Origin of the sequence: Hoeflea sp. YIM 152468 (genome assembly GCF_029210485.1) — a bacterium.
GTDB lineage: Bacteria > Pseudomonadota > Alphaproteobacteria > Rhizobiales > Rhizobiaceae > Hoeflea.
This window is the reverse complement of sequence record NZ_JARGET010000013.1, coordinates 112,217-169,887: the sequence shown is the minus strand read 5'-3', so window position 1 is coordinate 169,887 and position 57,671 is coordinate 112,217. Positions and strand designations below refer to the sequence as shown.

Sequence of the window (57,671 nt, the reverse complement as noted above, 5' to 3'; positions counted from 1 at the left end):
CGCATCACTACGGCATGGTGCTGGCCGGTGCCCAGGTGGTCTATCTCGACAGCTATCCGCTGAATGAATACTCGATGTATGGCGCGGTGCCGCTCAAGGAAATCAAGCACCAGCTGCTCAAGCTCAAGGCGGCCGGCAAGCTCGACCGGGTGCGGATGCTGCTTCTGACCAACTGCACCTTTGACGGCATCGTCTACAATGTCGAACGGGTGATGGAAGAGTGTCTCGCCATCAAGCCGGACCTGGTGTTCCTGTGGGACGAGGCATGGTTCGCATTTGCCCGGTTCGGCCCGACCTACAGGCAGCGGACCGGAATGCACGCCGCCAAGATCCTGCGCGACAAGTTGAAGACCCCGCACCACGTCAAACTTTATGAAAAGCAACAGGCCAGGCTCAAGGATGCGGATGAGGAGACGCTGCTGAAGACGCGTTTGCTGCCACCGCCAAATGCGCGGATCAGGGTCTATTCCACCCAGTCCACCCACAAGACGCTGACATCGCTGCGCCAGGGATCGATGATCCATGTCAATGATCAGGACTTCAAGGGGGAGGTCGAGCAGGCCTTCAACGAAGCCTACATGACACACACGTCAACTTCGCCGAACTACCAGATCATCGCGTCGCTGGACGTCGGACGCCGGCAGGTGGAGCTGGAGGGCTTCGAATTCGTGCAGCGACAGGTCGAGGCGGCGATGTCGATGCGCCGGGCGATCTCTACGCATCCGCTGCTGAAGAAGTATTTCAAGGTGCTGACGTCCGGCGACATGATTCCGGAGATCCACCGCGAAAGCGGAGTGTCGAGCTATTATGATCCGGATCAGGGCTGGACCGACATCTGGAATTGCTGGGAGAAGGATGAATTCGTTCTCGACGCCACCCGTGTGACCCTTGTGGTCGGCGGCACCGGTTGGGACGGCGATACCTTCAAGACCCAGATCCTGATGGACAAATACGGTATCCAGATCAACAAGACCTCGCGCAACACGGTCCTGTTCATGACCAATATCGGCACCACGCGGTCTTCGGTCGCCTATCTGATCGAGGTGCTGGTCGAGATCGCCAATGATCTGGACGACTTGCTCGATGACGCATCGCGGATGGAGCGGCTGAGCTTCGAGAAGCGGGTCAAGAACCTGATGCAGGACCTGCCGCCGCTGCCGGATTTCAGCCGGTTCCACGACGCCTTCCGGAGCGACACCGACACCATCGAAGGCGATATCAGGTCGGCTTTCTTTCTCAGCTACGATGACAAGAATTGCGATTATCTGGAACTTGATGGCTCCATCAATGATGTGATGGAGACCGGACGCGAAGTGGTCTCGGCGTCCTTCATCATCCCCTATCCGCCCGGGTTCCCGATTCTGGTGCCAGGGCAGGTGGTGTCGAGGGAGATCCTTGCCTTCATGCGCGCGCTCGATGTGAGCGAAATTCACGGCTACAGGCCGGATCTGGGATTGCGTGTGTTCACGCAGGAAGCCCTCGACCGCCATGCCGGTACCTATTTGGCAAACTCAACCAACAAAAAAGGGGACTAGCATGCCAAAAAAGATGCTGAAAAACATGTCGGAAATCCGCCGGTTCTTTCATCGCAACGAGGATCCGATCTATTTCATCTCAGCCACCAACTTCAACCTGCTCGGCATCGATGAATGGTGCAAGAACTTCAAATATATCTGTTATCTCGACTGCTATGACGGCCGCCATCCGAACGTGTTCTGCCCGTCCGAACAGCCGCATGCCGAGTTCCAGTCGATCGAGGACATCAACAACTACCTGCTGCAGCACAAGGAAGTCATCGACTTCATCAAGCGCCGCGGCGGCAACCCGAAATTCGTGTTCCTGATGTTCGACGAGGAGACCGAGCGGCTGGCCAATGAGCTGGGTGCGGCGGTCTGGTTTCCGAGCGCCAAGCTGCGCACCTCGATGGACAACAAGATCGAGACCGTGCGGATCGGCAACAAGGCCGGCGTTCCCTCGGTGCCGAATGTGCTGGCCGAAGTCACCTCCTACGAGAACCTGCGCGAGACCTGCGAGAGGGCCGGTATCGGCCATGACCTGGTGCTGCAGTCAGCCTTTGGCGACAGCGGCCACACAACCTTCTTCATCAAGTCGGAAGCCGATTTCCGCAGCCATGCCGACGAGATCATCGGCGAGGGCGAGATCAAGATCATGAAGCGGATCGATTGCCGCGGGTCGGCAATCGAGGCCTGCACCACGTCATCGGGAACCATTGTCGGCCCCCTGATGACCGAGCTTGTCGGCTTCAAGCAACTGACCCCTTACCGCGGCGGCTGGTGCGGCAACGAGATCTTCTCCACGGCGTTCCCCAAGAAGATCCGTGAAAAGGCCAGACAGCTCACCTTCAAGTTCGGCGAGCAGTTGCGCAAGGAAGGCTACAGCGGCTATTTCGAGCTCGATTTTCTCATCGACACGAAGAGCGGCGACATCTGGCTGGGCGAACTCAATCCGCGCATCACCGGCGCCAGTTCAATGACCAACCATGCGGCCTTCGCCCATGCCGATGCGCCGCTGTTCCTGTTCCATCTGCTGGATTTCTCCAAGGTCAAATTCCACCTCGACATCGCCGAGCTGAATTCGCGCTGGGCCGACCCGGACATGATCGACAGCTGGAGCCAGATGGTGGTCAAGCACACCGACGACACTGTCGACATCATCACAGAAGCGCCACAAACAGGCATCTACAAGATGCATGACGACGGTCGCGTGGTGTTTGACCGTTTCGATTATCACCGCCGGGCTGTGGAAAGCGAAAACGAGGCCTTCTTCCTGCGTATCCAGAAACCGGGCGATTATCGCTATGAAGGCGCCGATCTCGGAATTCTGGTCACACGCGGCCGCTCAATGACCAACAATTTCGTCCTCAACGATCGGGCCAAGAAATGGATTCACGGGATCAAGAGCGCCTTCGTGGCGACTCCGCTGCCGGCAGCCGATGTCGGGCCGGTGTTCTCCGAGCCTGCCTTCAAGATCCTGTAGACGCGGAGCGCTGACGTCAAATGGACTATCTTTGGCGTGCCATCGATGAACCTGGACCCGGCGCGAGATGGGCCGGGCTGTTTGCGGAATACTGGCCCGACTACCAGCGCTGGTGGGTCCGTGACGGCGCCGATGCCCGGCCGACCTATTGGGAGTGCTACCAGGCGATCAGGCAGCATATGCCCGAGATGCTGGCGCTTTACGAGCAGCTTTGTGCGCTGGCTGGCGGCGGCGACCAGGCCGCCCGGTTCCTGAGCTTTTTTGGCCCGCCGCCCTATCTTTCGGGATGTTCGCAAGCCATCTGGCCCGGCGTCGAGCCGGTGCTGGTGCGCAATTACGACTACAGCCCGCTGGCCTTCGACCGGCTGATCCTGCGCACCCGGTGGCAGGGACGCACGGTGATCGGCACGTCGGACGGTTTGTGGGGCCTGGTCGACGGCATGAACGACGCCGGACTGGCAATCTCGCTGACCTTCGGTGGCCGTGTGGTGGTGGGGGACGGATTTGGCGTGCCGCTGATCCTGCGCTATGTGCTGCAGACCTGCGAGACCACCGAGCAGGCTGCTGCAGTGCTGTCACGAATTCCCAGCCACATGAGCTACAACGTCACCGTGCTCGACGCGAAGCGGAACTACGTGACTGCCTACATGGCGCCGGACCGGCCGACTCTGATCACAAAATCGGCGGTTGCGACAAATCATCAGGAAAAAGTCGAATGGGCGGCGCATGCCCGGTTCACCGCGACGGTCGAACGCGAGCGGTATCTGCTGCAACGGATGACCATCCATCGCGACACTGAAGAAAAATTCATCTCGGCCTTTCTCAAGCCGCCGCTCTATTCGTCTGCCTTCACGCAAGGATTCGGCACGCTCTACACCGCCATCTACCGGCCACGGCTCGGCGAAATGGAACTGCGCTGGCCGCGTGGTGTGTGGAGCTTCGATATTCGACATACCATCGAGGATCAGCGGTTGATCCACATTCCCGGCCAGGAGGCCAGTTCGGCATGACCCATGTTTTTGCCCGGCACACCAAAATCCAGCCGCCGGTGGTGGCTGGCGGCGAGGGTTGCTACCTGTTCGACCAGGGCGGCAAGCAATATCTCGACGGATCAGGCGGAGCGGCGGTGTCATGCCTGGGGCACGGAGATGCTGGCGTGATTGCCGCCATCAAGGCGCAACTCGACAAGGTCGCCTTTGCCCACACCGGATTTTTCACCTCGGAACCGGCTGAGACCTTGGCGGATCTGCTGATTGCCAAGGCGCCTGAAGGGATCGACCGGGTCTATTTCGTCTCGGGCGGATCTGAAGCCACAGAAGCCGCCATCAAGCTGGCGCGGCAGTATTTCGTCGAGACGGGCGAGCCGCAGCGGGCCAGGCTGATTGCCCGCAAGCAAAGCTATCACGGCAACACCATCGGCGCGCTTTCAGCCGGCGGCAATGAATGGCGGCGGGCGCAATTCGGTCCGCTGCTGCTGGATGTCAGCCATATCGACCCCTGCTACGACTACCGCCTGCGGGCAGCGGATGAAACGCCTCAAGCTTACGGCCTGCGCGCCGCCGATGCGCTGGAAACCGAAATTCTCAGGGCCGGTCCGGAAACGGTGATGGCTTTCATCGCTGAACCGGTGGTCGGTGCGACGTCGGGGGCCGTGCCGCCGGCGCCGGGATATTTCCGGCGCATCCGCGAAATCTGCGACCGTTACGGGGTTCTGCTCATCCTCGACGAAGTGATGTGCGGCATGGGCCGGACCGGAACCCTGTTTGCCTCCGAGCAGGACGATGTCAGGCCTGATATTATCGCCGTGGCCAAGGGTCTGGGCGGCGGCTATCAGCCGATCGGCGCAATGCTGTGTTCGGCTGCGATCTATGCGGCGATCGAAAGCGGCAGCGGCTTCTTCCAGCACGGTCACACCTATATGGGACATGCGACGGCCTGTGCGGCAAGCCTGGCCGTGGTCGACGCCATCTACCAGCGGCAATTGCTGTCCAATGTCGAGGATATGGGCGGGCTGCTCAAGCAACGATTGCACGAGCGTTTCGGCCAGCATCCGAATGTCGGCGATATCCGCGGCCGCGGTCTGTTTGTCGGCGTCGAGCTGGTCGAGGATCGCGACACCAAGGCGCCGTTTGCGCCGGGTGACAGGATCGCGGCCCGGATCAAGGCCGCGACGTTTGAGGCCGGGCTGGTCTGTTATCCGATGTCGGGGACGATCGATGGCCGCCGTGGCGATCATGTGCTGCTCGCGCCGCCCTATATCATCACGCCGGCGCAGATAGACGAGTTGGTGGACAAGCTCGCCATCGGCATCGCGGCCGCCACCGGGGTTTGATCTGGCGGCCAGGGTCAGTGTAGCCGCTAATCGCTGCCAGCACGAATGTGCGACCGGCGCTGTTTCCGCCTCCCGCGGGTAGCCAGCGAAATCCGGCGGTCGGCTTCACCGACCCGGGTCGATGGTTTTTGAGGGCTGTGTGCTCTATAGGGCGCTGTGCAGGCTGAAAGTGATCGAGATCATTTTGCAGTGGGAACATGGGGCGGAACTGATCCACGATACGCCTTTGCGGACAAAGTTGGCACACCTGATAGACATGGCAGAGCACATCGACGCGGATCCGAAAGCAGACGAACGCACGCTCAAGCACCTCATGGAAACGGTCGCTGGCAAGGTGCGTCTTGCCTCCCTGCTGACTGTTGCCTCGGCTCTGATCTGGCTGCCGCAGGCGGCGCTGGTGGCATTGGCAATCGCCGGCCTGCTGGAGGGGCAGAGCGGGCCCGGGCCGGTGGTCTCGATGCTCGGATTTGCCGGACTTGGACTGATGCGCGCGGTGCTCAGCTATTGGGCGGAGGGGCTGCTGTTTGATGCCGGCACGCAGGTCGTCACCGATGTCCGGACCAGCATCGTCTCGCGCGAAATGCGCGCACAGGGCAGTGGCGCTGCCGGTTCGCTTGCGGTGCTGGCCGCCGAAAAACTTGATCTGCTTGTGCCTTTCGTCAGCCGCTATTCTCCGGCGCAAGCCCGGATGATGTGTGTGCCGCTGGTTATTCTGGCGGTGGCATTCTGGCAGTCCTGGGCGGCCGGATTGGTGCTGTTGATCACCGGTCCGCTGATCCCGGTGTTCATGGTGCTGGTCGGCATGGCGGCAAAACAGGCAAGCCAGCGGCAACTGGCCGACATGGGATCGCTCAATGATCTGCTGATCGAGCGGCTGTCGGCGCTGGTCGATATCCGGCTGCTTGCTGCCGGCCCGGTGGTGATCGCGGAGTTTGCCGACGGCGCGGAGCGACTGCGGGAGCGCACCATGGCTGTGCTCAGGATCGCCTTCCTGTCGTCGACGGTGCTCGAATTCTTCGCGGCCGTTGGCGTGGCGATGATGGCGGTCTATGTCGGCTTCTCCTTGCTCGGCACCATCGACTTCGGAAGCTATGCGGCGCCGCTCAGCCCTGCGGCCGGAATTTTTCTGCTGCTGCTGGCGCCGGATTTCTACCAGCCGCTGCGCGATCTGTCGGCAGCCTGGCATGACAAGGCGTCGGCGCTGGCGGTGGCCGGAGAACTGGCCGAATGGCAGGCGCAAGCACCGGTGCAACTGGTGGGCAGGGGCGGCAAGGCCGACGCTTTGAGCGGTGCGGCGGAGATCCGTGTTTTTGATGTTGCGGTGAAGGCCGGTGACCGGGTGATCGGCTTTCCTGACATGGTGATCGGCGCAGGCGAGAGTGTTGCGCTGATGGGGCCGTCGGGTGCGGGCAAGACGACGTTGCTGCGGCTGCTTGCAGGACTGGCGCTGCCCGATCACGGGAGAATCCGCGTGTGCGGGCAGCCTCTGGATGCGAAGGTTGCCGATGCCTGGCGCGCGCGGCTGGGCTGGATGCCGCAGGCGCCGCATTTCCTCAATGCCAGCCTGGTGCAGAATGTCAGCCTGGGCCAGACAGGCAATCTGGACGATGCCCTGCGGGCCGCTGCCGTGGAGGGTGTGGTCGACGCGCTGCCGGGACAACGCTTCGCGCGGCTGGGAGAAACCGGTGGCGGGCTGTCGGGCGGAGAGGCGCGGCGGATCACGCTGGCGCGGGCGATCTACGCCCGGCCCGACGTTCTGCTTGCCGACGAGCCGACCGCCGATCTCGATGCGCTGACCGCCGGCAAGGTGATGGCGGGACTGGCTACACTTTCCGCCCGTGGCTGCACACTGATCATCGCCACCCATGATCCGGCTTTGGCAGCACGGATGGACAGAACGATCCTGATCGGCGGTGACGCATGAGTGCGCTGTGGCGGATCTTCCGGCTGATTGTGCAGGACCAGAAAACCGCACTGATGCGCGGCGCGGCGCTGAGCCTGGTGGTGCTTCTGGCGGGCGTGGCCCTGCTTGGCCTGTCGGGCTGGTTCATTACCGCCGCCGCCGCTGCGGGGCTCGCGGGAGCGGGTGTGGTGTTTGATGTGTTCCGGCCCTCGGCGATGGTGCGTCTGCTGGCGCTGGGGCGGACAGCGGCGCGTTATGGCGAAAGGGTGCTGACCCATGATGCAACGCTGAAGGCGCTGACCTCGATCCGGGTTCGGCTGCTGTCGGCCACAGCATCGGCCTCGCTTGACGTTCTGGTGCGGTTGCGCGGGCCGCAGGCATTGAACCGGCTGGTGGCCGATGTCGATGCGCTGGACGGCATATCGCTACGGGTGATGCTGCCGATCGCAGCGGGGGTGCTGGCGCAGATGATCACCTTCGCCGCAATGTGGTGGCTGGTGGATCTCAGCGTCGCACTCTGGATCGCGGCGGGCTTCATGCTGGTTCCCGGTGTTGTGATTTACCGGGCGTCGCGCAGGGCCGCAGGCCCCTCGCGGCGCGGGGAAGCCGCCGCCCAGGCGTTTCGCAGCCGGCTTATCGACCTGATCCGGGCCCGCAGCGACCTGGCGGTCTACGGGCAACTCGTCCATCATGGAGCCCGGGTGCTTGCCACCGACGCCAAGCGCCAGCGCGATCGTGTGACGCTGGACCGGATCGAGCGCCGGGCGGGCTTTGCGCTTTCGCTCACCGGAACGGTGGTCGCAGCCGGCGCGCTGGGCCTTGGCATGTGGCTGGCAGAGGCAGAAGCGCTTTCGCCGGCGCTGGCGGCAATCGGCTTTTTCGCATCGCTGGCGCTGATGGAAACCATCGGACCATTGCGGCGGGCCGTGGCTGATCTGGGCCGGATGACGGTTGCTGCCCGCAGGGTGGGGGGAAGCCTGTCCGGTGAGCCTTCACAATCTGCTGGAGGGTGCATGGGCGATGGCTCAGGTTTGCGGATTGATGACCTGTCGTATCGCAGGCCGAAGGCAGCCCGTCCGGTGCTCGATCGGATTTCCTTGACCGTGGCGCCAGGGGAAAGCGTCGCCCTGACCGGTCCGAGCGGGGCGGGCAAAAGCACGCTGCTGCTGCTGGTGGCGCGACTGCTGTACCCGACCTGTGGCCGGATTCTGATCGGGTCGACGTCGCTTGAAACCTGGGATGAAACGGCGCTGCGCGACAATCTGACGCTGGTGCCGCAACGCAGTGCCCTGATGGCCGGATCAATTGCCGATGCCTTGCGGCTTGGTTGTGGGGATGCCTCCGATCCCGCGCTGTGGCAGGTGCTTGAAGCGGTGATGCTGGCCCCTGTCATTCACGCCAAGGGCGGGCTCGGATTCCGTCTCGGGCCAATGGGGGCGGGGCTTTCGGGCGGCGAGGCGCAGCGTTTGGTGCTTGCCCGCGCTCTGTTGCGAAACCCAAAGCTGTTGCTGCTTGATGAGCCAACCGAAGGGCTCGATGATGCGACAGCCATCGCTGTGCTGTCGGGCGTCAGGGCCTATTTGCCGCAAGCCGCGATCTTGACCGCATCGCATCGGCCGGTTGAAATCGGATGGGCAGACCGGGTGGTCGACCTGTCCCGGAACGGGATGATTGAGACGACAGCGGTATCGGGATAAAGTTGCCACACCGATGCCAATGGGTGTTTATACCAAAGGCCAAAGCCTCGGGTGACCGGCGCCCGGACCAGATCAGTGCATGGCGGGGGCCTTTGTCCCGTCTCGAAGGGAAGCCAGGATATGGAATTCGGAATCGTCGAGTTGTCCCGTCTGCAGTTCGCCCTGACGGTGATGTATCATTTTCTGTTCGTGCCGCTAACGCTTGGGCTTTCCATCCTCGTCGCCATCATGGAAACGGTCTATGTGATGACCGGTCGTCCGATCTGGCGGCAAATGACAAAGTTCTGGGGCCTTCTGTTCGGCATCAATTTCGCTCTCGGGGTCGCCACCGGCATCACCATGGAGTTCCAGTTCGGCATGAACTGGAGCTACTACAGCCATTATGTCGGCGATATTTTCGGCGCGCCGCTGGCGATCGAAGGGTTGATGGCCTTTTTCCTGGAGGCAACCTTTGTCGGCCTGTTCTTCTTCGGATGGGACAAGCTGAGCAAGGTGGCGCATCTCGCCGTGGCCTGGCTGGTGGCGATCGGGGCCAATTTCTCCGCCCTGTGGATCCTGATCGCCAATGGCTGGATGCAGAATCCAGTGGGCGCGGTGTTCAATCCGATGACCATGCGGATGGAAATGACCGATTTCTACGCGGTGCTGTTTAACGATGTGGCGCAGGCCAAATTCGTCCACACCGTGTCGGCAGGCTATGTTACCGGTGCGGTCTTCGTGATCGGGGTTTCGGCCTGGTATCTGCTGAAGGGGCGGCACATCGAGCTGGCACGGCGCTCGATCACCGTGGCGGCGGCATTCGGCCTTGCCTCGGCATTCTCGGTGGTTCTGCTGGGCGATGAATCCGGCTACAACGCCACTCACAGCCAGAAGATGAAACTCGCGGCAATCGAAGGCATGTGGGACACGCACGCAGCGCCGGCGCCCTTCAATCTGGTGGGGTTTCCTGACCAGGCGGCGCGAAAAACCCATTACGCCATCGAAATTCCCTGGGCGATGGGACTGATCGGGACCCGCTCGCTGACCACGGAAATTCCCGGAATGAACGAGCTGGCCGAACAGGCGGACAGGCGCATCCGCTCCGGTCTGATCGCCTATGATGCCTTGATCACCATCCGTGCCGAGCGGGAAGCAACTGCAGCGGCCGTGATCGATCAATTCGAAAACCATTCCGCTGATCTTGGCTTTGCCTTTCTGCTCAAGCGGTATGTCGATGATCCGCGGGAGGCGACCGAGGCTCAGATCCTGGCCGCCGCCGGCGACACGATTCCGACCGTCTGGCCTCTGTTCTGGTCCTTCCGCATCATGGTGGGGCTGGGGTTCGGCTTCATCGCGACGATGGCCTATTTCTTCTGGCGCGCCTCGTTCAAGGGCATGAATTTTCCGCGACCGGCGCTGCACCTGGCGGTCTGGATGATCCCGGCGCCCTGGATTGCCGCGGAACTGGGCTGGTTTGTCGCCGAATTCGGCCGCCAGCCCTGGACAGTGGATGGTGTGCTGCCGACTGCGCTGTCGGTATCGGCGCTGTCGATGACCGAAGTGTCGATCACGCTGGCGATCTATATCGCGCTTTATACGCTCCTCTTCATCATCGAGATGAAACTGATGCTTAAATTCATTCGCAAAGGTCCGTTCCAGGATGTCGAAGAGACCGACGCCTGGATGGCGAGACACACTGAACGGCTCAGCGGCCGGCACAACGCCGATGCCGTCGCCATGCCAGCGGAGTGACACAGATGATCCTGCATGAGCTGATTGATTATGATGTGCTGCGCGTGATCTGGTGGGGGCTTGTGGGCGTGCTGCTCATCGGTTTCGCGATGACCGACGGCTTTGACATGGGCGTCGGTGCACTGCTGCCCTTCGTCGCCAGAACCGACGTCGAGCGGCGGATCGCGATCAACACTGTGGGCCCGGTCTGGGAGGGAAACCAAGTCTGGTTCATTCTCGGCGGCGGCGCCATCTTTGCCGCCTGGCCGCCGCTCTATGCGGTGTCGTTCTCCGGATTTTACCTGGCCATGTTCGTGGTTCTGGCGGCCTTGATCGTCCGCCCGGTGGCTTTCAAGTTTCGCTCCAAGCGCGAAGATGCGCGCTGGCGCGAGCGGTGGGACTGGGCGCTGTTCGCCGGCGGCGCGGTCCCGGCGCTCGTGTTCGGTATTGCCGTCGGCAATGTGCTTCAAGGCGTGCCGTTTCGCCTTACCGAGGATTTGCACTCGATTTATGCCGGTGCTTTCCACACCAAGTTCCTCGCGCTGTTCGACCCGTTCTCGCTGCTGGCCGGTGTGGTGTCGCTGGCCATGCTGGCGATGCATGGCGGTGCCTGGCTGGTGTTGAAGGCGGATGGCAATGTGCGCGACCGGGCGCGCCGGTATGGCTCGATTGCGGCGCTGATTGCGGTGGGCGGGTATGGCCTGGCCGGCCTATGGTTGGCGTACGGCATCAATGGCTACCGGATCGTCGGAGACTATCTGACCGACGGACCTTCCAATCCGCTTCATTTCGAGGTGGAAACAACTGCAAGCTGGCTGACCGCCTATTCGGACCGGCCGTGGATCATGATTGCACCGATTCTGGGCATCGGTGGCGGGCTTCTGACTTTCCTTGGTTTGCGGGCAGGTCGCGAAGTGTCGACGCTGTTGTGCTCGAAACTTGCGATCCTCGGGGTCATCTCGTCGGTGGGGTTGACCATGTTTCCCTTCATCCTGCCGTCTTCCACCGATCCACGGTCTTCGCTGACGGTCTGGAACTCTTCGTCCTCGCACCTGACGCTGTTCGTGATGCTGGTTATGACGGTGATTTTCCTGCCGATCATCCTGGCCTATACAGCCTGGGTCTACAAAGTGTTGTGGGGCAAGGTCACCGAAGACGACGTCTCCGAATCATCCCATTCGGCCTATTGAGCAGGAGAATCTGGACATGTGGTATTTTGCCTGGATGCTTGGTCTGCCGCTAGCCGCGATGTTCGCCGTGGTCAATGCGATGTGGCTGGAAATGCAGGAAGACAGACGCCGGATGGATGATCAGGGCGGGCCGAAAAAGCCTTGATGACGGGTCGGAACCCTGCTCTCGGACGCCGGGTTTGTCGAGACGGTGCTTCACAGAGCTGCTTTGACTGGTCAATTCGTTTTGTTGAATGTGTTTTGACCCAAATCAAGCTGCACGACCAGAATACATGCCAGAATTGCCGAATAGCACTCAAGGAGTTCGGCAATGAGCAGCGCGGATTTCAACACCTCAAGGCGCATGTTCCTGACCCTCGCGGCCGGCGGTATTGCAGCTGGGGTTGCAGGCCCTCCGGTTCGCGCCGCGCCGGTCAAGACCTCGGCACGCGTGGTGGTCATCGGCGCGGGCGCCGCTGGAACGTCTCTGGTCAACAGGCTGGTTGGCCGGCTTGACGGTGCCGCCATCACCATTCTCGATGCCAGCACGACGCATCTTTACCAGCCCGGCCTGTCGCTGGTCGCGGCGGGACTGAAGCCGGCATCCTACACCCAAAGCCGGACCAGCGACTGGTTGCCTGGCGGGATCACCCACATCGGCGAAGCCGCCGCGGAGATCGATCCGGTTGCCCGCACCGTGACCACGTCGGGCGGACAGAGGGTCGGATATGATTTTCTGGTGGTCGCACCCGGTCTCGTGCTCGATCATGAGGCGATCGAAGGCTTTTCACTCGATCTCGTCGGCAGCAACGGGATCGGTGCGCTCTATGCCGGCCCGGACTACGCCGCGCGGACATGGGTGGCGGCGTCAAAATACACCGAAGAGGGCGGGATCGGGCTCTTTACCCGCCCGGCAACCGAGATGAAATGTGCAGGAGCGCCGCTCAAGCACACGTTCCTGATCGACGACATCGCGCGCAGGGCGAACAAGGCCGGCAAGACCGAGATCATCTATGCGTCCAACAATGACAGTCTTTTCGGTGTGCCGATCGTGTCTGAAAAGGTGCGCATGCTGTTTGGTGATCGTGGCATCCGTCCTGCCTACAGTCATGTGCTGAAATCGATCGAGCCGGGCAGGCGGATTGCCAAATTTGCCACCCCCGGGGGAGATACGGAGATGGGGTATGATTACCTGCACGTGATTCCGCCGCAGCGCGCGCCGGAGGTAATCCGGCAGTCGGGCCTGTCATGGGCCGACAAGTGGACCGATCAGGGATGGGTGGAGGTTGACAAGCATACTCTCCGCCACCCGCGCCATCCCGAGATCTTCGCGCTGGGTGATGTCGCCGGCGTGCCCAAGGGCAAGACTGCTGCCTCGGTCAAATGGCAGGTTCCCGTGGTTGAGGATCATCTGGTTGCGGCGATCGAAGGACGTGAGGGAACAGCAGTCTACAATGGCTACACGTCCTGCCCGCTGATCACCCGGGTGGGCCGCGCCATGCTGGTCGAATTCGATTACAACAACGATCTGACCCCCTCCTTCCCGGGCATCATCGCGCCGCTGGAGGAGCTGTGGATCAGCTGGCTGATGAAGGAAGTGGCGCTGAAAGCCACCTACAATGCCATGCTGCGGGGCAAGGCCTGAGGAGACGGTGATGCAGGAACTGACTCTCGAAACCCTGATTGCGGTGTTTGAGGAAATCTTCGGACGTGGCCTGTTCTGGATCATGGTGGCCGGAGCAGCGGTGGTCACGCTGGCCTATTTCTATGTGCTGATCCGGGACCGCTCGATGTCGATGCGCAAATTTTTTCTGGCCCAGCTCTCGATGCCGTTCGGCGCAATCGCTGCCGTGTTGATTGTCCAGAAGATGACCCGGTCAGGATTCAGTGACATTGGCGGACCGATCGACATGATTGTGCTTCTGGCAATTGCGGCGGTTGGCGCCATTGGCCTTGCGGTGCTTGTCTACACGGCGCAATCGCTGATCCGCTCGCGCTCGTGAGGACTACCGGCACAACCGCCACGAGCCTGGCTCGGTCACGCCTGGCAATTGTGTTTGCCGGAGCGGAGTTGTAGTGCTCACCGGTGGAAATGCGGATTGCCGGAGAGAAACATGAGCTTTGACCCGCCGGTTGCGGCAGCAGGTCCCGAGACCAAGCGCAAGCGCGGGCAAGGGGTGGGTGCCGTCTACGAGACCCTCAAGCACGAGATCCTGGATCTCACTCTGGCGCCCGGCAGCGCGGTCGATGAGGTGAAGCTGGCGGAGCGGTTCGGTGTCTCTCGCACCCCGATCCGGGAGGCGCTGTTCAAACTGGCCGGGGAAGGCCTGGTGGTGACGCTGCCGAACCGGTTTACCATCGTGGCGCCGATCGATTTTCCAAACCTGCCACAGTTTTTCGATGCGCTGTCGCTGATGTATCGGGTGACCACGCGGCTGGCGGCCGCCAACCGGACCGATGACGAGCTGGCGGCGATCCGCGACCTGCAGCAGGCCTATTCCAAAGTCGTCGAGGCCAGAGACGTGCCGGCGATGATCGAGGTCAACCGCAATTTCCATGTGGAAATCGCCTGCGCCGGCAAGAACCGGTATTATGCCGAGTTGTTCACCCGCCTGCTTGATGAGGGCCGGCGGCTGCTGCGGCTTTATTATTCATCCTACAACGACACTTTGCCGCAAATTTATGTGCAGGAACACGAGGACATGCTGGCGGCGATTGCGCGGCAGGATATCGAGGCAGCCGACCGTATCGCGCAGGCCCATGCCGATCAGATCGTTCGCCAGATCCGTGCCAGCATAACCGAAGACCGCCGATTGAACGCCGACATCAACCTTTAAGGTCGGCCTTTAACATACGCCTTTGTGCGCTGGATGCTGCTGGCATGGCTGGCAAATTCAATCCGCCCATATTCGCTGAATATTTATTGTCGACACCGAATATACAAATATATATGGTCGGTTTCGTTCGTATCGACGCTGCCGTTCAGGCCGTTGCACGCCACGCCATAGGGTGGGACCAGATGTTCTGCCTTGTTGAACTGGTGTCTGTCCCGGATCGGCGGTTGCTGAAACCTGATCCTTGAGGAGGAGACACCCGATGGACACCTCGATTTTTACCGGCTGCATGCCGGCCCTGATGACGCCGTGCAACCCCGACCGGACACCGGACTTCGATGCGCTGGTGCGCAAGGGCGAGGAGCTGATTGCGGCCGGCATGTCGGCGGTCGTCTATTGCGGTTCGATGGGTGACTGGCCGCTGCTGACAGATGCGCAGCGGATGGAAGGTGTTGCGCGGCTGGTTGGCGCCGGTATCCCCACCGTTGTCGGCACCGGTGCCATCAACAGTGCCTCGGCAGTGGCGCATGCGGTGCATGCGGCAGACGTCGGTGCGCAGGGTCTGATGGTGATCCCCCGGGTTCTGTCCCGCGGCAGCTCGGCAGGCGCGCAGGCTGCCCATTTCAAGGCGATCCTGTCTGCGGCCCCCGATCTTCCGGCGGTGATCTACAACAGCCCCTATTATGGGTTCGCCACCCGCGCCGGGCTGTTTTTCGCGCTGCGCCAGGAGCACCCCAACCTGATCGGCTTCAAGGAATTCGGCGGAGCAGCGGATCTTCGCTATGCCGCCGAATATATCACCTCGGCGGACGACAGCGTCACCCTGATGGTGGGCGTCGACACCACGGTCTACCACGGCTTCGTCAATTGCGGCGCCACCGGTGCAATCACCGGCATCGGCAATGCGCTGCCGCGTGAAGTGTTGCAACTGGTGTCGCTGAGCAAGAAGGCGGCGCAGGGCGATGCTGTGGCGCGGGTGCAGGCCAAGGAGCTCGAAGAGGCTCTGGGTGTGCTCTCTTCCTTCGACGAAGGCGCCGATCTGGTGCTTTATTACAAGCACTTGATGGTGCTCAATGGCGATGCGGAATACACGCTGCACTTCAATGAGACAGACGCGCTGACGGACTCGCAGAAGCATTATGTTGAAAACCAGTACAGGCTGTTCAAGGACTGGTACGCCAACTGGTCGGTCTGAGCCTGGACTCCGGGGTCTGGCCGCAGATGCGCCGCAAAGGCGGTCTGTGCCGATCAACAGGGCGGGTCGCCGGGTCGGGTGCATCCCTTGTCTCTTGCGGATAGATTGGCCAAAGCTGGCTGATCGATTCTGCCGGGAGGCTGGACCTGTGTTGCTGCCATAAGGGAGGGGCGCTCATGCCGCGTTTTGCTGCAAACCTGTCGCTGATGTTTACAGAGCACGCGTTTCTCGACCGGTTTCAGGCCGCTGCCGACGCGGGGTTTGAGGCGGTGGAGTGCCTGTTTCCCTATGACTTTCCGGCACGAGAACTTGCGAAACGGCTTGTCGCAGCAAATATGGAGCAGGTGATGTTCAACCTGCCGCCAGGCGACTGGGCTGGCGGTGATCGTGGTCTGGCCGCATTGCCGGAGCGAAAGGACGAATTCCGCCGGTCGGTTGTGACTGCGCTGGACTATGCTGAGACGCTCGGCACGCGCCGGCTGCACGTGATGGCGGGGCGCGCCGATCCACAGGATCCTGACTTTCAAGCAACCTACAGGGACTCGCTGGCCTATGCTGCGGATGCGGCGGGCGAGAAGGGAATCTTGCTGCTGATCGAACCGATCAACGGCCGGGACATGCCGGGTTACTTTCTCACCGATTTCGATCATGCCGCCGGGGTGATCGGCGACATCGGCCGGCCAAATCTGATGCTGCAGTTTGACATTTACCATCGGCAGATCCTGCACGGTGACGTTCTTGTCGGGCTGGAGCGGCTGATGCCGCTGATCGGACATGTGCAGACCGCCTCGGTGCCCGGTCGCAACGAGCCAGGCTCCGGCGAACTTGATGATTTGCGTATCTTCAAGGCGCTTGACGATCTTGGCTATCAGGGCTTTGTCGGCTGCGAGTACAGGCCCCGGGCTGGCACCAGGGATGGCCTCGGCTGGATGCAGCAGACCCGGTGAGCGGTGCGCTGCCGGTGCTTATCCGACCGGTCTGTCGGCGTGCCGCATAAGGCCGGAAAAGAGCAGCGGTATCACGACGAACACCGGCAGCGCCATGTAGACGGCGGCGAAGCCGGTGTGTTCTGCGATGAATCCGATCACCGAAGGGACAAACAGAATGCCGGAATAGCCCATGAAGGTGACCACAGAGATGGCCAGGCCCTGCGGCAAGCCAGGCAGGTTGCCGGCCGCCGAAAAGGCGATCGGAACGGTGTTGGCCAAGCCCAGACCGGCCACTGCAAAGCCGGCGATCGCCAGCTCTGGCGCTTGCGCCATGCCGGCCGCACCCAGCCCTGCCATGGCCAGAATCACGGAAACCCGGAAGGTCCTGACCGCGCCGAACCGGTCGCGCACCAGATCGCCCAGAAACCGCATCAACGCCATCGAAGCAGAAAAGGCGCCGAAAGCGAGGCCAGACAGTGCTGCATCGGCTCCGAGTTCCTGACGCAGATAAAGGGCGCCCCAGTCGAGAACGGCCCCTTCCGGGGTCATCACGATCAGGCAGATGATGCCGGTCAGCCACACCGCGGCCCCTGCGGTGAGCAGGCCGGGTCTCGAGCCGCGGGTGTCATTCTCGCCGCGTGTACGATTTGTCGTGAGTGGTGGATCGGAGAGCGCTCTTGGCCACGCCACGGCGACCGCGCAGGCTGTCAGCAAGGAGGCGGCGATGGCATGAACATGCACACCATACACTGCAATCATCACGCCACCGAGGCCGGCTCCAGCCACGCCGCCGAGGCTCCAGAAGCCATGGCAGGATGACATGATCGCCCGGCCCTGGCGCTTTTCCACTTCGACCGCATTGGCGTTCATGGCGACATCCATGCCGCCGATCAGCGCCCCAATGAGAAACAGCGCGATGGCGGCTGTCCAGATTGACGGCGCCAGGGTAACAAACAGCAGGCAGGGGCTTGTCGCCGCGGCGACATAGCGCATGACCGTGCGCGAGCCGTTTTGCGAGACCAGCGCGCCAACCGCCGGCATTGCGCACAGCGAACCGATGCCGAAGCACATGATCATCAGGCCAAGATCGCTTTCATCGAGGCGCAGGCGCGCGGCGAATTCAGGGATCTTCGGCGCCCAGCTGCCCACCACGAAGCCATTGGCGAGGAACATGAGAGAGACGGCCAATCGTTGCGGGGACAGCAGCGGCGGCGCTGAAATGGTCGAGACGGACATTTGTGGCTCCAGACTAAATCGATTGAATGGCGGTACACCGAATTTCAACCCGGGTAAATCTGAAAGCTGGTAACGCTCGGAGTGACGATGTGACACATCGTGAATTGTTGATTGCACCAGAAAAAGATGCCCGCTTTCACTCCCCGCTGTGGTAAGGCCGCGGATCTGGGTGCCGAGAGCAGCAAAAATGCCCGGTCGGCGAGGAAATGAAACAGGAGAAGACGAATGGCGACAGGTTCAGCGCGGGAGTGGGTGCGACGTCTGCAGCCCTACAGGTTGCCGAGTGATGGACGGAGCGCGTTCGAGACAGTGCTGACAGTCAGCCTTCTGGTGGCTTTCTGGGTGTTGATGTGGTTCGCGCTGTCCTACAGCATCATTCTAACGCTGGTGTTGTCGGTTCCTGCAGCGCTTCTGATGGTGCGCACTTTCATCATCCAGCACGATTGTGGCCACGGCTCGATGTTCACCACGGCCAAGTGGAATGACCGCGTCGGCCGGGTTCTTGGCGTCCTCACCCTTACGCCCTACGATTACTGGCGCCGGTCGCATGCGATGCACCATGCCGCATCGGGAAATCTCGAACGGCGCGGCATCGGCGACATCGACACGCTGACCGTTGAAGAATATCTCGCCCTGACCGGCTTCGGCCGCTGGAAATACCGGCTCTACCGTCATCCGCTGGTGATGTTCGGTCTCGGGCCGGCTTTCATCTTCATGCTGCAGCACCGGTTGCCGGTGGCGGCGCTGAAGGACGGCATCATGTCCTGGAAAAGCGTGATGGTGACCAACCTGGCCATTGTGGCGATGTGGCTCGCACTCGGCATGCTGGTCGGTTTCAAGGCCTTCCTGATCATCCACCTGCCGATCATGCTCATCGGGGCTTCGGTGGGCGTCTGGATGTTCTATGTGCAGCATCAGTTCGATCCGACCCACTGGGAGCGTGCCCCGAAATGGGAGCGCGAATACGCCGCCCTGCATGGCAGTTCGTTCTATGATCTGCCCCAGCCGCTGATGTGGGTGACCGGCAATATCGGCATCCACCATGTGCATCACCTGTCGAGCCGCATTCCGTTTTACCGGTTGCCGCAGGTTCTCAAGGATTTTCCCGAACTTGCCGAGATCGGGCGGCTGACCTTGTGGCAGAGCTTTCGCTGCGTGCCGCTGACATTGTGGGACGAAGATCACCGTCGGCTGGTGCCGTTCCGTTCCGTGCGCGGACGTATGGCCGGAGCCGCTGCGGCGACGTGATCGGGCCGGTTTGAACAGATGACATGGCTGTGGCGGGTCGAGTGTTTTCAGCGATCCGCCCGTCCTGTTGCGCTTTTACTTGTGTCTATTCAAAAAACAGTGTATTAAGCGCTTATCGATTTTTGACCGGACGACTTGGTCGCTCACCGCTTGAAGCGGAGACACGCTCAACACTTCACTTAAATTCGATGACGAACGCCTGCGCCGAGCGCCTAAAAGAGCGCTTGCGCCGGGAAATGCATTCATGGACAAAAAGGACTCCCCCCCATGAAAACCGGTACTGTTAAATTCTACAACGACCAAAAGGGCTTCGGCTTCATCGCACCTGACGACGGCAGCAAGGACGTTTTCGTCCATGCAACTGCACTTGAGCGTGCTGGCATGCGCGGTCTGGCCGAAGGCCAGAAGGTAAGCTTCGACACGGCTGAAGACCGTCGCACCGGCAAGACCGCCGTTTCGACCATTCAGGCTGACTGAAAAGCCAAATCAGATGTCGGCTGGCTAGGCTGGGCGCTCTGAATTGATTTCGCCTGGGAGCTTCGGTTCCCGGGCGTTTTGCGTTTTGGTGTCCGATCTGGCGCAGATATGGTGTGCTCATGGCTCGTTGCGGCCGGACACAAGACACATTTTAATGCATCAGCAGGGGGCCAGAGACCCTCCGGGGCTGGCAAGTCATCATGCCGGCAGCGGGGCTGAGGCCGCCTGTCCTGGGTCAGGCCAAAGGTGAGTCACAGGCTGAGGCAGCCTTGACGCATCTACGCCGCAGATACATTGATTCCACGAGATACAGCGTTCGTTGAGGCTTGTGTGAGGATAGCCTGGTGCCACGCGGGGGGCAAAGCCCGCCGCCGGTCAGCGCTGCCGAGCTGCTTTGCTGTGGCCTGCCGCCGCAGCTGTAAGCCAATTGGTGAACTGTACACCAGACACCAACAAGCATCCGCCCATGTCACGAATGACACTGGGCGGATGCAGACATTCCTGGCTATGGCGCAGGCTGATCTGTTCAAGCCGAGCCGGCTTGAAAGATTATGCGCTTTCTTTTGGCGTCAGAACCTGGCGACCGCGATACATGCCTGTCTTCAGGTCAATGTGGTGCGGGCGGCGCAGTTCGCCGGAATCCTTGTCCTCGACATAGGTCGGGGCCTTGAGAGCGTCAGCGGAACGGCGCATGCCGCGCTTGGACGGGGTGGTTTTTCGCTTCGGAACAGCCATGACGAACTCCAATTCAACATACAGGCATGTCCAGCGGTCGACCCTGAGGGCGAAACTGACAGATGCCGATTTCGGAAATTTGCCGGGCTTATACATGGCTATTGCAGGCTTGACCAGCGGTGGCCGCCATTTTTTTAGCATCGGCTTGCGATAATCATCGCGGCTACAGACGCAGCCGTCAAGCTTCGTCTTGTTCGACAGTCCACGGCTCTGCCCGAGCTGCCGCCTCCCATTCGCGCCAGGCGGGAAGATCTTTCACCCTGCCCATGTAGTCTGTCGTCTCGGGTCCGGTCTTGAAGGCGTAAACGTCGAGGCGGTTGACCACCGGGGCATACATCGCATCGGCAATCGAGAAGGCGCCAAACAGGAAGGGGCCGCCGCTTTGCGAAAGACAGTCGTTCCAGAGGCTTTCGATGCGGGCCACGTCCGCTGCGACAGCGGGCGACACAGAAACGGGGTGGCGATCGCGCCGCATGTTCATCGGGCAGGCCGCGCGCAATGCCGGAAACGACGACATCATCTCGGCGCTCATGGCCATCGCCCTGCTGCGATGTGCCGGGTTGTCCGGCCACAGACCGGCTTGCGGGTGTTTGCGGGCGACGTGATCAAGGATGGCAAGCGATTCCCAGACGGTCAGGTCGCCATCGACGAGAACCGGCACTTTGCCGGTGGGAGAAAAGACCTTGAATGCTGGGTTTCCCGCCGACATGTCGAACGGCACGAGTTTTTCATCGAAGCTGATGTTGGTGACGCGCATGCCGAACCAGGGTCTGAACGACCAGGAGGAGTAGTTCTTGTTGCCAATGTAAAGGACCGGGTCAGCCATGAAACATACCTCGCGTGGGTTGGAAGCCAATGTCTCACGCGTGCGGTGGCCGGAAAAGACAATTTACTTGAACTCAATCATAAAGGCATTTGATGTAGGCGCCGGATTGGCGGGCTCTTTTTTCTATGATGCCCGCAAGCCGGTTCATGCCGCGCGAGGCGTTGGCGGCATTGCGCTTGATCGGGTTGGGCAGTGTGACCGCCAGCAGGGCCGCCTGACGGCCCGTGAGCTTTGCTGCCGGCACTCCGAAATAGGCCTGCGACGCTGCCTCGATGCCATAGACGCCGGGGGCCCATTCCGCGACGTTGAGATAAATCTCCATCAGCCGCCGCTTGGACCAGACCACATCCATCCACATCGCCAGGGGAATCTCCAGCGCCTTGCGCAGCACTGAGCGGGTTTTGGGCAGAAACAGGTTCTTTGCAGTCTGCATGGCAATGGTGCTTGCGCCGCGCGTCGCTTCGCCGTCCAGCGCGTCATCGATCACCAGATTGAGCGCCTTCCAGTCAATGCCTGAATGGGTGCAGAATTGTCCGTCTTCCGACATCATCACCGATTGCACCAAAACCGGCGCGATATCTTCAAACGCAACCCATTGCCGGTCATAGGCGCGGCCGGAGACTGTTTCAGTCAGCATCAGTGTGGACACCGGATGGATCTGGGGCAGGGCATAAAGCGGTATCAAGCCATAGGGCAGGATCAAACCGAGGATGATCAGGGTCAGCGCCCATCTGATCAGCCGCCGCAGGACAGAACGCCGGCGAGGTGCAACGGTCTTGGTCCCGGATCGGGACGTCTGGATGGGATTCTGTCTGGCCACCTTGTGTACCCCGAACGAACTGTGCCGTCAGTGACGGCAATAGAACCTGTGCATAACGATCTTGGTCTGCCAAGGCCAGACTGGAAAGGTTCATCCCATTTCACCGGATCATGGTATCCAGAATTTATTGGCTCAAACAAACCGTTGCCGCCGCGAACGCGGCATGACAAGAGACCGGTATGAACAGGGATCACACAGAGAACTTTAGCGCACGACTGGAAGCCACGGCACAGGCGGTTGCGTCGATGCTTGAAAATCTGCTGTCCGAAACCCCGGCAGCCGGTGAAATCGCCCGTCCGGGCCATCTGATGGCAGCGATGCGTCATGGCGTTCTCAATGGCGGAAAACGTTTGCGGCCGTTTCTGGTCATCGAAACCGCCCGGATGCTGGGTGCGCCCGAGACGGCAGCTCTGCGAGTCGCGGTGGCGCTCGAATGTGTCCATTGCTACTCGCTCATTCATGATGACCTGCCGTCGATGGATGATGACGACCTTCGGCGTGGCCAGCCGACGGTTCACGTCGCCTTTGACGAGGCAACCGCGATCCTGGCCGGCGACGCTTTGCTGACGATGGCATTCGATATTCTCTCAGCCCCGGAGACGGCGATGCCGGCGGAGGCCAAGCTGGTGCTGATCAGTCAACTCGCGCGGGCTGCCGGGGTTGGCGGCATGGTCGGCGGGCAGGCTCTCGATCTTCATGCCGAGCGGGTGAGGCCGGACGAGACGGATATCGTGCAGCTGCAAGCGATGAAGACCGGCGCGCTGCTGCGCTATGCCTGTGCGGCCGGCGCGATAGCCGCTGGGGCTGATGACGGCGTTGTGGCGCGCATGACCAGATTCGGCGAGATCATCGGTCTTGCCTTTCAGCTCGCGGATGATCTGCTGGATGTGACATCGGATGCGGCGACATTGGGGAAGGCGGCCGGAAAGGATGCGGCCCGGAACAAGGGAACGTTGCTGTCGCTGCATGATGCGAAGACCGTAAGACTGCGGCTCGGCGGGCTGGTTGCAGAGGCGACGGCGCTGCTCGAGCCGTTCGCCGGTGAGGCAGATACGCTCCGGCAGGCTGCCGGTTTCATTGCCAGTCGGGAAAGCTGATCCTGCTGGCGGTGTTTTCGCAGCCACATGATTATAAAATAACGTTTTTCTATACGCATTTGTTAACCAGCGCGCGGCAGTATTCTCCCAAACGGGTGCTGCCAGAGTCATGATTGAAAAATCCAAGGATCAGGATGAAACCGCGGTTGCGCGCAGATCTGTCATCTCGCTGCGCATCGGGTATATCGTTTCGCTCACGGTGATTGCGGTCATGTGCGCGGTCTTCTTCAACAAACAGACCGAACGCAACCGCACGATTCAGAAAATCGGCGAGATTTCGACCGAGCTGGCCGGTATCGACGGCGCGCTGAGTGCAATCTCGCACCGGAGCGAACGGCTGGCGCAGACCTATGCCGAGTACCAGGCCTATGTGGACCCGCGGCTCGTTGGCGCCACGCTTGTGGAAAAGCGCGCAATTCGTGACAATATGCAGGTGGATCCCGACATTCTGTCGGCGATTTCCAGCATGCGTTTCCGCTTCGAAAGAGCACGCTGGAGTATCAAGCATCTCAGAGACAAGTGGGAAGAGCTTCCCGTAGAGCTAAGGCAGCGTGTAAGGACGCAATCGCGCTACATGAGCGATGCGGACCCGTTTCTGGCTCATATGCAGATGGTGGGTGCCGAGCGTGTCGACGCGGCCCGTACCAAAAAGGATCTCTACTGGGCAAGCCGCGAAGTCAACGCGATGTTTGAAGAGGTGATCCACCCGTCCGATCTTTTTGTGCATGAGCAATTCAGGAGCTATCTGGCGGAATTGTCCCTTGCACAGGGAGATTTGCTCAAACGATATCTGCTGGCGATAATCGGTATCTTGCTGGTGCTGGGTCTCGGCGTGTTCATACCGATCGACTTCATCATTCGCCAGATGATCAGGCGCCTGCAGGACAAGACCCGTGAGATCGATGCGGCCTTGACCAAGGCGAAAATGGGCGACAGGGCCAAATCCGAGTTTCTCGCCACCATGAGTCACGAAATTCGTACGCCGATGAACGGCGTATTGGGGATGGCAGAGCTTTTGACAAGGACCGATCTCGATACGCGGCAACGCACATTTACCGATGTCATCCTCAAGTCCGGCAATGCGCTGCTGGAAATCATCAACGACATTCTCGACTTCTCAAAGATCGATGCCGGGCAGCTCAAGCTCAATCCCAAATCATTCAATCTGATTGACACAACTGAAGACGTTGCCACGCTGATGTCATCCCGGGTGGTTGAAAAGGACATCGAGCTTGTTGTTCGCATCGCGCCCGGATTGCCCGATAAGCTGATCGGAGATCCCGGGCGAATCCGGCAAATTCTGACCAACCTTGTCGGCAACGCGGTCAAATTCACAGAGCATGGCCATGTCATGGTCGAGATCGACTGGCGCAAGGTCGGCAAGGTGGGCGAGACGGAGCGGCTGGCGCTGTCGATCGCCGTACGGGACACGGGGATCGGTATTCCGGCCGAAAAGCTGGATGCCATCTTTGAAAAATTCAGTCAGGTGGACGGATCCTCGACGCGCAAGCATGAAGGTACCGGGCTTGGTCTGGCCATCGCCACACGGCTGGTGGAGATGATGGGCGGGAAAATTGAACTTGAAAGCGAGGTCGGGATTGGCTCCAGCTTCAGCTTTACAATCGAAATGGATGTCTGCCGTGAAGCCGCATCGGTGGCTCCCGCCCGCACGGATGATCTGCCCGGCCGTCGTGTTCTGGTGATTGATGACAATGCGATCAACCGGATGATCCTGACGGAGCAAATCCGCGACTGGGGATTTGACTGCGTGGCGGTGGAAGGTGGCGAGATCGGACTCGACCTGCTGCGGCATGCGCGTTCGAGTCTTGGCATAGGCATTGACCTTGTGGTTCTGGACTTCCAGATGCCGGGCATGACGGGCGCCGATGTCGCCCGGGCCATCAGGTCAGAGCCGTTGATCGCGGAGACACCGATTCTCATCCTGTCATCGGTTGACCAGGCAGATCAGCTCGCGGCGCTGAGTGATCTCGGCATTTTTGCGCAATTGACCAAACCTGTGCGCAGTGCGCAGTTGCGCATGACCGTGCAGGCGGCGTTGCTTCACGCCAATGCCGGCTCGCGGCCTCATGCAAGCGCAGCAGCGCCGGTGCGGAGCACTGTTGCAGGCGTGGGCCAGGCCCCTGTCGGCCCTGCCGCCGGTGTCGCCCTCGCTGATGCCGGCACGCCGGAAACGGCCATGCCGACCGAACCGCTGATTCTGGTGGCGGAAGACAACCAAATCAACCAGATTGTCTTTCAGCAATCCCTGGACGGATTGGGATTTGCGCACAGGCTCGCGGTGAATGGGCGCGAGGCTGTGCGCATGTGGTCCGAACTGCGACCGATGCTGGTGTTGATGGATGTTTCGATGCCGGAAATGAACGGCCTTGAGGCGACCGCCGAAATCCGGGCTATCGAGGCCCGTGAGGGGCTGACCTCGACGCCGATCATTGCTGTTACCGCGCATTCGCTCAAGGGCGATGAGGAGCGCTGTCTGGCCGCGGGGATGGATGACTATCTGTCCAAGCCGATCTCGCCGGAAAAGCTTGGCGCCATGATCGACCGCTGGCTGCCTGCGGCCCAGGACAGGGCGCGATCGGCGTAGCGGATACCATTATTGCTGTATCAGACGCCGCTTCAGGCCACGCCTGAGGATCTGATTCCAAGCGCATCCCGCAGAATGCGGTCCGGATCAGGCGCCTGTTCCGAACCGCTTTTCGATATAATTGGCGACCATCGCCTGAAAGTCCTCGGCGATCCCGGGGCCGCGCAGAGTGGCAGCCTTCTTGCCGTCGATGAAGACAGGTGCCGCCGGGTTCTCGCCGGTGCCGGGCAGGGAAATGCCGATGTCGGCGTGCTTGGATTCGCCCGGGCCGTTGACTATGCAACCCATGACCGCGACCTGCAGTCCCTCGACGCCGGGATATCTGTCGCGCCAGAGCGGCATGTTGCGCCTCAGATCATCCTCAATGGTGCGGGCAAGCTGTTGGAACACGGTGGAGGTGGTGCGGCCGCAGCCCGGGCAGGCGGCCACCACCGGAACAAACTGGCGGAAGCCCATGACCTGCAACAATTCCTGGGCGACGATGACCTCGCGGGTGCGGTCGCCGCCAGGTTCGGGGGTCAGTGACACCCTGATCGTGTCGCCGATGCCGGCCTGCAACACGATACCCATGGCGGCGGACGAGGCGACAATGCCCTTTGAGCCCATGCCGGCTTCGGTCAGGCCCAGATGCAGGGCGTGATCCGAGCGGGTGGCGAGTTCGGAATAGACCGCGATCAGGTCCTGCACCTGGCTGACCTTGGCCGAGAGGATGATGCGGTTGCGTTCAAGCCCGGTCTCCTCGGCCAGCGCGGCTGAATGCAGGGCTGACTGGATGATGGCTTCGCGGGTGACATCCTTGGCGCTCAGTGGTGATCCGTTGGCGGCGTTCTCGTCCATCAGCCTGGTCAGCAGAACCTGGTCGAGTGAGCCCCAGTTGACCCCGATGCGCACCGGCTTGTTGTGGCGGATGGCCATTTCGACGATCTCGACGAACTGGCGGTCCTTCTTGTCCTTGAAGCCGACATTGCCCGGGTTGATGCGGTACTTGGCCAGCGCTTCGGCGCAGCCGGGATGATCGGCCAGAAGCGTGTGGCCGATGTAATGGAAATCGCCGACCAGCGGCACGTCGAGGCCAAGGCGCTCGAGCCGGTCGCGGATCTTCGGCACGGCGGCTGCACTTTCGTCGCGGTCGACCGTGAGGCGGACGATCTCCGAACCGGCGCGATGCAAGGCTGCGACCTGTGCCACGGTCGCGTCAACGTCGGCAGTGTCGGTGTTGGTCATCGACTGCACCACCACCGGCGCGCCGCCACCAACGATGACGCCACCGACATCGACCGCAACGCTGGCGCGGCGGGCTTGCGGGACAACGAAGTGGGAAGTGGTCATGGGAGCCTCGGATTGCAGTCTGCCATGCGGCAGGGAGCCTTGGATGGTCACTTCCTAGAACGGCAACTGGCGAATTGGAAGTGGTTTGATGGCCAATGTCCGGTCAATCCGGGTTGAGCCGCCAGACTGCGTGATTGAGTGCGGCTGCCGTGGCGACCCAGACAGCGTAAGGCACGAACAGCAGGGCGGCCAGTGGCAAAACCATGCTGGCGAAAGCGATATAGGCCAGAATGGTCAGAAGCAGCAGGCAAACATCGATGAAGGCCAGATCCATCCGGTGGCGGCCGAAAAACAGCCAGGACCAGGCGCCGTTGAGGATCAGTTGCAGCAGCCAAAGCGCCATGATGATGCCAGCACCGGCGGTTTGCCAGACCAACCAGCCGGAGATGCCGATGGCGATGTAAAGGATGGACCAGACCACAGGAAACGCCCAGTTCGGTGGCGTCCAGGAGGGGCGGCGTAATTGCTGATACCAGGCGCCGGGCTTGAAGAAGGCCCCGCTCGATGCGGTGGCAAGCACGAGCACGGCAATGATGATGGCAGACATTTCAAACTCCAAGAACCGGTTGAGCCGTGGCGGCGCGGTGCAAAGCTGCGGCCGTGACGCAGGGTTGTCGATTGCCCTTTCAAAGGTAGTGTTCCGCCACGGACTTGCCAGAGCCGCTGATGTCGCGCCTCCGGAAGCTTGTGATGGCCAGGATGATTGGCGCCGTCAGCGCACAAGGGGGTGCGACGGATCAATGCCGCTTGATCAGGATCATTGCCGATGCAGGGTTTTCTCCGCACAAGCAACATGATAGCTGCTTGGACGGGAGAGGGAGGATGACATGACCAACACCACGTCAAGGCTGGACGGGGGCGCGCCGCCAATTCGCGATTTGTCGTTGCACGATGTGAAGGCGAGCCTGGTCGAAGGGTGGGGGGATTTCAGGGTCCATCCCGGTTATGGTCTGTTCTTCGGCGGAATCTACATGATTGGCGGGCTGCTGATCCTGGGGTTTCTGACCCGTATCGGATCGCCGTGGATGATCATTCCTCTGGCCATCGGCTTCCCCCTGCTTGGGCCGTTTGTCGCTGTGGGGCTCTATGAGGTGAGCCGTCGAAGGCGGATGGGTGAACCAGTCACCCGCAAAGGGGTGCTGACGCAGGTCTTTCACCAGCGCGAGCGGCAGCTTGGCTGGATGGCATTTGTGGTCATGTTCATTTTCTGGATATGGATCTACCAGGTGCGGCTGCTGTTCGCGCTGTTCTTGGGGTTCAAGTCGTTTTCGGGCTGGGGCCGCTTTAGCGAAATTGTCCTGTCAACGCCCGAAGGCTGGGGGTTCCTCGGCGTTGGCACCCTTGTTGGAGCGTTCCTGGCGACCGTGCTGTTTTCCACGACGGTGATTGCGCTGCCGATGTTGGCCGAGCGCGAGGTCGATTTCGTCACGGCGATGATCACGAGCATCACAACGGTGGCCAAGAATCCATTGCCGATGCTCGGCTTCGGCCTTGTGGCGGGAAGCGCCACGCTTCTGGCGCTGCTGCCGGCCTTTGCCGGGCTGCTGCTGGTGCTGCCGGTTCTGGGCCACGCGACCTGGCATCTGTACCGCAGGGCAACGTCGCCGGCGTGAGGGTGGCTCAGGTGCAGGCAAGCTGATGGATCGACGGCCGGCAGATTTCGCGTCTGCCGCCACAACAATCCGCACGCACGAAGCCAAACGGCCTGCTGATAGCGCCATGGCAGAGTCTGTGGCGATGCTATCTGCCCTGCAGCTTGTTCCAGTGAATATCCTCAAGGGTCTGCATGCGGGCGCGGGCGCCGACCGATTGGGCGCGGGAAACACGGTCGATCAGCGCTTCGGCCAGTGCCATCAGCGTGATGCTTGAATCCCAGGTCCTGTTGGCGTCGACGACACAGGGAAGCACCACACGCGCAGAGCGGGCGATGGGCGAGAGCCACGGGTCGGTGATCAGCAGAATGCGGGCCTTGCGCTCGACCAGAAGTTCACTGAGCCGGACCAGGTCGGATTGATAGCGACGGATATCGAACAGCACGGCGACGTCGCCGGGGCGCACGTCGAGCAACTGGTCGCGCCAGGTCGAGGTCTGGCCGCCGAAATGCCTGACATTGGGCCGGATGATCCGCAAATGCGCTGCCATATAGGCGGCAATGGTATCGGTGAACCTGCCACCCAGCAGGTGGCAGGCGGCCTTCTGATCGGACAGAAGTTCGCAGGCGGCTTCAAACTCGCTCTCGGGCACCGCCTTCAGGGTGGCGTCGAGATTGTCGGCAATGCTTGCGAAGCTCGCCTTGAGCGCCGGATTGTCGGTGACCGGGCCGGTTTTGCGGGCGCGTTCGAGCGGCGACATCAGTTGCGCCTGCACATCGGAGCGCAAGACGCGCTGGAAATCGGGATAGGAGTCAAAGCCGAGCCGAGCGACAAAGCGCAGCACGGTCGGCGCGCTGGTGCCGGCAAGTGCCGCGAGTTCGGCGATCGTTGACAGCCCGATGCTGGGATAGTTGGCGAGGAATGCATGGGCGATTTTTTTTTCGGCGGCAGGCAAGGTTCCCAATGCGGCCTGAACCTGTTCGCGTATTGCCATGACTGGATCCGATTCTGCTGAATGTGAAATTGAATACGTAATAAAAATTACAGGATTGACAACGTGCGGGCAATCCTAATCAATGTTACAAATTGAACACATCCTGCTGACACTTGCCGGGGCCCGTTTTCAGATGCAAGACGATATGCTGATCGAACTATCTGAAGGGCCGGCGTTCGTTGTGCGTCGCCCCGAGGGAGCCAGCGAGATCGTTTTGGTTTGCGAACATGCGTCCAACAGGATGCCGCGCTCGCTTGGAAGCCTGGGGCTCGATGAGGCGGCGCTCGAAAGCCATATCGCCTGGGATATCGGCGCACAGCGTGTTGCCGAAAATTTGTCGGACGATCTCGACGCGTCGTTGGTTTCGCAACGGTTCTCCCGGCTTGCCTATGATTGCAATCGGCCGCCAATGTCACCCGGGGCGTATCCCGAACGCAGCGAAATCTATGGCGTTCCCGGCAATGCGGGTCTCAGTGCAGCGGAGAAGGACCGGCGCGCCGATGCCCTCTATCATCCGTTTCACCATGCCCTCGATACGTTGATCGATGCACGGCTGGGGCAAGGGCGCACTGTGGTGCTGGTGACGGTTCATTCGTTTACACCGGTCTATTTCGGCCGGCCGCGCGATGGCCATCTTGGCATTCTGCACGATGATGACGGCGCTCTGGCCGACGCCATGCTCGCGGCCGCTGCCGCGGCTCAACTGGACCTGGTCCGGCGGAACTATCCCTACGGACCCGACGATGGTGTGACCCACACGCTCCAGCGGCATGGATTGACCCGGCAGATCGCCAACGTCATGCTGGAAATCCGCAATGACCTCATTTCTGACGAAACCGGCCAGCGCATCTGGGCCGAACGCATTGCGGACCTTCTGCGTGCGTCGCTCGCACAGCTCAAATCAAAAGGGGGACGTCTTCATGCATGAGAACGCCGTTCCGGATTTTGGAAGAGGTTCGATGCCTGGCTTCGGAGCGATGTGCGGATGACGTTGCTCGAGAGATATATTCGCGCCGTCGATGCCTTCAACCGTCGCATAGGGCGGTTTGCAATGTATCTGATCTTCGCGCTGATGGGTGTGCTGTTCTGGTCTTCGCTGAGCAAATATGCCGGGGCGCCATCCCTGTGGACACTCGAATTCGCCCAGTTCATCATGGTGGCCTACTACCTGCTCGGCGGTGCCTACTCCATGCAGCTGGGCGATCATGTGCGGATGGATCTGCTCTATGGCGGCTGGTCACCGCGCCGCAAGGCGGCCATCGATTCCGTTACCGTGCTGTTCCTGATTTTCTATCTGTTCGTGCTGCTTTATGGCGGCATCTCCAGCACCTCCTATGCCATTGAATATGGCGAGCGGGCCCATTCGGTCTGGCGGCCCTACATGTGGCCGGTCAAGCTGATCGGCGTTGTCGGCATCTTGCTGATGCTGCTGCAGACCATTGCCGAGTTGTTCCGGGATATCCTTTTTCTGCGCGGGATCAGCGTCAATCACCAAAGCGAGGCGGGCCTTTGAGCTACGAACTTATCGCCCTGTTCATGTTCGCCGCCATGATGGCGCTGCTCTTGACCGGGCAGCGGGTGTTTGGCGTCATCGGCGCCGTGGCAGTGATTGCGGCGCTGCCGCTGTGGGGCACCGGCGGTGTCGAAATTGCCTTCGCCCAATCAATCAAGCTGATGAAATGGTATCCGTTGCTGACGCTGCCGATGTTCATCTTCATGGGCTACATGCTGTCGGAAAGCCGGATCGCCGACGATCTCTACCGGATGTTTCATGTCTGGTTCGGCCCGGTTCCCGGCGGGCTTGCGATAGGCACCATCTTCATGATGGTGGTGATATCGGCCATGAACGGCCTGTCGGTTGCCGGCATGGCAATCGGGGCGACAATCGCGCTGCCGGAGCTGTTGCGCCGCGGTTACGACAAGCTGATGATCACCGGGGTGGTTCAGGGGGGATCGAGCCTGGGGATCCTGATCCCGCCATCGGTCGTGCTGGTGCTGTATGGCATGATTGCGCGGCAACCAGTCAGTCAACTGTGGCTTGCCGGGGTGTTCCCGGGGCTTTTGATGGCGGGGCTGTTCATTCTCTACATTGCCGTCCGCTGCAAATTGCAGCCGCATCTGGGCCCTCCGCTGTCAAAGCAAGAGCGCGACGCCATCAGCTGGAAGGAGAGGATCGGATTGCTCAGGGCGGGATTTTTGCCGTTCATGATCTTCTTCCTGATGAACGGCCTGTTCCTGCTTGGCTATACCAGCCTGGTGGAGAGCTCGGCGGTGGGCGCGCTGGCTTCGATGGCTGCCGCACTGATCAAGGGCCGGCTCACGCACCAGGTGATGGAAAATGTGGTGCGCAAGACACTTGGCATTTCCTGTATGTTCATGTGGATCATTCTGGCGGCGCTGTGCTTCGGCGCAGTGTTCGACGGACTCGGCGCAGTGCGCGCCATTGAGGGTTTCTTCCTCGGGCAGCTCGGCCTCGATCCGTGGCATGTGCTGATCCTGATGCAGTTGAGCTTTCTGCTGATGGGAACCTTTCTTGATGACACGGCCATGCTTGTGATCGTGGCGCCGCTTTATGTGCCGCTGGTCAAGATCCTCGGCTTCGATCTGGTCTGGTACGGCATTCTTTACACGATCACCTGCCAGATCGCCTACATGACTCCGCCATTCGGCTACAATCTGTTCCTGATGCGGGCCATGGCGCCGCCGGAAATCAAGCTGCGTCACATCTATCTTTCCATCATTCCCTTCGTTGCGGTCATGCTGCTCACCTTGGTGATCGTGATGATGTTCCCGGAAATCGCATTGTGGCTGCCGGAGCAATTCCGCGGCAAACTCCGGGGCTGAAATGAGCAAGTCCAGAGAAGACGAAACCGAAGAGGAAAACAGCATGAGCAATCTTAAGAGGCGTCAATTTCTCACCAAAGCCGGCGTCGCCGCCGGTGCAGCAGCGGGCACGGCCCTTGCGGCCCCGCCCGCAATAGCTCAGGAGCCAATCCGCTGGCGCATGCAGACCTATGCCGGCGCGACACTGGGCCAGTTCGTAACCCAGCCTTTCGTCGATGCCTTCAACAAGGCAGCCAATGGCGAAATGGTCATCGAGCTGTTCTTCGCAGACCAGATCGTGCCGACCGGCGAATTGTTCCGCGCCATGCAGGCCGGCACCATCGATGCCGTGCATTCGGATGATGATTCGATGGCGTCACCGGTGGAAGTGGGTTTGTTCGGCGGGTACTTTCCGTTCGCGACCCGTTCGATTCTCGACGTCCCGGTCTTGTTCCAGCAGTACGGCCTGGGCGACATCTGGCGCGACGCCTATTCCGGGACAGGCGTTGTCTGGCTTTCCGCAGCGGGTCAGGACCCGTGCAACTTCAACACCAAGAAGGAAATCACCAGCGTTGCCGATCTCGACGGCTTGAAGCTCTACACCTTCCCGACGGCCGGTCGCTTCCTGACCCAGTTTGGCGTGGTGCCGTTGTCAATTCCTTACGAGGATGCGGAAGTCGCGGTGCAGACCGGTGAGCTTGACGGCATGTCCTGGTCGGGCATCACCGAAGACTACACCGTCGGCTGGGCCGATGTGACCGACTACTTCCTGACCAACAACATCTCGGGGGCCTGGATCGGCTCCTGGTTTGCCAATGAGGAAAAATGGAATGAGCTGCCCGATCATCTCAAGCAGCTCTACATGTCCTGCATGGAAGCGACCCACACGTTCCGCAACCAGTGGTACTGGGGCGGCGAAGCCAAGCTGCGCGCCACCGGTGACAAGCTCAAGCTGCGCTCCGTTCCCGCCGCCGAGTGGAAACAGGTCGAAGATGCGGCAGTCAAGTTCTGGGATGAAGTTGCCGCGGAAAGCGAAACCAAGGCGAAGGTCATCGCAATCTTCAAGGACTACAACAAGGTCATCAACTCAGCGGGCTTCCCTTACGGCGAACTGTAAAAACCGCGCTTGAGAGTTCCGCCTCCCGGCTTGCTTCGGGGGGCGGTTTGCCGCTACAGCGGCTTGCAAAATCCATACCCACCGGGGCAGTTTACCAGGATCAGATTACATGGCCGGAAATCTTTCTTTTGACGAGCTGAAAACCGCCGCAGGCTCCGGCGATATCGACACTGTGCTGGTTTGTTGCGTCGACATGCAGGGCCGCCTGATGGGCAAGCGGTTCCATGTGCAGAATTTTATCGAGTCGAGCCATGAGGAAACCCATTGCTGCAACTACATTCTGGCAACGGACCTCGAAATGGCGACGCCGGATGGCTATGCGACCACAAGCTGGCAGGCCGGTTATGGCGATTATGTGATGAAGCCGGATCTTTCCACCCTGCGTCGCATTCCATGGCTGGAAGGCACGGCGATGGTGCTGTGCGATCTACTGGATCATCACAACCACGAGCCGGTGCCGCAATCGCCGCGCCAGATATTGAAAGTCCAGATCGCCCGGCTCAAGGACCTCGGCTACGAGGCGATGATGGCCACCGAGCTGGAGTTTTTTCTGTTCGAACAGAGTTTCCGCGAACTGGCCCAGTCGGGCTACCGCGAGCTGACACCGATCAGCGCCTACAATGAGGATTACCACATCCTCCAGACCACCAAGGAAGAGGGCGTGATGCGTCCGGTGCGCAACCATCTCTTCGCCGCCGGCATTCCGGTGGAAAACACCAAGGGCGAAGCCGAGACCGGTCAGGAAGAGCTCAACATTCGCTATGCCGAAGCGCTCGATTGCGCCGATCACCACACCATCGCCAAGCACGCGGTCAAGGAAATTGCCTGGGCGCAGGGCCGCTCGGTGACGTTCCTGCCGAAATGGCACCCGCAGAAGGTCGGCTCGTCCTCGCATGTTCACATGTCGCTGTGGGCGGGCAAGACCCCGGTGTTTCGCGATGAAAACGCGGCGCATGGAATGTCGGAGCTGATGCGTCATTTCATGGCCGGGCTGATCGAGTATGCAGCCGATTACACCTGTTTTCTCGCGCCCTATGTCAACAGCTACAAGCGCTTCATGAAGGGGACCTTCGCGCCGACCCGCACGGTCTGGTCGGTTGACAACCGCACAGCCGGTTTTCGGCTTTGCGGCGAGAACAGCAAGGCGGTCCGGGTTGAGTGCCGCATCGGCGGATCCGACATGAACCCCTACCTTGCCCAGGCTGCTCTGCTTGCTGCCGGGATCAAGGGAATCGAAGACAAGCTCGACCTGGCACCGCCGACCGGCGGCGATGTCTATGAGAACGCGGAGGCCAAGCATATCCCGTCGACGCTGAGGGCGGCGATTGAAACCTTGCGCGCCTCCGCGATGTTGCGCGCGGCGATGGGCGATGCGGTGGTCGATCATTATGTGCGCTGCGCCGAGTGGGAGCAGGAAGAATTCGACAAGGCCGTCACCGATTGGGAAATTGCCCGCGGTTTCGAACGCGCCTGAGCACGGAACAAAGATGATGGATGGCAGGCGTCGCGTCGGATGTGCGGCGGTCCGCCGAAGGAGACCAAGCAATGAGCAGTTTGAAACTGATATCGCCGGTTGACGGGTCGGTCTATGCCGAACGCCCGGTCATGGGCGTTGACGATGCGGCGGCGGCGGTCGCCCGGTCGCGAAAGGCGCAGAAGGACTGGGCCCGGCGACCGCTGGAAGAGCGCATCGCGCTGGTTGGCGCCGGCGTTGCGCGTCTCAACCAGATGAGCGACGAGGTGGTGCCGGAACTGGCCTGGATGATGGGCCGGCCGATCCGCTATGGCGGCGAGTTCGGCGGCCTCAACGAGCGCGCCACCTACATGGCCGATATTGCTGCACGGGCACTGGCGCCGATCGAGATCGAGAATTCGGAACAGTTCGAGCGCCGCATCGAGCACGTTCCGCACGGTGTGGTGTTTGTGGTGGCGCCGTGGAACTATCCCTATATGACGGCGATCAACACGGTTGCTCCGGCGCTGATCGCCGGCAACACGGTGGTGCTCAAGCATGCGACGCAGACCTTGCTGGTCGGCGAACGCATGGTCCGCGCCTTCACCGAAGCGGGATTGCCGCAGGATGTGTTCATCAACCTGTTCCTCGATCATCCGGGCACCGAGAAACTGATCTCTGCAGGCAGCTTCAACTTCATCAACTTCACCGGCTCGGTCGGTGGCGGCAAGGCGATCGAGCGCGCTGCTGCCGGCACCTTTACCGGTCTGGGGCTGGAGCTTGGCGGCAAGGACCCCGGCTATGTGATGGAAGACGCCGATCTCGACTGGGCTGTCGATACGCTGATGGATGGCGCCATGTTCAATGCCGGACAGTGCTGCTGCGGCATTGAACGGCTCTACATCGCCCGCCCGCTCTATGATGCCTTTGTCGAAAAGGCTGCGGCCTGGGTTTCGTCCGGGCTCAAGCTCGGCAATCCGCTGGAACAGGACACCAGCATCGGCCCGATGGCCAATGTGCGCTTTGCCAAGGAGGTTCGCGTCCAGACCGCAGAAGCCATCGTCAGCGGCGCACGCAGCCTGATCGACCCGAAGCTGTTTCCGGCCGATGATGGCGGCGCCTATCTGATGCCGCAGGTTCTGGTCGATGTCACCCACGATATGCGGATCATGCGCGACGAGAGCTTCGGCCCGGTTGTCGGGATCATGCCGGTGGACAGCGACGAAGAAGCGCTTCGCCTGATGAATGATTGCCAGTTCGGCCTCACTGCCTCGTTGTGGACCAATGACACCGAGCGCGCCGCGCGTCTCGGCGACGAGATCGAGACCGGAACCGTGTTCATGAACCGGGCCGATTATCTGGACCCGGCGCTGTGCTGGACCGGTTGCAAGGCCACCGGTCGCGGCGGTTCGCTGTCGGAAATCGGCTTCCATAATCTTACCCGTCCCAAATCCTATCACCTGAGAAAGAAATCCGCATGAGCCCGCGTGCCAACTGGTCCTACCCCACCGCAATCCGTTTTGGCGCTGGCCGCATTTCGGAGCTTTCCGAGGCCTGTGCTGCAGCAGGCATGAAAAGGCCGCTTCTGGTCACCGACCGGGGCCTTGCCTCGTTGCCGATCACCGCAAATGCACTTGACTTGATGGAGGCTGCGGGCCTCGGTCGGGCGGTGTTTGCCGAGGTTGATCCGAACCCGAACGAGAAAAACCTTGAAGCCGGCGTTGCCGTGTTCAAGGCTGGCGGTCACGATGGTGTCATCGCCTTTGGTGGTGGTTCCGGACTGGATCTGGGCAAGCTGATCGCGTTTCAGGCTGGCCAGGACCGTCCGGTCTGGGATTTCGAGGATGTCGGTGACTGGTGGACCCGCGCCAATGCTGATGCCATTGCCCCGATCATTGCGGTGCCGACGACGGCGGGCACCGGATCGGAAGTCGGACGCGCCGGCGTGCTGACCAACTCTGTGACACACGTCAAGAAAATCATCTTCCACCCGAAGCTGCTTCCGGCGGTGACCATCTGTGATCCGGAACTGACAACCGGCATGCCGATGATGATCACTGTTGGCACAGGCATGGATGCCTTCGCGCATTGCCTGGAGGCCTACTCCTCGCCCTTCTATCACCCGATGAGCCAGGGCATCGCGCTCGAGGGCATGCGGCTGGTCAAGGACAATTTGCGTTTGGTTGTTGCCGATGGCTCCAACATCGCCGCCCGCGCGGAAATGATGAGCGCAGCTGCCATGGGCGCGGTGGCGTTTCAGAAGGGTCTCGGCGCGATTCATGCTCTGTCGCACCCGGTTGGCGCGGTCTACAACACCCATCACGGCATGACCAACGCCGTGGTGATGCCGCCGGTGCTTCGGATGAACAGACCGGTGATCGAGGAGCGGATTGCCCGCGCGGCCGCCTATATGGGAATTGATGGCGGTTTCGACGGATTTTATGATTTCGTGCTTAAGCTGCGCGCCGACCTGGGGGTACCCGACAAGCTTGCAGCGCTGGGTGTGGCGCGCGACCGGATCGATGAAATGACGGCCATGGCGCTGGAAGACCCCAGCGCCGGCGGCAATCCGGTCACATTGACGACGGAGAACACCAGGGCATTGTTTGACGCCTGTATCTGATCGAGCAAAGACCCGATCCTCTCCAATCAGCACGAACGGCTCGCACTCCACAATGCGGGCCGTTTCATTTTTGGAGGTGTGGCATTGACCGCAATGTCGCCTCGCCGGATTGCATGCAAAAGTTGACACAACTACAAGATTTAGTATTACAATACCGAAGGGATCATGATTTTACTAATAGATATTGTGGCTTTTACAGCCGACACTCTCTTTTCCACCATCTGGAGGAAACCATGAACATGAATGGCGTTCTGCAGTTTCTGGAAGCCGAGACAAGCGGATTTGGGGACGCAAATGCAATCCGTTCCCGGATATGCGATGTCCTCACCGAGCTTGGCTTTGATTTTTTTACCCTTGTCCGTCAACCAGGACCGGAGAGCGATGCAACCAACGTCATGCTTGCAGGCCAGTGGCCGAAAGGCTGGCCGGAACTCTATGTGAAGCGCAAATATGCCAAGATAGACCCGACCGTCAGATATCTGGGACACAGCCAGCGAGGCTACCGGTGGGCGGAGTCTATCGAAGCCTTTGATGAGGATCCGCAGCGCAAGCGCATGGAGCGGATGATGGTCGATGCCCAGCGCTATGGTATGGACGACGGCTATGTGTTTCCGGTTCACGGGCGGCGTGGTTTGGTCGGCGTTCTTTCGGTCGCCGGCCGGTCGGTCGACCTGTCCCTGTCGCAGATGGCGATGATGGACGCGATGGCAAAGAAGGCGTTCTGGGCTCTGCTTGAAGCGGTTGATCCCGGCGCGTTCGCGCAGATCAATCGCCCGGTTGCCGTGCAACTGACCCGCCGTGAAATGGAAACACTCGAGTATCTCGGCTATGGCATGACCTCAAACGAGATGGGCGCGACGCTCGGCCTTTCGGCGCATACTGTCGACTGGTACATGAACGGCATTCAGGATAAATTGCACGCAAAGAACCGCCACCATGTGGTGGCGATTGCCTTCAGGCTTGGTCTGATCTCTTAATTTGCACTGCAGCAATACAGACGCTAATGATTGAAGGCGGGGTATGATCTTACACCGCCTTCTTCGCCCAACCCCGGGAGCCTCTCTGTGCCGATCTCCAAAATTCTTGTTGCCAACCGTTCGGAAATAGCCATTCGCGTGTTTCGCGCTGCCAATGAACTTGGCATGAAAACCGTCGCGATCTGGGCGGAGGAAGACAAGCTTTCGCTGCACCGGTTCAAGGCGGATGAATCCTATCAGGTCGGGCGTGGAGCGCATCTGGCGCGGGATCTCGGACCGATCGAAAGCTACCTGTCGATCGAAGAAGTGATCCGTGTGGCAAAACAGTCAGGCGCCGATGCCATCCACCCCGGCTATGGCCTGTTGGCGGAAAGCCCCGAATTTGCTGACGCCTGTGCCGAAGCCGGGATCATTTTCATTGGCCCGAAACCCGAAACGATGCGGCGGCTCGGCAACAAGGTGGCAGCGCGCAACCTGGCTATCGAAATCGGTGTGCCGGTGGTGCCTGCGACGCCGCCGCTGCCTGATGATATGGACGAAGTGGCCCGGCTGGCGGACGAGATCGGATATCCGATCATGCTCAAGGCCTCCTGGGGCGGGGGCGGCCGCGGCATGCGGGCCATCCGCGATCCGAAAGATCTGGCCCGCGAAGTTGTTGAGGCCAAACGCGAAGCCATGTCTTCCTTCGGCAAGGATGAAGTCTATCTGGAAAAGCTGGTGGAGCGGGCCCGTCATGTCGAAAGCCAGATTCTTGGCGATACGCATGGCAACGCCGTGCATCTGTTCGAGCGTGACTGTTCGGTGCAGCGCCGCAACCAGAAAGTCGTGGAGCGGGCGCCTGCACCCTATCTGAGTGAAGCCCAGCGCCAGGAACTGGCGACCTATTCCCTGAAGATTGCCAACGCGACGAACTACATCGGCGCAGGCACTGTCGAGTACCTGATGGATATCGACACCGGCGCCTTCTACTTCATCGAGGTCAATCCGCGGATCCAGGTCGAGCATACGGTGACCGAGGAAGTCACCGGAATCGATATCGTCAAGGCGCAAATTCACCTGCTGGAGGGTAAAGTGATTGGCACGCCGGCGTCCGGCGTCCCGGCTCAGGCCGACATCCGGCTCAATGGTCATGCGCTTCAGTGCCGGATTACCACGGAAGATCCAGAACAGAATTTCATTCCTGACTATGGCCGGATCACCGCCTACCGCGGCGCCACCGGCTTTGGCATCCGGCTTGATGGAGGCACCGCCTATTCCGGTGCAGTGATCACCCGATTTTACGATCCGCTTCTGGAAAAAGTCACGGCCTGGGCGCCGACGCCGGAAGAAACCATCAAGCGAATGGACCGCGCGCTGCGGGAGTTCCGGATTCGCGGCGTGGCCACCAACCTGACCTTCCTTGAAGCGATCATCAGCCATCCGAAGTTCCTGGACAACACCTATACGACGCGGTTCATTGACACCACGCCGGAGCTGTTCGAGCAGGTCAAACGGCAGGACCGCGCCACCAAGCTTCTGACCTATCTCGCCGATGTGACCGTGAACGGTCATCCTGAAACCAAGAGCCGGCCGCTGCCGCTGGCCGATGCCGCCAAACCGCGCATTCCCTATCAGGATGTGCCGATTGTCGATGGCAGCAAGCAGAAGCTTGACCAGCTTGGCCCGAAAGCCTTTGGCGCCTGGATGCGCAACGAGAAACGGGTGCTGATTACCGATACGACGATGCGCGACGGGCATCAGTCACTGTTGGCCACCCGTATGCGCACCAATGATATCGCCCGCATCGCCGACACCTATGCCAAGGTGCTGCCCGATCTGTTGTCGCTGGAATGCTGGGGCGGCGCCACTTTTGACGTGTCGATGCGGTTTCTGACCGAAGACCCATGGGAGCGGCTCGATCTGGTGCGTCAGGGCGCGCCCAATCTGTTGCTGCAGATGCTTTTGCGCGGCGCCAATGGTGTTGGCTACAAGAATTATCCGGACAATGTCGTCAAGCATTTCGTGCGCCAGGCGGCGCAGGGCGGGATCGATCTGTTCCGGGTGTTCGATTGCCTCAACTGGGTTGAGAACATGCGGGTGTCGATGGATGCGGTGTGTGAAGAGAACAAGCTTTGTGAAGCCGCGATCTGCTACACCGGCGACATCCTCAATTCCGCCCGCCCGAAATATGATCTGAAATATTACACCGGGCTTGCGGCTGAACTTGAGCAGGCCGGGGCTCACATCATTGCCGTCAAGGACATGGCCGGGCTGCTGAAGCCTGCGTCGGCGCGGCAATTGTTCACGGCGCTGCGTGAGGCCACCGACCTGCCGATTCACTTCCACACCCATGATACGTCAGGGATTTCCGCGGCTACGGTTCTGGCTGCGGTCGACAGCGGCGTCGATGCGGTCGACGCGGCCATGGACGCGCTGTCGGGGAACACCTCGCAACCGTGTCTTGGCTCGATCGTCGAAGCACTCAAGGGCCATGAGCGTGACCCCGGTCTCGATACCCAGTGGATTCGCAGGATTTCGTTTTACTGGGAAGCCGTGCGCAACCAGTATGCGGCCTTCGAGAGCGATCTCAAGGGCCCGGCGTCAGAGGTCTATTTGCACGAGATGCCGGGCGGACAGTTCACCAATCTGAAGGAACAGGCGCGCTCGCTCGGGCTCGAAACCCGCTGGCATGAAGTGGCCCAGGCCTATGCCGACGCCAACCGGATGTTCGGCGATATCGTCAAGGTGACGCCGTCATCGAAAGTGGTCGGTGACATGGCGCTGATGATGGTCAGTCAGGATTTGAGCGTCTCGGATGTCGAAAATCCAGCCAGGGACGTGGCGTTTCCCGAATCGGTGGTGTCGATGATGCGTGGCGATCTGGGACAGCCGCCGGCCGGGTGGCCGAAAGCCCTGCAGAAAAAGGTGCTCAAGGGCGATGAAGCCTATGCCGTTCGGCCCGGCTCATTGCTGCCCGACGCAGATCTCGAGGCCGAACGCAAGGACATCGAGAGCAAGCTGGAGCGCGAGATCAGCGAATCCGAATTTGCCTCCTACCTGATGTATCCGAAGGTGTTCACAGACTTTGCGCTGGCTGCCGAGACCTACGGCCCGGTCAGCATGCTGCCGACGCCCGCCTATTTCTACGGCCTACCGGTTGGCGACGAGCTGTTCGTCGAAATCGAGAAGGGCAAGACGCTGGTGATCCAGAACCTGGCCCAGAGCGATCCTGATGACCAGGGCATGGTCACGGTGTTTTTCGAGCTCAACGGACAGCCCCGGCGGATCAAGGTGCCGGACCGGGCGCGTGGCGCATCGGGGGCGGCAGCGCGCCGGAAGGCCGAGCTTGGCAATGACGCCCATGTCGCGGCCCCCATGCCGGGCGTGGTTTCCGCCGTCGCAGCCGCGCCAGGGCAGGATGTCAAGGCCGGCGATGTGCTGGTGTCGATTGAAGCGATGAAAATGGAAACCGCGATCCATGCCGAACGCGATGGCGTGCTGGCCGAAGTTCTGGTCAGGATCGGTGACCAGATCGACGCCAAGGATCTGCTGGTGGTCTACGCCTGATCGATTTCTTCGAGAGCCGGCCAACAGGCTTGCTCCCGACCGGTTGTTGGCGCAGTGTCGCCCTTGTCTTGCGGTCAGACGTCGTGGTCCGCACCATTTGGTTGCTGTCGCCACACCACCTGTTCCAATAGCGAGGTTATGCCATGTTCGCCGCCATACCACTGATGATCGTGCCGCTGATCGGGTATAATCTGGTCCTGATCGGACTGTTTGGCGGCGGTGTCGCCGGACTGGACACAACCATCACCTCGCTGTCGATGATGTCCGGCGCAGTCTGGACAATGAGTCTGGGTGATCTTCTGATTGTCATCGCCTTGGTTTTGTTGTTCATCGAGGTGCTGAAGGCGACGCGCACCGGTCCATGGTCGGTGATAGATCACATGCTGTCGATGTTCGTGTTCGTAGCGTTTCTGGTCGAGTTCCTGCTCGTGCGCGATGCGGCCACGCATGTGTTCTTCATTCTGATGGTCATCGCATTTGTCGATGTGATCGCCGGGTTTTCCGTCTCGATCCGTTCGGCCGGCCGTGACGTCTCGATCGGATTGTGACCGGCATCGGCTTTGGCTTAGTCCCGGATGTCGCGCCGCATTGCAGCTATTCGGCGCGACATCGGGCTGGCCTTATCCGGCGTCGGGGGTGAAACCGGCAGCTTCGATGCCGGCAATCGCAGCAATCTCGTCATTGTCTGATGTATCGCCGGTGATCCCGACCGCGCCGATGATGTCGCCCTTTCGGTTCCTGATCAGCACACCGCCGGGAACAGCGACAATCTTGCCGCCGGAAACCGCCGACAGCCCTTCGAGAAAATGCGGCCGGGTTTCGGCCTGGGCGTTGAGCCAGCGGGAGCCGACGCCGACGGCCAGTGCGCCATAGGCCTTGCCGCTGGCAATCTCGAACCGCAGCATCGACGCGCCATCCTGACGTTGGACCGCCTTGACGTGGCCTCCGGCGTCCAGAACCACCACCGCCAACGGTTTGAGGTCCAGGTCCTTGGCTTTGGAAAGCGCCGCAGTGATGATTTTGAGTGCCTTGGCAAGGGTTATGTCGGTCATGTGGAATGCCTTTCAAATCGATTTACGAAACATCTCATCCGCTTATAGGGCGTGAACCGGCCCTCGCGCCACTGCTTTGACCGGTTTCGACACGGGAAAGCTGTTGTGCCTGAATGGAAACAACGGATACGGTCCAGCTCTCAGGCGGGCACAAGTCGAGGCGTTAGCGCACGTGTGGCGCATTCAATTCGATGCGCAGCGCTTCAGCATGGCTTAGCTGTCGATTGCGTTGATCTTGTCTTGCAATTGCTTCAGCTGTGACTTGAGATCGTCGATATCCTTGGAGGTGTCGGATTTCTTCTGCTCTTCCTCCGGCGTGCCGGCATGGGCCAGCGCGAAGGGGGAGAACATCTGCATCGCCTTCTGGAACATCTCGGTATTGCGGCGAACCTGCTCCTCGACCATCTGGATCGGCAACTGCATGTTGCGGGCGACCGGATTGTCGCCATAGGACTTGGTGATCTGGGCGCGGAGTTGATCCTGTTGTCCGGTCAGCGCCGCCATCGAGTGCTCAAGGTAGCTTGGAACCACCATTTGCAGCTGGTCACCATATATCGCAATCAACTGCCTGAGGAAGGACACGGGCAGCAAGGTGTTGCCTGTCTTGGATTCCTGTTCGAAAATGATCTGGGTCAGAACCGAATGGGTGATGTCGCTGCCGCTCTTGGCGTCCAGTACCACGAAGTCCTCGCCCTTCTTGACCATGACCGCCAGATCATCAAGCGTCACATAGGTGCTGGTTCCCGTGTTGTAGAGACGGCGATTGGCATATTTCTTGATTGTTACAGTGCCGCTGTCTTTCGCCATATTCGCTCTCCTCAGAGTTTCCCCGGACCTGAACTTCGTCATGTTGACAAGACTGTAGGCGAAAATGACCGGCAAACACAATTCCTTTGTGCATTGCGGTGAAAGAGGCGGCAAATCCTCAGACTATGGTCCTGATTCGCCCGATTGCATGGTGATTTCGGCTGTCAGGCATTTGACAGTGGCACCAAGCTCCGGCACGTTCTGAGCAAGTTCTCACCATAACATGACAGGGAAATCCATCATGAGCTCCATCATTATCGCCAGCGCTGCCCGCACGCCCGTCGGATCCTTCAACGGCGCCCTGTCCTCCGTTCCGGCCCACGATCTGGGCGCCATCGCCATCAAGGCTGCGCTTGAGCGCGCCGGTGTTGCGCCGGCAGATGTCGACGAGGTCATTCTGGGCCAGATCCTGTCGGCGGGCCAGGGCCAGAACCCGGCACGTCAGGCGGCAATGGCGGCCGGCATTCCGCCGGAAGCCACGGCCTGGGGCCTCAATCAGCTCTGCGGTTCGGGTCTGCGCGCCGTCGCCCTTGGCATGCAGCAGATCGCTAGCGGTGACGCCAGCATCATTGTTGCCGGCGGCCAGGAATCAATGTCGCTGGCGCCGCATGCGATGCATTTGCGCAATGGCGTCAAGATGGGCGGCGCCGGCATGGTCGACACTATGATGCATGACGCGCTGACCGATGCGTTCTACAACTACCTGATGGGCACCACCGCAGAGAATGTTGCCAAGCAATGGCAATTGACGCGCGAAGAGCAGGATAATTTTGCGGTAAATTCGCAGAACAAGGCGGAAGCTGCGCAGAAGGCCGGCAAGTTCAAGGACGAGATCGCGGCGGTGACAATCAAGGGCCGCAAGGGCGATACGGTCGTCGAGGACGACGAGTACATCAAGCACGGCGTGACCATCGAGGGCATTTCCAAGCTGCGTCCGGCCTTTGACAAGGAGGGCACCGTGACCGCCGCCAATGCGTCCGGCATCAATGATGGCGCTGCCGTCGCCGTGCTGATGAGCGAAGCCGAAGCCGCCAAGCGCGGCATCACACCGATGGCGCGGATTGTCTCCTGGGCCACTGCCGGCGTCGATCCGCAGATCATGGGCACCGGCCCGATCCCGGCGTCGCGCAAGGCGCTGGAGAAAGCCGGCTGGAGCGTCGGCGATCTCGACCTGGTGGAAGCCAACGAGGCGTTCGCGGCACAGGCCTGCGCCGTCAACAAGGACATGGGCTGGGATCCCGCGATCGTCAACGTCAACGGCGGCGCCATCGCAATCGGCCATCCGGTCGGCGCATCGGGCGCGCGCATTCTCAACACGCTGCTGTTCGAGATGGTTCGCCGTGATGCGAAAAAGGGACTTGCGACACTGTGCATCGGCGGCGGCATGGGAGTGGCGCTCTGCGTCGAGCGCGGCTGACCTGCCATGAAGCGCGTGGCGAGGGTGCTGGAAAATCAGTCTGAAACCTTCGCTGCCTGTCACACCATGTCTGATGGCAATCCTGTCGTTGCGGGCCGGCATCCAGAGGAGCCGGCGCGCACATCCCGAACGGTTTTGCTGAAGCGGCGTTCATGGGTCTGCAACGAAATAAGAAAAGTACCTTGGAGGAGGACAATATGAGCAAAGTGGCAATTGTGACGGGGGGAACGCGTGGTATCGGCGCGGCGATTTCGATCGCATTGAAGGACGCCGGATATACGGTAGCGGCCAACTATGCAGGCAATGACGAGGCGGCGGCGAAATTCACCGCCGAGACCGGAATCAAAGCTTACAAATGGTCGGTCGCTGACTACGATTCTTGCGTTGCCGGTCTTGCTCAGGTCGAGGCTGACCTGGGTCCGGTGGCGGTGCTGGTCAACAATGCCGGCATTACCCGTGACGGGATGTTTCACAAGATGACGCCGCAAATGTGGAGCGAAGTGATCAACACCAACCTTACCGGCTTGTTCAACATGACCAATCCGGTCTGGAGCGGCATGCGGACACGCAAGTTCGGCCGGGTGATCAACATTTCCTCGATCAATGGTCAGAAAGGCCAGGCGGGTCAGGTCAACTACTCCGCGGCCAAGGCTGGCGATATCGGCTTTACCCGGGCGCTCGCCCAGGAAGGCGCCCGCGCCGGCATCACCGTCAACGCCATCTGTCCGGGGTATATTGGTACCGATATGGTTCGCGCCATCGATGAAAAGGTGCTCAACGAGCGCATCATCCCGCAGATCCCGGTCGGTCGTCTGGGAGAGCCGGAGGAGATCGCGCGGGCTGTGGTGTTTCTGGCGGCCGATGACGCCGGCTTCATCACCGGATCAACGATTTCAGCCAATGGCGGCCAGTACTTCAGCTGAGCGCAACCAATGACCAGCGACCCATCAAGGCGGCTCGCTCGGGGCTGCCTTTTTGCTGGGGGCTGCAGGACTGCATCAGACGGCGGCAAAGGTTAATTTCTGCTCCAGGCCTGGTTGCCGGACCAGCAGGCTAGCGGCAAATATGGTGTGGTCTACCGCCAGAATCGCGAGATGTTGCGGTGAACATACGGCCAACATGGGCAGATCTGTGATTCGTCGCCGGTTCGTTCCTTGGCTGTTCCAAAGGTTAACGGAATCGTTCAAATGCGATGCAACCGTCGAGCAGGAATGGATATGCGAATGCATCCTGGAGGAAAGGCGCTTCCGTTTCCGCCTGGATGTCAAGTCATGAAATGGCCGGGAATGGTTAACGGTCGAGGCCGCATTGTCGATGTGTGGCAGACTGTCGATACCGTATGTGGTGACACGAAAGGCGCCGGACGGAAGATATAGCCGTGAACAAACAGAAAACAGAGCAAGGTCAGTGATTCGTCGCTGATTCGTTCCGTGGCTGTTCCGGAAGTTAATGCGGCCTCTGGACTCTCCTGCAAAAGATTAAGGAACCCTTTGGAATGATTAACAAATCATAAACCTATCGACGTGACGAGGCGACGTCGACCCGGTTTGCAGCCATGCCCCGGCAAAGGTTAACGGCAATCGGCGATTTGGCGACGAGTATCGGGATCGGGATTCAGTATCTGGTGGCGCCGGTCCGGCAAAACCCCATATCTTGGGGTGAACAAAACCTGAATCACGGTGAGTCATTGATTCGTCGCCGATTCGTTCCGTCACTGTTCCAATGGTTAAACACCGGGTAACCGGCCTGTTTGATATTTGCCCCTGTTTCGCCTGTCTTGATGTGGTAGACAACAGCCGTCTTGAGCTAGATACGGACGTTAATGCCCGCTTTGCGCAGCCATCCTTCCAAACCCCTGATCTTGTCCGGACGCGGTGTGACCGCCGTCCTCGGCCCGACCAATACCGGCAAGACCCATTTTGCCATCGAGCGAATGGCAGCGCACGGGTCAGGCGTGATCGGGTTGCCGCTCCGGTTGCTGGCGCGCGAAGTCTATGGCCGCATGGTCGAAAAGGTCGGCGCCAGCCAGGTCTCTCTCGTCACAGGGGAGGAAAAGATCTCGCCACCGGGTGCCCGCTATTCCGTCTGCACCGTCGAGGCGATGCCGCAGGAAACCAACGCCGCCTTCGTCGCCATAGATGAAGTGCAGATCGCCGGCGATCTTGAGCGCGGGCATGTGTTCACCGACCGGATCCTGTCGTTGCGCGGCCGGGATGAAACCCTGCTGCTGGGCTCAGCAACGGTGCGCGGTATTCTCGAGCAACTGCTGCCCGGGATCAGCGTTGTGGAACGGCCGCGCTTGTCGGAACTGCATCATGCGGGTTCGAAGAAAATCACCCGGCTGCCGCGGCGCTCGGCGATTGTGGCCTTCTCGGCGGAGGAGGTTTATGCCATTGCCGAGCTGGTGCGGCGTCAGCGCGGAGGCGCCGCGGTGGTGCTGGGGGCCTTGAGCCCGCGGACGCGCAATGCGCAGGTCGAGCTCTATCAGAACGGTGATGTCGATTATCTGGTGGCGACCGACGCCATCGGTATGGGGCTCAATCTCGATGTTGATCACGTGGCCTTTGCCCAGGACCGGAAATTCGACGGCTTTTCCTACCGGCAGCTGACGGCCTCCGAGTTTGGCCAGATCGCCGGGCGTGCCGGACGCCATTTGCGGGACGGCACGTTCGGAGTCACCGGTCAGGTGCAGCCGCTGCCGGATGATCTGGTGCAGCGGCTTGAAAGTCATGTTTTCGAGCCAGTCAAGATCCTGCAATGGCGCTCCAAGCAGCTCGATTTTTCCAGTCTCGGTGCGCTGCAGGACAGTCTGGAACAAACGCCCGGAGTTCCCGGCCTGACCCGCGCCGTGCCGGCGGTGGACCAGCGCGCCCTTGAGCACCTGGTCAATGATTTCGAAGTGCGGGACCTGGCGAGCACACCGCAGAATATTGCCACGCTGTGGGACGTGTGCTCGCTGCCGGATTATCGTCGTATCGCGCCGGCGCAGCATTCCGATCTGATCGCCACGATCTATCGGGATCTGATTCATGCTGGTACGGTTAATGAAGACTTTTTGGCCGAACAGGTCCGCAGAACCGATTCTACCGATGGAGAAATCGACACATTGTCGGCCCGGATATCACAGATCCGGACATGGACTTACATTTCCAACAGACCTGAATGGCTTGCCGATCCGACACACTGGCAGGAAAAGACGCGCGAAATCGAGGACCGATTGTCCGATGCGTTGCATGAAAGGTTGACGAAACGCTTTGTTGACCGCAGGACATCTGTGCTCATGAGGCGCCTGAGAGAGAACGTGATGCTCGAAGCTGAAATCAGTGTAAACGGTGATGTCTTTGTTGAAGGTCATCATATTGGACAATTAGCCGGATTCCGCTTTATGCCGGATACGTCGGCAGACGGACCGGACGCCAAGGCGGTTCTGGCGGCAGCGCAGAAAGCGCTGGGGCTCGAATTCGAAGCGCGGGCGGCGCGTCTGCACGCCTCGGGCAATTCCGATTTTGCCATCGGCGCGGACGGCACAGTGCGCTGGCTGGGCGATCCGGTTGCCAAGTTGGCGACGGGGGACCACATCCTCAAGCCGCGCACCATCCTGCTGGCCGACGATCAACTGAGTGGCGGCGCCCGCGATTTGGTCGCGGCGCGGATCGACCGCTACGTCAATCATCACATCGCCACCGTGCTCAAGCCGCTGGACGATCTGACACGGGCCGAGGATATCGATGGCCTGGCGCGTGGTCTGGCGTTCCGTCTGGCGGAGAGCCTTGGTGTGCTGTTCCGCCGCGATGTGTCGGAAATGATCAAGGATCTCGATCAGTCGGCGCGGGCAAGCCTGCGCAAATACGGCATCCGCTTCGGCGCCTATCACGTCTTCATGCCGGCGCTGCTCAAGCCGGCCCCAGCCGAGCTGGTGACGCTGCTGTGGGCGCTCGCCAATGACGGGTTCACCAGGCCCGGTTATGGCGACGTGACACCGCTGCTGGCGGCGGGCCGCACTTCGGTGGCGACCGATCCTGGGATCGATCGGGAATTCTATCGTCTGGCGGGCTTCCGGTTTCTCGGCAAGCGCGCGGTGCGTATAGACATTCTCGAGCGGCTGGCCGATCTGATCCGCCCGGCACTGCAGTGGAAGCCCGGCGCTCCTGGCGCGCGCCCGGAGGCAGCCTATGATGGTCGCCGGTTCATCACCACGACCGGGATGCTGTCTATTCTCGGCGCGACGCAGGACGACATCGAGGAGATTCTCAAGGGACTTGGCTATCGCGCGGACGCAGTCGCTGCTGACGAGGCGCAAAGCCATCTGGCAAGTCTTGACGCGGCGCTGGCCGGAAGTTCCGCACCCGACAGTGCGGGGCCCGTGGTCGAAGTGGTGGTTTCGCGAACAGCAGCCGATCGCCCTCACAAGCCGGACGCAGTGATCGCGCAGGGCCCGGCAGAGGCCGAAACCGCTGTGTCGGACACGGCTGCAGCCGACAGTGTAGCCGATGCGACACCCCGTCAAATTCTCGGCGAAACCTCCGGTGAGGCGACGGCTGAGAGCCATGTTGACGCGTCTGCGCCTGTGGCGGATCCGTCAGAAAAGGCGGAGCAGCCTGCGCTTGCGGCCGCCGGGGAAGCGCCGGTTTCTGCCGCGCCTGAAGCGGATGTCGTTGCGGAAGCATCTGCCGAGCCAGAAGTGGTGGAGACGCCACGGCCGATGCTGTTGTGGAGACCTGGCGGTCGTCAGGATGGGCAACGCGGTGCGAGACAGGCGCCTGGCGAGGGCCGGGGTCGGCGGGACGGCCGCAATCGCAATGCACCGGCGGGCGACCAGTCCGCAGGGGAAGCCGGAGCCGCCGGAACCGATGGTGCAGGCCGTCCGCACAAGGGGCATCGCGGAAAGTCCGCCCACCACGGCAAGGCTGGGGCCGGCAGGGGTGGTTTCGGCAAGGGTGGACCGGCCAGAAATGCTCCGGCCAAGGGCGGCGGCGATACAAATCGCAATGAGCGGGCTCAACGCAAGGAGCGGCCGATTGATCCCGATTCTCCTTTCGCGGCCTTGGCGGCCTTGCGCGACAAGCTGAAGAAATAGGACTGGATCAGGTGAGCCAACCGGAACGACAGCGTATCGACAAGTGGCTGTTTTTCGCGCGCATCATCAAGTCCCGGACACTGGCTGGCAAATTTGCCGCCGCAGGCAATGTCAGGGTCAATGGCGAGAAAATCGATCAGGCGCGGTTTCCGATCAAGCCGGGAGACACGTTGACGATCAAACAGGAGCGGCGTGTTGTCGTGCTCAGGGTGCTTGGAACCGGCCATCGCCGTGGCCCGGCGCCTGAAGCGCAATTGCTCTACGATGACATCACGCCCAAGCCTGTTGAAGCCGCTGCAGCGGAGGCCGGCGCCGCACAGCGTGAGCCGGGCGCTGGCCGGCCGACCAAGCGGGACAGACGAAAAATGGATCAGTTCCGCAATTCCGATGCCGGCGCATGAATCTGTCTTGACTGGGGCGCGATTGGAGACGTTCATTTTAAAAAGCCGCGCTGCGGGAGCGAGGTTTGCCCTTCGCCAAATCCCTGCGGCGATTTTGCAGAATCTGAAGTCTTGCAATACGCCTTTAAAGCCGGTACCTCACCGCCGTTGTTCGCTACAGCGCCTTGATCGCCACTCGATCGCGTGGGTTGCTGTAACGCTCTGAAATAATGCATGTATTGCCGACTCAGACTACCCGATCGCGACATGCATGGAGCCTCAGGAGAGACGTATGACCTATGTGGTGACCGACAATTGCATTCGCTGCAAATACATGGACTGCGTCGAGGTATGCCCGGTGGATTGCTTCTACGAGGGGGAAAACATGCTGGTCATCCATCCTGACGAATGCATCGATTGCGGGGTGTGCGAACCTGAATGCCCGGCCGAAGCAATCAAGCCTGATACCGAACCGGGGCTGGAAAAATGGCTTGAGGTCAACACCGAGTATGCCGATAAATGGCCGAACATCACCATCAAGCGTGATGCGCCTGGTGACGCCAAGGCGTTTGACGGCGAGGAAGGCAAGTTTGAAAAGTACTTCTCAGCGGAGCCGGGTGAGGGCGACTGATCGCTCTTTATACGGGTGATCCCTTGTTGCGGCGCATCGTTTCTTCCAGTGCGCTGCGGGATGGGGACTCAAATCACGGGATGTTTCGTCGCAGCCTGCTCGTTTGCCTGCGCAAATCATTGAATTACACCAATTTTTGTGATACATAGTGTATTACTGACATCTTCAAGGCGCCGCCCGGGCGAAACAAGAAGCAAAAACGGAAGCAAACGTCCCTTACAGTGGTGGCCTTTTCCTTGCAGCGCGATGCTGGCGGGATGCCATATTCCGCGCGGTGTCGTCTGCAGTTCTTGCCTTGTCCAGCTTTTGATTGGCGTTGTCAGTGCGATGGGCCTGCCGGCCGTCGCAGGACCGGCCCGGGCAACCCATGCTCGGCTCCCAGTGTCCGTTTCCGTAACAGGGAGTTTTGAAACGTATGACAATCCAGCAAAAAAAGCCTTCACAGAGACAGGGTTTCAAGATCGGTGAATCGATTGTCTATCCCGCCCATGGCGTTGGACAGATTGTTGCAATTGAAGAGCAGGAAGTCGCCGGCCACAAGCTTGAGTTGTTTGTGATCGACTTTGACAAAGACAAGATGCGGCTCAAGGTGCCCGTCGCCAAGGCGTCGACAATCGGCATGCGCAAACTGTCGGAAACCGATTTCGTCGAGCGCGCATTGAAGGTTGTTCAGGGCCGGGCCCGGGTCAAGCGGACCATGTGGTCGCGCCGTGCGCAGGAATATGATGCGAAGATCAACTCCGGCGATTTGATTTTGATCGCGGAAGTGGTCCGCGATTTGTACCGCGCAGAAAACCAGCCTGAGCAGTCCTATTCGGAACGCCAGCTTTATGAAGCTGCGCTGGACCGGATGGCGCGCGAACTCGGCGCCGTCAACAAGATGTCGGACACCGAAGCTGTGCGTCTGATCGAGGTCAATCTCAACAAGGGTCCGAAGCGCGGCAAGGCCAATGATGAAGAGGGCGCGCAGGAAGAAGCAGCCGCATAATCTTCCAGCCGTATTTTCAGTACCAGGCCCGGGTCGCGCAGCGTGTCCCGGGCTTTTTCTGTTTCTGGCGCCCTGCGGCGAGAGAAACTGCCTGATCCGAAGCGGCGCGGCGCGCAATCGGTGGGGCAGGGTTGCAGTGCCGTTGTCCGCTACTCTGAAACAACGAATCCAGCTGGATTGGTCGGATTTTCATCGGAACCTTTGGCGTGTGAACGGCTTTAACAAACAGTGTTTGGTTTGCTGGAGCACTTTGGAGGGCAGATCACGGCGAATTCAACCGGCGTGATGATCCGTTTCGGACTTGCGGGCGTAAGGTAGGATGATCAGTCGACAAGACGGGAGAGTGTCATGAAAGCGTTGAGCGCAAACAGGCAAATGGTGAGAGCCGCTATGGCGGCCCCCTATCTCGAACGCGACGAAGAGCACGATCTGGCTGTTCGCTGGAAAGACAACAAGGACCAGGAGGCTTTGCACCGGATAACCATGGCGCATATGCGGCTGGTTATTTCGATGGCATCGAAGTTTCGCAACTACGGGCTGCTGATGAGCGATCTGGTCCAGGAAGGCCATGTTGGCTTGCTGGAGGCGGCGGCGAGATTTGATCCGGACCGGGACGTGCGCTTCTCGACCTACGCCACCTGGTGGATCAGGGCCTCGATACAGGATTACATTCTGCGAAACTGGTCCATCGTTCGCGGCGGCACCAGCTCGGCGCAGAAATCGTTGTTCTTCAACTTGCGGCGATTGCGGGCCCGGCTGGCCCAGGATGATCCCTCTCTGAGCAAAAGCGCAATCCACCTGCAAATCGCCAGCACCCTGGGCGTTCATGCCAAGGATGTTGCCGTTATGGATGCACGATTGTCCGGTTCGGATCCGTCGTTGAATGCGCCGATGTCGGATGGAGAATCTGGGGCTTCGTCTGACCGGATCGAGTTTCTCAAGAGCGATGAACCTTTGCCCGACGAGCAAGTGTCGATGATCATCGACGAGGAGCGCCGCCATAGCTGGCTGGGCGACGCGCTCAACACCCTCAATGCGCGCGAACTGCGCATCATTCGGGAACGGCGTCTGGCGGAAGATGGTGCAACGCTGGAATCGCTCGGGTCGGCGCTTGGCATCTCCAAGGAACGTGTGCGACAGATTGAAAGCCGCGCGATTGAGAAACTCCGCGCGGTGATGACGGCTGACGCGCCGGAAATCGCCAGTCTCTGACGGACAGCCGATCGCGCCGATCACGGGCTGGTTTTAACGGTCGCTGACGATCTTGACCCTTTGCCCCGGTACCGGCGTGGCGCCGGGCGCAATCGCATTGAGCAACCGGAACAATTCGACTTTGCGCTCGACACCGACCATCCTGGCCGCAAGCGATGCCACAGTGTCTCCGGAGCCAACGGTGACAATGCGAATGCGCAAGGGTTGCAGGGCCTTGATCTCGCGGGAGGACATCTTCTTGAATCCGGCGCGGACCACCGACGCCGTGGCGTCGAGATCGCTGCTTCCGCGCTGGGCGGCAGTGAGGAACCGGTAAATGCGGTCCTTTAGCCTGATGATCGTAATGTCAAAATCCCACTGATCAGCACTGGCACGGGCGATGACGGCCGGGAGCCCGTTGAGGCGGGTTTGGCGTATGGTGCTGGCATCGAGGCCGGTGACCCACCCGCTGGCGATATAATCTGTCAACGACTGCCGTCCATCATCGGTCACGCCATCAAAACGAATCGCCAGATCGCGCGGGCCGGTGGCAAGAACGGCGTCGGCATTGTTGTCGATACGAAAGCCATCAGGAACCCTGAACTTTATGCCCAGAACAGGATGCAGGAACTCGGTGCCGCGCACATAGCCTTCATTGGGGCTGTCGCCGAACAGCAAGCCGTCAATGCCGTCGAGATAATAGTCGCGGCCGCGATCACCCACGCCTTCGGGGCCGAAGGCGCGAGCGTGGTTTTTCGCCAGTTCGACGCGCTGTGGTGCATTGGGATGGCTGGCGAGGAAATCGAGGCTGGCGTCAGCGTCAGGATCGACCGCACTGAAACGCTGATTGGCATTCATCGATTCGAGAAATCTTGGGGCGGCGTAAGGATCATAGCCCGCTTGCCCCAGCATCCTGACCCCGATCACGTCGGCCTGAAGTTCCTGATTGCGGGAAAAGGCGGCAAGGGACAACTTGCCGCGCGCGACCACCTGGCGTCCTGCAATCGAATTGGAGAACAGTTCCTGCGCCACCTGGCCGGCGATCTCAACTTCCTTCTCACGGCGCTGGCGTTCCAGCCCGTGGTTGGCGGTCACATGCGCCATCTCATGCGAGAGCACTGCGGCGACCTCAGAGGCGTCATTGGCCAGCGACAAGAGCCCGCGGGTCACGTAGAGGTAACCGCCCGGCAGGGCGAAGGCGTTGACAGCGGGGGAGTTCAGCACCGAGATGCGGTAGGCTTGGCTCGGATTCTCCGATACCAACGTCAAAGCGCCGACGATCCGCGCAACCAGGCGTTCCGTCTTGGCGTCGCGGTATTCGCCGCCATAGCTTGCGATGATGCGCGGATGTTCGCTCGCCCCAATCCGGGTACGGGGATCGGAGGCGGCGGAATTTTCAGCAGTTTGCGGGGTAGTGGATGGCTTGATCGTCGGTTGATAAACATCAACCCCGAGTGTTTCGCAGCCGGACAACAGCAAAACGCCACCTAGCATCGCCAGTGCGATGCGGAGTTTGTTTCCGGACGATGGTTTCATCTTTGGGTGGGGCGCTGTAATGTCTGCCATGGTCCGGAGTGTTGGTTTATCTTATTGATGCCGGGACGGAGGCTCGAGGCTTTACCCAAACCAGGAACTAGCGTCTCCGTGTCTACCCCAAAAAGCGCCTGTTCTCCACTGGCAAACGCTTACGTCCAAAATATGGCGGAATTTCAGGTTTCGCCCGTGCTGCCTAGATAAGCGTCAAGTTCGGGCAGGTCACGACGCTCGAAGAATCCGTCTGAGGGCGCATCAGCCGCGATCCGGCCTTTGGCTATGAAAAGGATTTGATCCGCTGCGGCACGCGCTTCATCCGGGTCATGGGTGACCATCAGCACGGTTGCTCCGACCTCGGCCCGGATTTCCAGCATCAGCCCGAGCATGTCTGCGGCGAGGCCGGGGCCGAGACCGTCAAAAGGTTCGTCGAGCAGCAGCAGCGGACGCCGGCGGGCGAAGGCGCGGGCAAGGGCAACCCGTTGACGTTCGCCTCCAGACAACGTGCCCGGCATGCGGCGACCGAAACCGGCGAGGCCAACGCGCTCGAGTGCTTTGTCGACAGTCGACCAGGCCGGCTGATCGAGCCGCAAAGCCGGATCGAGTCCAAGGCCGATGTTGGTCCGGATATCGAGATGGGCAAACAGATTGTTATCCTGGAACACGATGGAGACGCCACGCCCGGATGGCGGCAGGCCGTTGATCGACCGGCCATCCATGCAGATTACGCCTGAATCAGGGACCAGAAACCCGGCAGCCAGATTGAGCAGCGTCGATTTGCCGGCGCCCGAGGGCCCCAGAATGGCGGTCACGCTGCCTGGATGCCGCTGGAAGGAGAATTCCGCCCTGAGGTCTCCGATCCCGTAGACAACCCGGTCAAACATGATGGCAGGGGGTTGGGTCATTGTCCGGTGGTTCCGTTGCGATTGCCGAGCCGGTCGGCCGCGAGCATCAAGCCCATTGTAAGCCCCCCCAGAAGCAGCGCCAGACCGGCGGCGTCGCTGGTGCGGTAGCTTCCCAGTTTCTGGTAGAGAAGCCACGGCAGGGTGACGATGCGATCGCTGCCAAACAATGCAATGGCGCCGAGGTCACCGAGAGACAGGGCAACGGCAAAGACGAAGCCGGTGACCAGCGGCAGCCGCAAGGCGGGGATGTCGATCTGCCAGAGGCGGGAGAACCCGGTGATGCCCAGCGACAGCGACAGGCGGCCGTTGCGCTGCATCGCGCTGAGATGGGCCGGTTCGATCACCCGCATGACGAAAGGCAGCGCCATCAGCGCGTTGACCGTGACAATGACCGCCAAGGGCGCCAGCATTTGCCCGACGCCACCGCCGAGCATCAGGAACCAGCCGGCGCCAAGCACAACGGGCGGCACAAGAAGCGTCAGCGATGATGCTGCGCCGGACAGAGCTGACAACAGGCCGAGCGCTGGCGAAGCTGATCGGTCGGCGGCGGAATAGCGGGCCCGGACCAGCAGACCGGCGAGCAGCACCGACAGCAATGCTGCGGCAACGCCTATCGACAGACTGGTCGTGGCAGCCCGCCAGAACTGCGGATCAGCGAGCAGCCGGCTCAGATCCGCCTGCAACCCGGAGATGATCACAGCCACCATCGGGGCACCGACGAAGACCCCGGCCACACCGATGAGAACGGCGTCCGGCAGCGCGTGCAGACCGTGCGGCGCATCGGGACGGCTTGTGCTTCCGCCCTTGGTGTCGCCGGGTTTGGACGGCGCCGAGATGAGCTTGAGGCCCAACATCACCGCCAAAGTCAGCCCCACCTGAATGGCAGCCAGCATCAACGCCCGGCCGGGATCGAAATCAAACCGCAGCGCCTGGTAGATTGCGACTTCCAGTGTGGTGGCTGCCGGGCCACCGCCCAGGACGAGGACAAGCGTGAAGGATGTGGCGCACAGCATGAACACAAGACCAGCCGCGCCGGCGGCGGATTGGCGCATGGCCGGCCACTCGATCAGCCGGAACAGGCTTAACCCACCCATGCCGAGGTTGGCCGCGGTCTTCCAGTATTCTGGTGGCAACCGCTCGAGGCCGGGAAGAATGAAACGCACAGCCAGCGGCAGGTTGAAAAAGACATGAGCGATGAGAATGCCGCTCAGGCCATAGATCGAGAATGGAGTCTCGACGCCGAGAAGGCCGAGCCCCTTGTTGGCGATCCCATTGCGGCCCCAGACCTCGATCAGACCGAGAGCTGCGACCAGTGGCGGCAGGCCGAGGGGCACGGCAAACAGGTTGATCAGCCAGCGCCGCCCCGGGAAAGCGGGACGGCGGGCCAGAGCGCGGGCCAGAGGAACGGCCGTGGCGAGGCTGAGAATCG

Annotated in this window: 49 protein-coding genes (2 of these 49 running past the window's edge); 37 read left to right on the top strand and 12 right to left on the bottom strand. The window is 60.7% G+C overall.

The genetic code is table 11. The annotated features are described in order from the left end of the window. The 15 genes from PZ897_RS08260 to otnI all read left to right on the top strand — a co-directional run. Positions 1–1,535, top strand: partial view of an aminotransferase class I/II-fold pyridoxal phosphate-dependent enzyme gene (locus tag PZ897_RS08260; RefSeq protein ID WP_275751570.1) — the 3' portion only. It extends 1,216 nt beyond the left edge of the window; only the last 1,535 of its 2,751 coding nucleotides appear in the window; its start codon lies off the left edge, out of view; it ends in the stop codon at positions 1,533–1,535. A 1-nt stretch (position 1,536) separates the two neighbouring features. Then, positions 1,537–2,997, top strand: a complete 1,461-nt coding sequence (locus tag PZ897_RS08255; RefSeq protein ID WP_275751569.1) for a biotin carboxylase — start codon at positions 1,537–1,539, stop codon at positions 2,995–2,997. Between the two features lie 20 nt (positions 2,998–3,017). Next, the gene (locus PZ897_RS08250) at positions 3,018–4,007 is read left to right on the top strand and encodes a C45 family peptidase (protein WP_275751567.1); all 990 of its coding nucleotides are present in this window, start codon (positions 3,018–3,020) and stop codon (positions 4,005–4,007) included. Beyond that, a complete protein-coding gene (locus PZ897_RS08245; protein ID WP_275751565.1) occupies positions 4,004–5,329 on the top strand; it encodes an aspartate aminotransferase family protein in 1,326 nt (441 codons plus the stop codon). Before PZ897_RS08250 ends, PZ897_RS08245 begins: the two co-directional genes overlap by 4 nt. A gap of 169 nt (positions 5,330–5,498) precedes the next feature. Next, positions 5,499–7,253, top strand: coding sequence for a thiol reductant ABC exporter subunit CydD (cydD, locus tag PZ897_RS08240; protein ID WP_275751563.1), 1,755 nt, complete (start codon positions 5,499–5,501; stop codon positions 7,251–7,253). Then, the gene (locus PZ897_RS08235; RefSeq protein WP_275751561.1) at positions 7,250–8,929 is read left to right on the top strand and encodes an ATP-binding cassette domain-containing protein; all 1,680 of its coding nucleotides are present in this window, start codon (positions 7,250–7,252) and stop codon (positions 8,927–8,929) included. The genes cydD and PZ897_RS08235 overlap by 4 nt, the downstream gene beginning before the upstream one ends. Positions 8,930–9,049: 120 nt before the next feature. Further along, positions 9,050–10,660 carry a cytochrome ubiquinol oxidase subunit I gene (locus PZ897_RS08230; protein WP_275751559.1) on the top strand — a complete coding sequence of 537 codons (1,611 nt, stop codon included), beginning with the start codon at positions 9,050–9,052 and terminating at the stop codon, positions 10,658–10,660. A gap of 5 nt (positions 10,661–10,665) precedes the next feature. Continuing rightward, on the top strand, positions 10,666–11,829 hold the full coding sequence (gene cydB, locus PZ897_RS08225) for a cytochrome d ubiquinol oxidase subunit II (protein WP_275751557.1): 1,164 nt from the start codon (positions 10,666–10,668) through the stop codon (positions 11,827–11,829). 16 nt (positions 11,830–11,845) lie between these two features. Next, positions 11,846–11,974, top strand: coding sequence for a cytochrome bd-I oxidase subunit CydX (gene cydX, locus PZ897_RS08220; protein ID WP_275751555.1), 129 nt, complete (start codon positions 11,846–11,848; stop codon positions 11,972–11,974). Between the two features lie 165 nt (positions 11,975–12,139). Continuing rightward, complete coding sequence (locus tag PZ897_RS08215; protein ID WP_275751554.1) at positions 12,140–13,453, top strand: FAD/NAD(P)-binding oxidoreductase; 1,314 nt, start codon at positions 12,140–12,142, stop codon at positions 13,451–13,453. A 10-nt stretch (positions 13,454–13,463) separates the two neighbouring features. Continuing rightward, positions 13,464–13,811, top strand: a complete 348-nt coding sequence (locus PZ897_RS08210; RefSeq protein ID WP_275751552.1) for a DUF5368 domain-containing protein — start codon at positions 13,464–13,466, stop codon at positions 13,809–13,811. Between the two features lie 111 nt (positions 13,812–13,922). Beyond that, complete coding sequence (locus tag PZ897_RS08205) at positions 13,923–14,645, top strand: GntR family transcriptional regulator (RefSeq protein ID WP_275751550.1); 723 nt, start codon at positions 13,923–13,925, stop codon at positions 14,643–14,645. A gap of 44 nt (positions 14,646–14,689) precedes the next feature. Further along, on the top strand, positions 14,690–14,890 hold the full coding sequence (locus PZ897_RS08200) for a hypothetical protein (protein WP_275751548.1): 201 nt from the start codon (positions 14,690–14,692) through the stop codon (positions 14,888–14,890). 14 nt (positions 14,891–14,904) lie between these two features. Further along, a complete protein-coding gene (locus PZ897_RS08195) occupies positions 14,905–15,837 on the top strand; it encodes a dihydrodipicolinate synthase family protein (RefSeq protein WP_275751545.1) in 933 nt (310 codons plus the stop codon). A gap of 176 nt (positions 15,838–16,013) precedes the next feature. Continuing rightward, positions 16,014–16,784, top strand: coding sequence for a 2-oxo-tetronate isomerase (otnI, locus tag PZ897_RS08190; RefSeq protein WP_275751543.1), 771 nt, complete (start codon positions 16,014–16,016; stop codon positions 16,782–16,784). 18 nt (positions 16,785–16,802) lie between these two features. Here the strand turns inward: otnI and PZ897_RS08185 are convergent, their stop codons facing one another. After that, positions 16,803–18,002: an MFS transporter gene (locus tag PZ897_RS08185; RefSeq protein WP_275751541.1), complete on the bottom strand. Its 1,200-nt coding sequence runs from the start codon at positions 18,000–18,002 to the stop codon at positions 16,803–16,805. 225 nt (positions 18,003–18,227) lie between these two features. Between PZ897_RS08185 and PZ897_RS08180 the strand changes: the two genes are divergently transcribed. Further along, the gene (locus PZ897_RS08180) at positions 18,228–19,250 is read left to right on the top strand and encodes a fatty acid desaturase (RefSeq protein ID WP_275751539.1); all 1,023 of its coding nucleotides are present in this window, start codon (positions 18,228–18,230) and stop codon (positions 19,248–19,250) included. 267 nt (positions 19,251–19,517) lie between these two features. Next, entirely contained in the window at positions 19,518–19,727 is a 210-nt protein-coding gene (locus tag PZ897_RS08175) for a cold-shock protein (RefSeq protein WP_035525378.1), read from the top strand. A 549-nt stretch (positions 19,728–20,276) separates the two neighbouring features. Here PZ897_RS08175 and rpmF read toward each other — a convergent pair. The 3 genes from rpmF to mtgA form a co-directional block, all read right to left on the bottom strand. Continuing rightward, a complete protein-coding gene (gene rpmF, locus PZ897_RS08170; protein ID WP_275751534.1) occupies positions 20,277–20,462 on the bottom strand; it encodes a 50S ribosomal protein L32 in 186 nt (61 codons plus the stop codon). Between the two features lie 178 nt (positions 20,463–20,640). Next, positions 20,641–21,288 (bottom strand): glutathione S-transferase family protein, encoded by a 648-nt coding sequence (locus PZ897_RS08165; protein WP_275751531.1) that lies wholly within the window; start codon positions 21,286–21,288, stop codon positions 20,641–20,643. A 73-nt stretch (positions 21,289–21,361) separates the two neighbouring features. Continuing rightward, positions 21,362–22,036, bottom strand: coding sequence for a monofunctional biosynthetic peptidoglycan transglycosylase (gene mtgA / locus PZ897_RS08160; protein WP_275751601.1), 675 nt, complete (start codon positions 22,034–22,036; stop codon positions 21,362–21,364). Positions 22,037–22,287: 251 nt separating this feature from the next. Between mtgA and PZ897_RS08155 the strand changes: the two genes are divergently transcribed. Together PZ897_RS08155 and PZ897_RS08150 are read left to right on the top strand one after the other, a co-directional pair. Then, the gene (locus tag PZ897_RS08155) at positions 22,288–23,205 is read left to right on the top strand and encodes a polyprenyl synthetase family protein (protein ID WP_275751529.1); all 918 of its coding nucleotides are present in this window, start codon (positions 22,288–22,290) and stop codon (positions 23,203–23,205) included. Between the two features lie 109 nt (positions 23,206–23,314). Further along, positions 23,315–25,810, top strand: a complete 2,496-nt coding sequence (locus PZ897_RS08150; RefSeq protein ID WP_275751527.1) for a response regulator — start codon at positions 23,315–23,317, stop codon at positions 25,808–25,810. 87 nt (positions 25,811–25,897) lie between these two features. On the opposite strand, the gene ispG is transcribed toward PZ897_RS08150, so the two are convergent. Further along, the gene (gene ispG, locus PZ897_RS08145) at positions 25,898–27,139 is read right to left on the bottom strand and encodes a flavodoxin-dependent (E)-4-hydroxy-3-methylbut-2-enyl-diphosphate synthase (protein WP_275751525.1); all 1,242 of its coding nucleotides are present in this window, start codon (positions 27,137–27,139) and stop codon (positions 25,898–25,900) included. 103 nt (positions 27,140–27,242) lie between these two features. Further along, positions 27,243–27,686, bottom strand: coding sequence for a TspO/MBR family protein (locus PZ897_RS08140; protein ID WP_275751523.1), 444 nt, complete (start codon positions 27,684–27,686; stop codon positions 27,243–27,245). A 280-nt stretch (positions 27,687–27,966) separates the two neighbouring features. On the opposite strand from PZ897_RS08140, the gene PZ897_RS08135 reads away from it, so the two are divergent. After that, complete coding sequence (locus PZ897_RS08135; RefSeq protein ID WP_275751522.1) at positions 27,967–28,752, top strand: DUF2189 domain-containing protein; 786 nt, start codon at positions 27,967–27,969, stop codon at positions 28,750–28,752. A 127-nt stretch (positions 28,753–28,879) separates the two neighbouring features. Here PZ897_RS08135 and PZ897_RS08130 read toward each other — a convergent pair whose 3' ends face one another. Next, positions 28,880–29,725 carry a MurR/RpiR family transcriptional regulator gene (locus PZ897_RS08130; RefSeq protein WP_275751520.1) on the bottom strand — a complete coding sequence of 282 codons (846 nt, stop codon included), beginning with the start codon at positions 29,723–29,725 and terminating at the stop codon, positions 28,880–28,882. Positions 29,726–29,807: 82 nt separating this feature from the next. Between PZ897_RS08130 and PZ897_RS08125 the strand changes: the two genes are divergently transcribed. The 10 genes from PZ897_RS08125 (at position 29,808) to PZ897_RS08080 (ending at position 42,812) form a co-directional block, all read left to right on the top strand. Then, the gene (locus PZ897_RS08125; RefSeq protein ID WP_275751518.1) at positions 29,808–30,653 is read left to right on the top strand and encodes an N-formylglutamate amidohydrolase; all 846 of its coding nucleotides are present in this window, start codon (positions 29,808–29,810) and stop codon (positions 30,651–30,653) included. A 57-nt stretch (positions 30,654–30,710) separates the two neighbouring features. Further along, entirely contained in the window at positions 30,711–31,238 is a 528-nt protein-coding gene (locus tag PZ897_RS08120) for a TRAP transporter small permease subunit (RefSeq protein WP_275751516.1), read from the top strand. After that, positions 31,235–32,569, top strand: coding sequence for a TRAP transporter large permease subunit (locus PZ897_RS08115; RefSeq protein ID WP_275751515.1), 1,335 nt, complete (start codon positions 31,235–31,237; stop codon positions 32,567–32,569). The genes PZ897_RS08120 and PZ897_RS08115 overlap by 4 nt, the downstream gene beginning before the upstream one ends. Positions 32,570–32,612: 43 nt before the next feature. Next, entirely contained in the window at positions 32,613–33,665 is a 1,053-nt protein-coding gene (locus PZ897_RS08110; RefSeq protein ID WP_275751514.1) for a TRAP transporter substrate-binding protein, read from the top strand. A 109-nt stretch (positions 33,666–33,774) separates the two neighbouring features. Beyond that, entirely contained in the window at positions 33,775–35,139 is a 1,365-nt protein-coding gene (locus PZ897_RS08105) for a glutamine synthetase family protein (protein WP_275751512.1), read from the top strand. Between the two features lie 71 nt (positions 35,140–35,210). Beyond that, positions 35,211–36,599, top strand: coding sequence for an aldehyde dehydrogenase family protein (locus PZ897_RS08100; protein ID WP_275751510.1), 1,389 nt, complete (start codon positions 35,211–35,213; stop codon positions 36,597–36,599). Continuing rightward, complete coding sequence (locus PZ897_RS08095) at positions 36,596–37,741, top strand: iron-containing alcohol dehydrogenase (protein WP_275751508.1); 1,146 nt, start codon at positions 36,596–36,598, stop codon at positions 37,739–37,741. The genes PZ897_RS08100 and PZ897_RS08095 overlap by 4 nt, the downstream gene beginning before the upstream one ends. Before the next feature lie 233 nt (positions 37,742–37,974). Then, positions 37,975–38,718, top strand: coding sequence for an autoinducer binding domain-containing protein (locus PZ897_RS08090; protein WP_275751506.1), 744 nt, complete (start codon positions 37,975–37,977; stop codon positions 38,716–38,718). Positions 38,719–38,805: 87 nt separating this feature from the next. Further along, a complete protein-coding gene (gene pyc / locus PZ897_RS08085; RefSeq protein ID WP_275751504.1) occupies positions 38,806–42,264 on the top strand; it encodes a pyruvate carboxylase in 3,459 nt (1,152 codons plus the stop codon). Positions 42,265–42,407: 143 nt separating this feature from the next. After that, positions 42,408–42,812: a hypothetical protein gene (locus PZ897_RS08080; protein WP_275751502.1), complete on the top strand. Its 405-nt coding sequence runs from the start codon at positions 42,408–42,410 to the stop codon at positions 42,810–42,812. Between the two features lie 72 nt (positions 42,813–42,884). On the opposite strand, the gene PZ897_RS08075 is transcribed toward PZ897_RS08080, so the two are convergent. Both PZ897_RS08075 and phaR read right to left on the bottom strand, forming a co-directional pair. Then, positions 42,885–43,316, bottom strand: a complete 432-nt coding sequence (locus tag PZ897_RS08075) for a heme-binding protein (protein ID WP_275751501.1) — start codon at positions 43,314–43,316, stop codon at positions 42,885–42,887. 213 nt (positions 43,317–43,529) lie between these two features. Then, positions 43,530–44,123, bottom strand: coding sequence for a polyhydroxyalkanoate synthesis repressor PhaR (gene phaR, locus PZ897_RS08070; RefSeq protein ID WP_275751500.1), 594 nt, complete (start codon positions 44,121–44,123; stop codon positions 43,530–43,532). A 241-nt stretch (positions 44,124–44,364) separates the two neighbouring features. On the opposite strand from phaR, the gene PZ897_RS08065 reads away from it, so the two are divergent. The 7 genes from PZ897_RS08065 (at position 44,365) to PZ897_RS08035 (ending at position 53,828) form a co-directional block, all read left to right on the top strand. Then, positions 44,365–45,540 (top strand): acetyl-CoA C-acetyltransferase, encoded by a 1,176-nt coding sequence (locus PZ897_RS08065; RefSeq protein WP_275751498.1) that lies wholly within the window; start codon positions 44,365–44,367, stop codon positions 45,538–45,540. Between the two features lie 197 nt (positions 45,541–45,737). Then, positions 45,738–46,463: an acetoacetyl-CoA reductase gene (gene phbB, locus PZ897_RS08060; RefSeq protein ID WP_275751496.1), complete on the top strand. Its 726-nt coding sequence runs from the start codon at positions 45,738–45,740 to the stop codon at positions 46,461–46,463. A gap of 899 nt (positions 46,464–47,362) precedes the next feature. After that, a complete protein-coding gene (locus PZ897_RS08055; RefSeq protein ID WP_275751495.1) occupies positions 47,363–50,617 on the top strand; it encodes a helicase-related protein in 3,255 nt (1,084 codons plus the stop codon). 11 nt (positions 50,618–50,628) lie between these two features. Beyond that, a complete protein-coding gene (locus tag PZ897_RS08050) occupies positions 50,629–51,018 on the top strand; it encodes an RNA-binding S4 domain-containing protein (RefSeq protein WP_275751494.1) in 390 nt (129 codons plus the stop codon). A 271-nt stretch (positions 51,019–51,289) separates the two neighbouring features. Next, on the top strand, positions 51,290–51,628 hold the full coding sequence (fdxA, locus tag PZ897_RS08045; protein WP_275751493.1) for a ferredoxin FdxA: 339 nt from the start codon (positions 51,290–51,292) through the stop codon (positions 51,626–51,628). A gap of 415 nt (positions 51,629–52,043) precedes the next feature. Continuing rightward, positions 52,044–52,616, top strand: a complete 573-nt coding sequence (locus PZ897_RS08040) for a CarD family transcriptional regulator (protein WP_275751492.1) — start codon at positions 52,044–52,046, stop codon at positions 52,614–52,616. 348 nt (positions 52,617–52,964) lie between these two features. Further along, a complete protein-coding gene (locus PZ897_RS08035) occupies positions 52,965–53,828 on the top strand; it encodes an RNA polymerase factor sigma-32 (RefSeq protein WP_275751491.1) in 864 nt (287 codons plus the stop codon). 33 nt (positions 53,829–53,861) lie between these two features. On the opposite strand, the gene PZ897_RS08030 is transcribed toward PZ897_RS08035, so the two are convergent. The 3 genes from PZ897_RS08030 to thiP form a co-directional block, all read right to left on the bottom strand. Further along, positions 53,862–55,343 (bottom strand): M48 family metalloprotease, encoded by a 1,482-nt coding sequence (locus PZ897_RS08030; RefSeq protein ID WP_275751490.1) that lies wholly within the window; start codon positions 55,341–55,343, stop codon positions 53,862–53,864. Positions 55,344–55,516: 173 nt separating this feature from the next. Next, positions 55,517–56,242 carry an ATP-binding cassette domain-containing protein gene (locus tag PZ897_RS08025; protein WP_275751489.1) on the bottom strand — a complete coding sequence of 242 codons (726 nt, stop codon included), beginning with the start codon at positions 56,240–56,242 and terminating at the stop codon, positions 55,517–55,519. Continuing rightward, positions 56,239–57,671: the 3' portion of a thiamine/thiamine pyrophosphate ABC transporter permease gene (thiP, locus tag PZ897_RS08020; protein WP_275751488.1), read on the bottom strand. The gene runs 190 nt beyond the window's last position; 1,433 of the gene's 1,623 nt are visible here — the last part of the coding sequence; the start codon falls outside the window, past its right edge — the gene reads right to left on this strand; it ends in the stop codon at positions 56,239–56,241. The genes PZ897_RS08025 and thiP overlap by 4 nt, the downstream gene beginning before the upstream one ends.

Excerpts from the sequence above, each read along its gene's own strand:
- PZ897_RS08245 (WP_275751565.1), top strand. The coding sequence starts at position 4,004 with ATGACCCATGTTTTTGCCCGGCACACCAAAATCCAGCCGCCGGTGGTG.
- PZ897_RS08055 (WP_275751495.1), top strand. The coding sequence starts at position 47,363 with ATGCCCGCTTTGCGCAGCCATCCTTCCAAACCCCTGATCTTGTCCGGA.
- PZ897_RS08230 (WP_275751559.1), top strand. The coding sequence starts at position 9,050 with ATGGAATTCGGAATCGTCGAGTTGTCCCGTCTGCAGTTCGCCCTGACG.
- PZ897_RS08165 (WP_275751531.1), bottom strand. The coding sequence starts at position 21,288 with ATGGCTGACCCGGTCCTTTACATTGGCAACAAGAACTACTCCTCCTGG.
- PZ897_RS08150 (WP_275751527.1), top strand. The coding sequence starts at position 23,315 with ATGATTGAAAAATCCAAGGATCAGGATGAAACCGCGGTTGCGCGCAGA.
- PZ897_RS08140 (WP_275751523.1), bottom strand. The coding sequence starts at position 27,686 with ATGTCTGCCATCATCATTGCCGTGCTCGTGCTTGCCACCGCATCGAGC.
- PZ897_RS08175 (WP_035525378.1), top strand. The coding sequence starts at position 19,518 with ATGAAAACCGGTACTGTTAAATTCTACAACGACCAAAAGGGCTTCGGC.
- PZ897_RS08200 (WP_275751548.1), top strand. The coding sequence starts at position 14,690 with ATGGCTGGCAAATTCAATCCGCCCATATTCGCTGAATATTTATTGTCG.
- PZ897_RS08180 (WP_275751539.1), top strand. The coding sequence starts at position 18,228 with ATGGCGACAGGTTCAGCGCGGGAGTGGGTGCGACGTCTGCAGCCCTAC.
- phaR (WP_275751500.1), bottom strand. The coding sequence starts at position 44,123 with ATGGCGAAAGACAGCGGCACTGTAACAATCAAGAAATATGCCAATCGC.
- PZ897_RS08080 (WP_275751502.1), top strand. The coding sequence starts at position 42,408 with ATGTTCGCCGCCATACCACTGATGATCGTGCCGCTGATCGGGTATAAT.
- PZ897_RS08130 (WP_275751520.1), bottom strand. The coding sequence starts at position 29,725 with ATGGCAATACGCGAACAGGTTCAGGCCGCATTGGGAACCTTGCCTGCC.
- PZ897_RS08215 (WP_275751554.1), top strand. The coding sequence starts at position 12,140 with ATGAGCAGCGCGGATTTCAACACCTCAAGGCGCATGTTCCTGACCCTC.
- phbB (WP_275751496.1), top strand. The coding sequence starts at position 45,738 with ATGAGCAAAGTGGCAATTGTGACGGGGGGAACGCGTGGTATCGGCGCG.
- cydB (WP_275751557.1), top strand. The coding sequence starts at position 10,666 with ATGATCCTGCATGAGCTGATTGATTATGATGTGCTGCGCGTGATCTGG.
- rpmF (WP_275751534.1), bottom strand. The coding sequence starts at position 20,462 with ATGGCTGTTCCGAAGCGAAAAACCACCCCGTCCAAGCGCGGCATGCGC.
- PZ897_RS08125 (WP_275751518.1), top strand. The coding sequence starts at position 29,808 with ATGTTACAAATTGAACACATCCTGCTGACACTTGCCGGGGCCCGTTTT.
- PZ897_RS08110 (WP_275751514.1), top strand. The coding sequence starts at position 32,613 with ATGAGCAATCTTAAGAGGCGTCAATTTCTCACCAAAGCCGGCGTCGCC.
- PZ897_RS08065 (WP_275751498.1), top strand. The coding sequence starts at position 44,365 with ATGAGCTCCATCATTATCGCCAGCGCTGCCCGCACGCCCGTCGGATCC.
- PZ897_RS08250 (WP_275751567.1), top strand. The coding sequence starts at position 3,018 with ATGGACTATCTTTGGCGTGCCATCGATGAACCTGGACCCGGCGCGAGA.
- PZ897_RS08040 (WP_275751492.1), top strand. The coding sequence starts at position 52,044 with ATGACAATCCAGCAAAAAAAGCCTTCACAGAGACAGGGTTTCAAGATC.
- PZ897_RS08100 (WP_275751510.1), top strand. The coding sequence starts at position 35,211 with ATGAGCAGTTTGAAACTGATATCGCCGGTTGACGGGTCGGTCTATGCC.
- otnI (WP_275751543.1), top strand. The coding sequence starts at position 16,014 with ATGCCGCGTTTTGCTGCAAACCTGTCGCTGATGTTTACAGAGCACGCG.
- PZ897_RS08090 (WP_275751506.1), top strand. The coding sequence starts at position 37,975 with ATGAACATGAATGGCGTTCTGCAGTTTCTGGAAGCCGAGACAAGCGGA.
- PZ897_RS08030 (WP_275751490.1), bottom strand. The coding sequence starts at position 55,343 with ATGAAACCATCGTCCGGAAACAAACTCCGCATCGCACTGGCGATGCTA.
- PZ897_RS08185 (WP_275751541.1), bottom strand. The coding sequence starts at position 18,002 with ATGTCCGTCTCGACCATTTCAGCGCCGCCGCTGCTGTCCCCGCAACGA.
- PZ897_RS08235 (WP_275751561.1), top strand. The coding sequence starts at position 7,250 with ATGAGTGCGCTGTGGCGGATCTTCCGGCTGATTGTGCAGGACCAGAAA.
- PZ897_RS08025 (WP_275751489.1), bottom strand. The coding sequence starts at position 56,242 with ATGACCCAACCCCCTGCCATCATGTTTGACCGGGTTGTCTACGGGATC.
- PZ897_RS08255 (WP_275751569.1), top strand. The coding sequence starts at position 1,537 with ATGCCAAAAAAGATGCTGAAAAACATGTCGGAAATCCGCCGGTTCTTT.
- PZ897_RS08205 (WP_275751550.1), top strand. The coding sequence starts at position 13,923 with ATGAGCTTTGACCCGCCGGTTGCGGCAGCAGGTCCCGAGACCAAGCGC.
- ispG (WP_275751525.1), bottom strand. The coding sequence starts at position 27,139 with ATGACCACTTCCCACTTCGTTGTCCCGCAAGCCCGCCGCGCCAGCGTT.
- PZ897_RS08210 (WP_275751552.1), top strand. The coding sequence starts at position 13,464 with ATGCAGGAACTGACTCTCGAAACCCTGATTGCGGTGTTTGAGGAAATC.
- PZ897_RS08105 (WP_275751512.1), top strand. The coding sequence starts at position 33,775 with ATGGCCGGAAATCTTTCTTTTGACGAGCTGAAAACCGCCGCAGGCTCC.
- PZ897_RS08035 (WP_275751491.1), top strand. The coding sequence starts at position 52,965 with ATGAAAGCGTTGAGCGCAAACAGGCAAATGGTGAGAGCCGCTATGGCG.
- PZ897_RS08135 (WP_275751522.1), top strand. The coding sequence starts at position 27,967 with ATGACCAACACCACGTCAAGGCTGGACGGGGGCGCGCCGCCAATTCGC.
- PZ897_RS08075 (WP_275751501.1), bottom strand. The coding sequence starts at position 43,316 with ATGACCGACATAACCCTTGCCAAGGCACTCAAAATCATCACTGCGGCG.
- PZ897_RS08155 (WP_275751529.1), top strand. The coding sequence starts at position 22,288 with ATGAACAGGGATCACACAGAGAACTTTAGCGCACGACTGGAAGCCACG.
- PZ897_RS08120 (WP_275751516.1), top strand. The coding sequence starts at position 30,711 with ATGACGTTGCTCGAGAGATATATTCGCGCCGTCGATGCCTTCAACCGT.
- cydX (WP_275751555.1), top strand. The coding sequence starts at position 11,846 with ATGTGGTATTTTGCCTGGATGCTTGGTCTGCCGCTAGCCGCGATGTTC.
- PZ897_RS08095 (WP_275751508.1), top strand. The coding sequence starts at position 36,596 with ATGAGCCCGCGTGCCAACTGGTCCTACCCCACCGCAATCCGTTTTGGC.
- fdxA (WP_275751493.1), top strand. The coding sequence starts at position 51,290 with ATGACCTATGTGGTGACCGACAATTGCATTCGCTGCAAATACATGGAC.
- PZ897_RS08195 (WP_275751545.1), top strand. The coding sequence starts at position 14,905 with ATGGACACCTCGATTTTTACCGGCTGCATGCCGGCCCTGATGACGCCG.